This window comes from Cerasicoccus frondis (assembly GCA_031296915.1).
Classification (GTDB): domain Bacteria; phylum Verrucomicrobiota; class Verrucomicrobiia; order Opitutales; family Cerasicoccaceae; genus Cerasicoccus; species Cerasicoccus frondis.
In genome coordinates, this window is sequence record JAVDPC010000005.1 from 230,687 (window position 1) to 271,849 (window position 41,163).

39 protein-coding genes (1 of these 39 running past the window's edge) are annotated in these 41,163 nt (G+C 56.4%); 21 read left to right on the forward strand and 18 right to left on the reverse strand.

The annotated features are described in order from the left end of the window. Positions 1-319 carry the 5' portion of a phenylacetate--CoA ligase family protein gene (locus tag RBB63_RS06185; protein ID WP_309382179.1) on the reverse strand. Its footprint begins 1,058 nt before the window's first position, so 319 of the gene's 1,377 nt are visible here — the first part of the coding sequence; its start codon is at positions 317-319; its stop codon lies beyond the left edge, outside the window. Between the two features lie 220 nt (positions 320-539). Between RBB63_RS06185 and RBB63_RS06190 the strand changes: the two genes are divergently transcribed. Further along, a complete protein-coding gene (locus tag RBB63_RS06190; protein ID WP_309382181.1) occupies positions 540-929 on the forward strand; it encodes a hypothetical protein in 390 nt (129 codons plus the stop codon). 121 nt (positions 930-1,050) lie between these two features. Here the strand turns inward: RBB63_RS06190 and RBB63_RS06195 are convergent, their stop codons facing one another. Then, on the reverse strand, positions 1,051-3,018 hold the full coding sequence (locus RBB63_RS06195) for a phospho-sugar mutase (protein WP_309382183.1): 1,968 nt from the start codon (positions 3,016-3,018) through the stop codon (positions 1,051-1,053). Positions 3,019-3,141: 123 nt separating this feature from the next. On the opposite strand from RBB63_RS06195, the gene RBB63_RS06200 reads away from it, so the two are divergent. Both RBB63_RS06200 and RBB63_RS06205 read left to right on the forward strand, forming a co-directional pair. After that, positions 3,142-6,312, forward strand: a complete 3,171-nt coding sequence (locus RBB63_RS06200) for a PAS domain-containing hybrid sensor histidine kinase/response regulator (protein WP_309382185.1) — start codon at positions 3,142-3,144, stop codon at positions 6,310-6,312. A gap of 252 nt (positions 6,313-6,564) precedes the next feature. After that, positions 6,565-9,708: a sulfatase gene (locus RBB63_RS06205; protein ID WP_309382187.1), complete on the forward strand. Its 3,144-nt coding sequence runs from the start codon at positions 6,565-6,567 to the stop codon at positions 9,706-9,708. Positions 9,709-10,036: 328 nt separating this feature from the next. On the opposite strand, the gene RBB63_RS06210 is transcribed toward RBB63_RS06205, so the two are convergent. Next, on the reverse strand, positions 10,037-10,783 hold the full coding sequence (locus RBB63_RS06210; protein WP_309382189.1) for a PEP-CTERM sorting domain-containing protein: 747 nt from the start codon (positions 10,781-10,783) through the stop codon (positions 10,037-10,039). Between the two features lie 229 nt (positions 10,784-11,012). Between RBB63_RS06210 and RBB63_RS06215 the strand changes: the two genes are divergently transcribed. After that, a complete protein-coding gene (locus RBB63_RS06215) occupies positions 11,013-12,665 on the forward strand; it encodes a sulfatase family protein (RefSeq protein ID WP_309382191.1) in 1,653 nt (550 codons plus the stop codon). On the opposite strand, the gene RBB63_RS06220 is transcribed toward RBB63_RS06215, so the two are convergent. Both RBB63_RS06220 and RBB63_RS06225 read right to left on the reverse strand, forming a co-directional pair. Beyond that, positions 12,641-13,681 carry a LacI family DNA-binding transcriptional regulator gene (locus RBB63_RS06220; RefSeq protein WP_309382254.1) on the reverse strand — a complete coding sequence of 347 codons (1,041 nt, stop codon included), beginning with the start codon at positions 13,679-13,681 and terminating at the stop codon, positions 12,641-12,643. The two genes, RBB63_RS06215 and RBB63_RS06220, sit on opposite strands and share 25 nt — an antisense overlap. Before the next feature lie 15 nt (positions 13,682-13,696). Beyond that, entirely contained in the window at positions 13,697-14,494 is a 798-nt protein-coding gene (locus RBB63_RS06225; protein WP_309382193.1) for an alpha/beta hydrolase, read from the reverse strand. Between the two features lie 193 nt (positions 14,495-14,687). Here RBB63_RS06225 and RBB63_RS06230 point away from each other — a divergent pair, with 193 nt between their 5' ends. Together RBB63_RS06230 and RBB63_RS06235 are read left to right on the forward strand one after the other, a co-directional pair. Continuing rightward, entirely contained in the window at positions 14,688-16,211 is a 1,524-nt protein-coding gene (locus tag RBB63_RS06230) for a sulfatase (RefSeq protein WP_309382195.1), read from the forward strand. 14 nt (positions 16,212-16,225) lie between these two features. Then, on the forward strand, positions 16,226-17,308 hold the full coding sequence (locus RBB63_RS06235; protein WP_309382197.1) for a right-handed parallel beta-helix repeat-containing protein: 1,083 nt from the start codon (positions 16,226-16,228) through the stop codon (positions 17,306-17,308). A gap of 60 nt (positions 17,309-17,368) precedes the next feature. Here the strand turns inward: RBB63_RS06235 and RBB63_RS06240 are convergent, their stop codons facing one another. After that, positions 17,369-18,070 (reverse strand): type II secretion system protein, encoded by a 702-nt coding sequence (locus RBB63_RS06240; RefSeq protein ID WP_309382199.1) that lies wholly within the window; start codon positions 18,068-18,070, stop codon positions 17,369-17,371. Between the two features lie 539 nt (positions 18,071-18,609). Here RBB63_RS06240 and RBB63_RS06245 point away from each other — a divergent pair. Beyond that, positions 18,610-19,770, forward strand: a complete 1,161-nt coding sequence (locus RBB63_RS06245; RefSeq protein ID WP_309382201.1) for a SpoIIE family protein phosphatase — start codon at positions 18,610-18,612, stop codon at positions 19,768-19,770. Positions 19,771-19,820: 50 nt separating this feature from the next. Further along, on the forward strand, positions 19,821-21,101 hold the full coding sequence (locus tag RBB63_RS06250; protein ID WP_309382203.1) for a mechanosensitive ion channel family protein: 1,281 nt from the start codon (positions 19,821-19,823) through the stop codon (positions 21,099-21,101). An 83-nt stretch (positions 21,102-21,184) separates the two neighbouring features. Here RBB63_RS06250 and folE2 read toward each other — a convergent pair whose 3' ends face one another. Together folE2 and RBB63_RS06260 are read right to left on the reverse strand one after the other, a co-directional pair. Next, the gene (gene folE2, locus RBB63_RS06255) at positions 21,185-22,165 is read right to left on the reverse strand and encodes a GTP cyclohydrolase FolE2 (RefSeq protein ID WP_309382205.1); all 981 of its coding nucleotides are present in this window, start codon (positions 22,163-22,165) and stop codon (positions 21,185-21,187) included. 90 nt (positions 22,166-22,255) lie between these two features. Beyond that, positions 22,256-22,849, reverse strand: coding sequence for an OmpA family protein (locus tag RBB63_RS06260; RefSeq protein ID WP_309382207.1), 594 nt, complete (start codon positions 22,847-22,849; stop codon positions 22,256-22,258). A gap of 45 nt (positions 22,850-22,894) precedes the next feature. Here RBB63_RS06260 and RBB63_RS06265 point away from each other — a divergent pair, with 45 nt between their 5' ends. Beyond that, a complete protein-coding gene (locus tag RBB63_RS06265; RefSeq protein WP_309382209.1) occupies positions 22,895-23,752 on the forward strand; it encodes a sirohydrochlorin chelatase in 858 nt (285 codons plus the stop codon). A 337-nt stretch (positions 23,753-24,089) separates the two neighbouring features. Here the strand turns inward: RBB63_RS06265 and RBB63_RS06270 are convergent, their stop codons facing one another. Both RBB63_RS06270 and RBB63_RS06275 read right to left on the reverse strand, forming a co-directional pair. Then, positions 24,090-24,758 carry a response regulator gene (locus RBB63_RS06270; protein WP_269540651.1) on the reverse strand — a complete coding sequence of 223 codons (669 nt, stop codon included), beginning with the start codon at positions 24,756-24,758 and terminating at the stop codon, positions 24,090-24,092. A 323-nt stretch (positions 24,759-25,081) separates the two neighbouring features. Continuing rightward, positions 25,082-25,393 carry a hypothetical protein gene (locus tag RBB63_RS06275; RefSeq protein ID WP_309382211.1) on the reverse strand — a complete coding sequence of 104 codons (312 nt, stop codon included), beginning with the start codon at positions 25,391-25,393 and terminating at the stop codon, positions 25,082-25,084. A gap of 157 nt (positions 25,394-25,550) precedes the next feature. Between RBB63_RS06275 and RBB63_RS06280 the strand changes: the two genes are divergently transcribed. The 6 genes from RBB63_RS06280 to RBB63_RS06305 all read left to right on the forward strand — a co-directional run bounded on the left by RBB63_RS06280 (position 25,551) and on the right by RBB63_RS06305 (position 29,103). Further along, on the forward strand, positions 25,551-26,039 hold the full coding sequence (locus RBB63_RS06280) for a J domain-containing protein (protein WP_309382213.1): 489 nt from the start codon (positions 25,551-25,553) through the stop codon (positions 26,037-26,039). Between the two features lie 142 nt (positions 26,040-26,181). Further along, on the forward strand, positions 26,182-26,787 hold the full coding sequence (gene thrH / locus RBB63_RS06285; RefSeq protein WP_309382215.1) for a bifunctional phosphoserine phosphatase/homoserine phosphotransferase ThrH: 606 nt from the start codon (positions 26,182-26,184) through the stop codon (positions 26,785-26,787). 49 nt (positions 26,788-26,836) lie between these two features. Further along, the gene (locus RBB63_RS06290; protein WP_309382217.1) at positions 26,837-27,034 is read left to right on the forward strand and encodes a hypothetical protein; all 198 of its coding nucleotides are present in this window, start codon (positions 26,837-26,839) and stop codon (positions 27,032-27,034) included. A 3-nt stretch (positions 27,035-27,037) separates the two neighbouring features. Further along, a complete protein-coding gene (locus RBB63_RS06295; RefSeq protein WP_309382219.1) occupies positions 27,038-27,292 on the forward strand; it encodes a hypothetical protein in 255 nt (84 codons plus the stop codon). 41 nt (positions 27,293-27,333) lie between these two features. After that, positions 27,334-28,536, forward strand: a complete 1,203-nt coding sequence (locus RBB63_RS06300) for an AIR synthase-related protein (RefSeq protein WP_309382221.1) — start codon at positions 27,334-27,336, stop codon at positions 28,534-28,536. A 186-nt stretch (positions 28,537-28,722) separates the two neighbouring features. Beyond that, positions 28,723-29,103, forward strand: coding sequence for a DUF2237 family protein (locus RBB63_RS06305; RefSeq protein WP_309382223.1), 381 nt, complete (start codon positions 28,723-28,725; stop codon positions 29,101-29,103). Between the two features lie 5 nt (positions 29,104-29,108). Here the strand turns inward: RBB63_RS06305 and RBB63_RS06310 are convergent, their stop codons facing one another. Continuing rightward, positions 29,109-30,479 (reverse strand): serine hydrolase, encoded by a 1,371-nt coding sequence (locus tag RBB63_RS06310; RefSeq protein ID WP_309382225.1) that lies wholly within the window; start codon positions 30,477-30,479, stop codon positions 29,109-29,111. A 24-nt stretch (positions 30,480-30,503) separates the two neighbouring features. On the opposite strand from RBB63_RS06310, the gene pyrC reads away from it, so the two are divergent. Then, positions 30,504-31,493 carry a dihydroorotase gene (gene pyrC, locus RBB63_RS06315; RefSeq protein ID WP_309382227.1) on the forward strand — a complete coding sequence of 330 codons (990 nt, stop codon included), beginning with the start codon at positions 30,504-30,506 and terminating at the stop codon, positions 31,491-31,493. A 58-nt stretch (positions 31,494-31,551) separates the two neighbouring features. Further along, positions 31,552-31,875 carry a hypothetical protein gene (locus RBB63_RS06320; RefSeq protein WP_309382229.1) on the forward strand — a complete coding sequence of 108 codons (324 nt, stop codon included), beginning with the start codon at positions 31,552-31,554 and terminating at the stop codon, positions 31,873-31,875. A 228-nt stretch (positions 31,876-32,103) separates the two neighbouring features. On the opposite strand, the gene pspF is transcribed toward RBB63_RS06320, so the two are convergent. After that, positions 32,104-33,138: a phage shock protein operon transcriptional activator gene (pspF, locus tag RBB63_RS06325; protein ID WP_309382231.1), complete on the reverse strand. Its 1,035-nt coding sequence runs from the start codon at positions 33,136-33,138 to the stop codon at positions 32,104-32,106. Between the two features lie 213 nt (positions 33,139-33,351). Here pspF and pspA point away from each other — a divergent pair, with 213 nt between their 5' ends. Genes pspA through pspC form a run of 3 tightly spaced genes read left to right on the forward strand, consistent with a single transcriptional unit; the run spans position 33,352 to position 34,677 of the window. After that, positions 33,352-34,017 carry a phage shock protein PspA gene (gene pspA, locus RBB63_RS06330; RefSeq protein WP_309382233.1) on the forward strand — a complete coding sequence of 222 codons (666 nt, stop codon included), beginning with the start codon at positions 33,352-33,354 and terminating at the stop codon, positions 34,015-34,017. 40 nt (positions 34,018-34,057) lie between these two features. After that, positions 34,058-34,297, forward strand: a complete 240-nt coding sequence (locus RBB63_RS06335; protein WP_309382235.1) for a hypothetical protein — start codon at positions 34,058-34,060, stop codon at positions 34,295-34,297. After that, positions 34,294-34,677: an envelope stress response membrane protein PspC gene (gene pspC / locus RBB63_RS06340; RefSeq protein ID WP_309382237.1), complete on the forward strand. Its 384-nt coding sequence runs from the start codon at positions 34,294-34,296 to the stop codon at positions 34,675-34,677. Before RBB63_RS06335 ends, pspC begins: the two co-directional genes overlap by 4 nt. Positions 34,678-34,821: 144 nt before the next feature. Here the strand turns inward: pspC and RBB63_RS06345 are convergent, their stop codons facing one another. The 6 genes from RBB63_RS06345 to hpnH all read right to left on the reverse strand — a co-directional run bounded on the left by RBB63_RS06345 (position 34,822) and on the right by hpnH (position 39,614). Continuing rightward, positions 34,822-35,445, reverse strand: coding sequence for an HD domain-containing protein (locus RBB63_RS06345; protein ID WP_309382240.1), 624 nt, complete (start codon positions 35,443-35,445; stop codon positions 34,822-34,824). Beyond that, the gene (locus tag RBB63_RS06350) at positions 35,429-36,415 is read right to left on the reverse strand and encodes an adenosine kinase (protein WP_309382242.1); all 987 of its coding nucleotides are present in this window, start codon (positions 36,413-36,415) and stop codon (positions 35,429-35,431) included. The genes RBB63_RS06345 and RBB63_RS06350 overlap by 17 nt, the downstream gene beginning before the upstream one ends. Positions 36,416-36,478: 63 nt before the next feature. Next, positions 36,479-37,054 carry an NUDIX hydrolase gene (locus tag RBB63_RS06355; protein WP_309382244.1) on the reverse strand — a complete coding sequence of 192 codons (576 nt, stop codon included), beginning with the start codon at positions 37,052-37,054 and terminating at the stop codon, positions 36,479-36,481. 54 nt (positions 37,055-37,108) lie between these two features. After that, positions 37,109-37,723: a hypothetical protein gene (locus RBB63_RS06360; protein WP_309382246.1), complete on the reverse strand. Its 615-nt coding sequence runs from the start codon at positions 37,721-37,723 to the stop codon at positions 37,109-37,111. A gap of 17 nt (positions 37,724-37,740) precedes the next feature. Then, positions 37,741-38,376, reverse strand: a complete 636-nt coding sequence (locus tag RBB63_RS06365; protein WP_309382248.1) for a hypothetical protein — start codon at positions 38,374-38,376, stop codon at positions 37,741-37,743. A gap of 32 nt (positions 38,377-38,408) precedes the next feature. Beyond that, a complete protein-coding gene (gene hpnH, locus RBB63_RS06370) occupies positions 38,409-39,614 on the reverse strand; it encodes an adenosyl-hopene transferase HpnH (protein WP_309382250.1) in 1,206 nt (401 codons plus the stop codon). Between the two features lie 557 nt (positions 39,615-40,171). Here hpnH and RBB63_RS06375 point away from each other — a divergent pair. Beyond that, on the forward strand, positions 40,172-40,975 hold the full coding sequence (locus RBB63_RS06375; RefSeq protein WP_309382252.1) for a hypothetical protein: 804 nt from the start codon (positions 40,172-40,174) through the stop codon (positions 40,973-40,975). Positions 40,976-41,163 lie beyond the last annotated feature (188 nt).

A 41,163-nucleotide genomic window follows, 5' to 3' on the forward strand; every position in this document is an offset into this window, starting at 1 on the left:
CGGCAAGGTGGGCGTTGGCGCGTTCGAGCGTTAATGCCGGGTCGGTTACCAGGCGATCCCAGTTCGCCATGACGTCGGCTTTGGTAATGGGCTCGATGCCCGGCAAATCCGCCAGGGTGAATGTCTCGGGGTTCACGCCGCGCAACCGTTCTCCGTAGAATGGCGAATGCGCTTTCGCGAAAGCAAGGATCTCACGCAAGCGCAATTCCTGGTTGGCCAATAGCTGCGCACGCGACCAACGAAGTCGCTCAATCGCCGCCGGTAGTTGTTCTCGAAACCGTAGGATACTGGCTTCACGTATTTGTTCAGCAGCATTCATGAATCAGCAGAAACATACTTTGCATTGCAAAGTAAACACATCGAAACCAGGAGTGGCGCGGGCATGTAGACATCTTGCCCAGTCTATGGGCTTGAGGTCAAGGACGCATACACATGGGCGGAATGCCTGTATTCATCTGGGGTGAATCAGCTTTTCCCGATTAATACGCTTTTAATTAATGAGATGATAGAATCACGCCCTCCACACCAGAAAGTCATCCATGAATCGACGACTACTCATTCCATTCATCACACTATCATCGGCAATCACATCGTGCTTTGGCGCAATCATGTCCGTACCTGAAGCTCCAGAGTCGGCGCTTATCGTGCATCAGGAGAACCATCAGGAATCGCCTCAGTTCATGAAAGTCGATTCTCCGATGTTTCCCTACACAGCCACATCAGAATCAACGACTGGAATCCTGATCGATTTAGTCGACGAGAACAGTAGCCTTTTAACTCCTGACTCTCAGCTATCCACTGAACAGGTTCAGGATCTTACCTATCCCCAGCCAGTGAAAAGAAATCAAGATACGCCAACAATACCAGCTCTTGGCGCACTCACGGGTTTTGGCCTACTACTCTGGCAGGGCGTGCGAATTTTCATCTAGCGCAGTACAGTAGTAGCAGTAACATCCATAGGGTAGCGCGATTCCTCGAAACAGGGATCGCGCTACTATTATGGGTGCCTTTGCACAGTGCGCCAAGGTTTTGGTTGGAGCGAAACGCTTCTTAACCTTCGGCGCGCTTGCGGGCCTCGGCTTCAATCGCCTCTTCCATGGCCTTGAGTTTGACCTTGGTCTCTGCCTGAACCTTTGCCAGCTCCTCGGCGGATTCGACGTCTTCCTTGCCAAAGCAATAGAACTTGATTTTAGGCTCAGTGCCAGAACCGCGGGCCGCGATCTTGTAGCCATTATCCAAGGTGAAGAAGTAGAAGTTTTCCTTCGGGATCTTCTTGCCGTCCGCGTCCTTTAAATCGTCCTTACCAAAGTCGATCATCTCCTTGACGCCAACGCCTCCGATCTCCTTGGGAGGGTCGTTGCGGAAGCTCGCAATGATGTTCTGGATGGCCGATGCCCCTGTCGCGCCTTCGAAGTAAATATTGACCAGAGACTCGAGGTGGTAGCCGTATTTCAGGTGAATTTCGTCCAAGTATTCCTGGAATGTTTTGCCGAGTTTCTTGAGATAGGCGGCGAGCTCACAGATCATGAGGCAAGCGGCGTTGGCGTCCTTATCACGGACACGGTCGCTGGCCAGATAACCGTAAGATTCCTCTCCGCCAAAGACGTAGAACGTGCTGTATTCCAGCAGCAGCTGGGCGCGGGTGGAAAGGTCGGTCTCGTCGTAATCCAGCGCGATGCCTTCCTCCTCAAACATTTTTTCCTCCAGCTCACTCTGGTAGATGCCAAGCTTCTCGCCGATCCACTTAAAACCGGTCAGCGTATTGATGCACTTCAGGCCATTTGCCTTGGCGATTTCCTCCTGCAAAGGAGTGGTCACGAAGGTCTTGATGAGCGCGGCATGCTCGGTGCCTTCCGTTGGCAAGATGCCGATTTCCTGCAAAGTCTTCACACGATACTCGGCCAGCATGGAACCAGTCATATTACCGGTAAAAAGGGTCCATTCGCCATTTTTATCCGGCGCAGCCAACGCCATACGGTCATCATCCGGGTCCGTGGCGAGCACGAGGTCCGCGCCAACTTCCTTGGCTTTGGCGACCGCCATGCTGAGCGCCTCGGCGTTCTCAGGATTGGGCGACTTAACCGTCGGAAAACGCGGGTCCATGATCCACTGCTCGGGCACATCGACCACTTCGATGCCAAACTCCTTCAGCAGCGGCACGGAGGCTACGCCGCCGGTGCCATGAATCGGCGTAAAGACTGCCTTGGGGTGAATTTCTTCGAGGATGTCCGGATCCAAAACATTGTCTTCCAAAACATCGAGGTAGGCTTCGTCCTGCGTCTCGGGGAGCGTGACGACCTTGGAAATATCGATGTCCAGGTATTCCGGCAGCTCAGACCATTCGACTGCGCGCACGAGGTCGATAATGCCTTCGGCGTGCGGAGACACCACTTGAGCGCCGTCAGCAAAATAAGCCTTGAAGCCGTTGTCATGCGGCGGATTGTGGCTCGCGGTGATGACGACGCCCGCCGTGCAATTGAGGTTGCGCACTGCAAAGCTCAGCGCAGGCGTGGAGCGCGGACCGTCAAAAATAAGCGCCAAGCCGCCGAGCTTGGTCCAAATGCTCGCCGCCAGTTCGCAGAAATGTCGCGAGAAATAACGCACATCGTGGGCGATAACGATCTTGGGCGTATCGTAGATTTCCTCTTCCTCCAGGTACTGCTTGCAGTAGCGGAAGAGGCCGATCGTGGCGCGTGCGATATTGAAATCGTTGATGATGTTGGTGCCGACCGCCGCGTGTTCGGGGCTGTCTTTTTCGTCAGGCGTTCCAGTTTCCGACTTCGCGGATACGCGGCCGATGGTGCGCCCACGCATGCCGCCGGTGCCGAATTTCATTTGCTGAAAAAAGCGGTCGTTGAGCTCTTCCCATTCACCTGCGTCGACCAATTCTTCGATCGCGGACGACGCCCAGTCTGGCAAGAAGCCGCCAGTAACGAAGGCTTCGAGGTTTTCCACGGAAGTCGCCAACAACTTACCATCAGCGCCAGCTTGCTTGATTTTTTCCAACACGGTAGCCATAAACGCGTAGACTACGCAGGATTGAGCCAATGGATAAACAAAAAACTGCGGATTCCGCGCGTTACAAGTTTGTTGATTTCTGAGTGGCAATTCGGGCGCGATTTTTGTTGGATATAATTCCCTATGGACGACAGCCGATCGTCTGCCGCCCCTGAGGCTGCCCTATCGATCAACGCAAATGCAGAAATCCAGCGCTTGCGTGAGCTTCTGCGCGCCCACGAAGCGCGCATCGAGCAGTTGGAAAAACAAAAGTCCTTCTACGCGAAAACACATTTGCTCGGCAATATGGGTAGTTGGGAGATCGACCCCGAAACCAATAAGCTGACCATTTCACCCGAGTTAAGGGAGCTGTTCAATGTCGCCCCAGATTATCAACCCAAGCTGGAAGACATCTATGCTGTGGTCGTTCCAGAGCATCAGAAATCTGCACGCAGCATTTACGCGGAACCATTGCCGGAAGGTCAGTCACGCTCTGCGCGCATTCGGATTCGCAAACCGAATGGGCAAACACGCTACCTGCGCCTGACCGTGTGCATGGGAAAGCCGTTCGGGGATAAATTAATCCGCTACGGCATTGCTCAGGACATTGAAGAACTTGCCGAAGCCGAGCGCGTCATCCAGGCAACCGAAGAGCGCTGGCAGCTTGCCTTGGAAGGCAGCGACGATGGCGTGTGGGACTGGGATTTGACCACCGACGTCATCATCTTTTCTGACCGGTGGAAGTCCATGCTTGGCTACGCGCCCGACGAGATCGAGAACCACTTTGACTCCTGGAAAAAGCTGGTGCACCCAGACGATAAGCCAAAGTCCATGGAACTCATTCAGGAATACATGGACGGCAAAGTTTCCAAGCTGGAGCTCGAATTTCGCCTGCGCACCAAAGACGGTGGCTGGTGCTGGATTCTTTCCCGTGGCAAGGCTGTCTTTGACCACGATGGCAAACCGACCCGCATGCTCGGCACGCACACCGACATCACCGAGCGCAAAAAGCAGGAAGAGGCGTTCAAGCGCCTGTCTCTGGTGGCCAGTAAGACGACAACCGGGGTCGTCATCACAGATTCCAAAGGCCGCCTGACCTGGGTGAATAAAGCCTTCGAGAAAATGACCGGCTATTTCATGGAGGAGGTAATCAGCAGAACGCCTGGCTCCGTCCTGCAAGGCGCCGCGTCGGATAAAATAATCGATAAACAAATGCGCGACTGCGTGCGCAGCGGTCAGGGGTTTCACGTCGAAATTTTAAACTACCGCAAGTCGGGCGTTCCTTTTTGGGTGGAAGTGGAGGCCACGCCCATCCACGACATCAACGGCAAGCTCGTTAACTTCATCGCCATCACCAACGACATCACCACACGTCGTCTGGACCGCGAGCGCATCGAGGAGAGCGAGCGCCGCTTCCGCGACATCAGCAACGCGGCAGGTGAGTTTATCTGGGAGCACGACATCAATGGTTACTTCACCTACGCCTCCGACCGGGTTAAGGATGTAACTGGTTATTCGCCTGGAGAATTCATTGGCCGCCACCCCAAGGAAATCGTGGCCCCTGGCTTTGAGGAATTTCTGCACAAGCAAATGTCGCAGCACTTCGCCAATGTCGAAACCTTCACCGGCTTCGAAGTGCCCAACGTGAGCAAAGACGGCAGCATTGTCTGGTTGAGCATTAGCGGCGTGCCGATGTATGACCGCAACGGCACGCTCACTGGTTATCGCGGGGCCGCGATGGACATCACCCAGCGCAAGCAAGCGGAGGAAGATCTTTCCAAACTCTACCAGCGCTTTCAACTCGCCACCAACTCCGCCCGCATCGGCATCTGGGAGTACGACTTCGCAGCGGAAAAGCTGGAATGGGACAACATCATGCACGAAATCTATCGCCTGCCGATCGAACGCTTCAGCGGGGCGATGGATAGCTGGGCGCGGGTCATCATCCCCGATGACTACCCACCCTTTCAAAGCACGATCAAATGCGCCATCGAACGCGGGGGCAATTACCGGCTGAATTTCCGTATCGTCTGGCCCGAAGGCGACATTCGCTACATCACAGGTAACGCACTGGTCCAACTGGATGAAAACCAGAACCCCGTGCGCATCATTGGCAGCAGTTGGGACATCACTGAGCAAAAACGCGCCGAGCAGGACGCCATTGCCGCCAAGGAAACCGCAGAAGACGCCAACCGCGCCAAAAGCGCATTCCTGGCCATGATGAGCCACGAAATTCGCACGCCGATGAATGGCGTCATCGGCATGATTCAAGCCCTCAAGGACTCCCCCCTCAACGACGAGCAGGAGGATTATCTTGGCATCATCGAGACCAGCAGCGGCTCACTGATGACCATTATCGACGACATTCTCGACTACTCCAAAGTCGAGGCAGGGCGCCTCGTGCTGGATCTCCGCCCCATCAACGTCGCCTCCATCATCAACAGCGCACTCAGCCTCTACGCCACCCATGCCGGAGAGAAAAAACTCGAGCTCATTCACCGCATCAATGATGATGTGCCCGAAGCCATCATTGGCGACGAAATGCGCATTCGGCAGGTGCTGGTTAACCTCGTCAGCAACGCCATCAAGTTCACTGACCGCGGCCGGATAACCGTTAAGGTTTCCTGCACTCGCATCGCAGATGACGCCGTGCAATTACACTTTTCGGTGTCCGATACTGGCATTGGCTTCAGCAAAGAACAGGCGGATGCGCTCTTCGAACCCTTCGTCCAGGCGGACGCCTCCATCACCCGTCGCCATGGTGGGACGGGTCTCGGGCTAGCGATCAGCCGACGTCTCGTCGAGCTGATGGGCGGGGAAATCTGGTGCGAGAGTTCCCGCCTGCTGGGCACAATTTTCCACTTCACCCTCAGCGCAACCGTCACCGATCCCTCCAAGCTAAGCGGCAAATGCGATGCGTCGCTTGGCCGCGTTGATTACCCAGGCCGCATTTTGCTGGCTGAAGACAACCCCATCAACCGCAAGGTCGTGCAATTCGTCCTCAACCGCCTCGGCTGCCTGGTGGACAACGCCGCCAATGGCCGCGAAGCCGTCGAATGCTATCAAAAAGAAGCTTACGACCTCATCCTCATGGATGTGCAAATGCCAGAGTTGGATGGCCTGGCCGCCACGCGTGAGATCCGTCAACTCAGCCGCGACGGCGAATCTCCCTGGATCATTGGACTTTCCGCCGCCGCCATGAAGGAAGATCAGGAAGCAGCCTACGCTGCGGGTATGAACGACTTCCTCAACAAACCCTTGAAGCCTCAGGAACTCGAAGCCGCCCTCCGCCGCGCCCCCAACCCGGTGAGGTAGTTTTTGGGTTAGGCAGAAGGGAGATGGGAGAAGGCAGAAGGGAATAGCTGGGCTAATCGCGACCCGCACAAATCTACCTCAATCTGCGAGTATTTCTTCGCTGAGACTTTCAATCCATCTCGCCCCTTCTGCCTTCTCCCATCTCCCTTCTGCCTCAAAAAAACATGTATAATGTTCCACTGGGGAGACATTGTCAGCGCGCCTTGCACATCACAGGCTATCGGGTAAAGTAATTCAGCGATTGTTTTCCCTATGAAATTCCGAATATCCCTCTCCCGTGCGGCGCTCGCTTGTGCCTTGCTATGCGGCGTATTGTCCGCCCGCGCCGCCGAACGCCCCAATGTGCTTTTCCTGTCGGTCGACGACTTGAAGCCCAGCATGGGCGCCTACGGCGACAGCCTGGCCATCACGCCAAACATCGACCGTCTGGCGGACGACAGCTCCGTCATGCTCAATAACTACTGCCAACAAGCCGTTTGCGCGCCATCGCGCATGAGCATGTTCACCGGGCTGCGCCCGGACTCAACCAAAGTCTGGGATCTGCGCACCAACATTCAGGACTCCAACCCGGAGGCAGTCACGATGCAGCAGCTCTTTAAGGAAAATGGCTACACCACTGCCGCTTCGGGCAAAGTCATGCACGGCGCCCGCAACGAGCACCCAGAGTCCTGGTCCGTCCCCTTCACATCGAAAAAAGACCTGCCCTACGCCGAAGGCTTCCCTGTCCCCGCTCACGACAACGCGTTCTACCAAGGTGAGCACGAACAGGAAGTTTACGCCGAAATGCAGGCCGAAAACATTCGCGACTGGCGCAAGCGCATGACCTACATGGCCGACAAGGGCGCACAGCCTTCCATGGAAGGACTCGACATCCCGGACGATGCCTATGCCGACGGCGCACTCGCCAACTGGGCCATCGATCAACTCGAATCCTACGCGCAAACCAAGGAGCCATTTTTCCTGACCGTCGGCTTCATGAAGCCTCACCTTCCTTTTGTCGCGCCCAAGAAATACTGGGACCTGTATGACCAGAAAAACCTGCCTTTGGCCGAATTCCGTGAACACGCGGAAAACACGCCAGACTGGGTTTATCATAAGTATGGCGAGCTCCGCTCATACTCCGATATTTCCAGAGACTGGAATACATCCATCGACGACGACACCGCCCGCGCGCTCATCAACGGCTACTACGCCTGCGTCTCCTATGTCGACGCCCAGATCGGCCGCGTCCTCAACAAGCTCGACGAACTCGGCCTCGCCGACAACACGATCATTGTTCTCTGGGGCGATCATGGCTGGCACCTCGGCGACCATGACATGTGGTGCAAGCACAGTAATTTCGAGCAAGCCACCCGCTCCCCCCTCATCATTCATGCACCAGGCTTCAAGCCAGGACGCGTGGAGAGCATGACGGAGTTTGTCGACATTTTCCCGACGCTCGTTCAATTGGCAGACCTAAAGGAACCTTACCCGCTCGAAGGCGTGAGCCTCGTGCCCGTCATGGAAAACCCCAACGCCAAGGTGAAGGATTTTTCCATCAGTCAATATAACCGCCAAAAGGACACCATGGGCTACGCGCTGCGCACAGAGCGCTACCGCTACGTCATGTGGATGGGCGCAAACTGGCGCACAAACATGCCTTTCGATCCAAGCCTGGTCGAATTCGTGGAGCTCTATGACTACGAAAACGATCCCTTGGAAACCGTGAACGAAGCGGAAAACATCGCCTACGCAGACGTCGCCGCCGAGCTCAAGGCCCAGATGCTCGACTACTTCAAAACTTATGTAACCGCGCCTCAACCAGTCGCGGCAGCCTCCGCTGGCAGCGCGACCAACATTGACCTAGCCGCGATTAACCTCAATGCCACCACCAACCGTTTTGCCCAACCTTCCCGCGATGGCGACGGCATCATGATTGACTTCGAGCTGAGTAAAAAATGGCCCAGCGTAGACTTCTTTGCACCGGGCGGCTCCTGGAATCTCTCCGCCAATAGCGGCCTCGAAGTTTCCGTGACCAATCTGAGCCCTGAGCAATACCGCGTCACCGCCTACGTCGCGAACGAAGGCGACGTCAACGCGAACAAAAAACGCGCAGGCGGCGGCGAATACGTACCCGGCGGCGCCACCCGCACCATCAAGATTAACTTCTCCGACAGCCAGGGCCCATTCAACCCTGCCAACGTTGCCCAGATGCGCATCTTTGCTGATAAGCTGAGCGCCCCCGGCAAGCTACGCATCAACAGCGTTACCGGAGTCGGTGGACAGTTCAAGTCTGCTGCGCCGCAGGCCTCCGCACGCCCCGCAGCCACAACTTCCGCCCCGACCCAGCTTGCAGGCGAAGGCAGCGAGTTGTTCGATCCGGCGACAGTAAACCCAATCACGCTGCCCACCCGCTTTTCCCGTGGGACAGTCAGCAACGGAGAGCTCATCCTCGATTTCGAGAACAACCCCAAGTGGCCCAGCGTCGACTTCATGGCGCCGGCTGGCGGTTGGAATTTGTCCAATGCAAGCGGTGTGGACATCTCCGTTACCAACCTTGGCAACACGCAATTTCGCGCGCAGTCCTATGTGGCGAATCCGGACGACACCAACGCCGACCGCAAGCGTGCGAACAGCAACGTGATGCTCGCGCCCGGCGACACCAAAGTCATCCACATTCAGTTTAGCGACAGCCCGGCATTCCGTTCCAACGACGTGAGCTACCTGCGCATCTTTGTCGATAAGCTCAACGGCCCCGCCCAACTCCGCGTAAACAGCGTCACCACAGTTGGCGGCTCGGCGCAGGGTGGCAGCGCCCCGCAGGCATCCAATTCTGGCGCAGCAAATCCCATGGTGAAGGAAGGCAGCACCGGCCTGGGCAAAATACAGTATATCCGCGACCACGGAGCCGCGAAACCCAGCAGCGCACCAACGCGCACAGCGGCCAGCAACGCCACCGCCAAGGCAGTGACCGGAGGCGAATTGTTGGACATGAGCCAGATTTCCAGCGCCAACACCGAGCTGCGCTTTGCGACAGTCGCGCCCAACCCTGATGGCAAATCCGCGCGACTCGACTTTGAACTCAGCCCCAAGTGGCCCAGTGTTCAATTCTTCCCGCAGGAAGGCGGCCTCTGGGACCTCAGCAGCTACAGCGCAGTCGACGTCACCCTGACCAATGACAGCGCCGAGCCGGTTAAGGCGTTTGCCTTTGTTGCGAACCCGGGGCACACTCAGCAAACGAAAAAAGCCGTCAGCGCCAAAGCAACAATTGGCCCCGGACAAACCGAAACGTTGTCCATTGTCCTGGACCCCAATACGCCCAACTTCGATCCAAAGCAAGTTGAGGAGCTTCGCGTCTTCATCGGCATGCACAAGTCGCCCATTACCTTAACGATGACCGACGTCACTGCCCGTTAGCCCCCCCAGCCTCCGGCTGGACCGATCAATTTGCCCATTGGGCAAATGCCAAGCAGAAACGCAACTAACATATTTAAGCAGGGCGGAACTCAAGTGGTTCCGCCCTTTGCTTGTACCAATTGCTGGGTAGTGCTTTTAGAAACATGATGCGCATCATGAACAAAGCAGAGACGACTGATGCCGCAGTGAAAACACTACCTAACTAAGATCAGCGTCGCTCAAATAATAAATTCGCTAGCAGATAACTGGGCGTGGCGTACAAAAAGAACGACGCAAGCCCCCCAGCCTGCGTCGTTCCAACGAGATGTTAGTTATCGAGAAAAGATAATTACTTGCGACGACGCATGATGCCCAAGGTCAGCACAGAGGCGCCAAGCACCATGGCGTACGTCGACGGCTCGGGAATAACCGAGCCTGTAGTGTCGATCGTCAAATTCGAGATGGTTGCGATCATGGGACTGCCGTCGAAGTCCTCGCCCCAGGCATCACCACCAAAGTTGAATTGTATCTCGTCAAAAATGCTGTTGATCGTGGTTAAGTCGTTCGTAACGGTCCGCGGCGTGGAGAGCGTTGGGCTGCTGTAAGTAATCGACATTTCATCGACGTCAGTACGCTCGATCAAGAGCGTCATCTGATGCGCGGTGATGCCCATCGAATTCAGCAACTGATACTTGCCGAGATTCGTGTCACTGGAGCCACCCACTTTCTCGCCAAAAGTTAAGTCTCCATTCGTGTCGGTATCGAGCGGGTTCACACGCGCCTGATAGAAGTCGCCATCGGAATTGGCGAAGTTGATATTGAAGGTTGAAGCAGTGTTGGTCGGCACGTTGTCCAACTGCAGATCAAACGTAATCGACATCGTCTCGTTCAGCCCAAGCTGGTAGGTATCCGGCAGGCTTGCCGTAGCAAAAGAATTCTTTGACGTGCTGATGCTGATCGTGTCCGCTCCCGAGCTGACTTCAGCGGCGCCGCCAGAGAAGTCAAAAGTCAGGTCGGAAACGCTGCTAACGATGGTTACCGCGCTAAGACTGTAAGCGCAGCAGGAAGTAAGACCAATGAGAAGAAGCTTATTCATAATGTTAAGAGGGGTTAGAGGTATTGATGGCTTCTATTAATAGGCATATCCCGCCGTGGTTCAAACACCGCGCAATGAAACCATATTCAGAAGCCTGGGTGAATTATCGACACAAAGACGATTCACTCAAGCCACCCATCCAATGGATATGGTTCCAGAGCGGGTTTATTGCGCCATCTTAAGCGGATTTTAAAATAACGGAAAAATTTAGCCCCCCTCCCCGGCGCACATGAGCAAACGCCCCAACATCCTCTGGATTTCCTTTGAAGACAGCAACCCATGCTACGGTTGCTATGGCGATACCGTCGCCCAAACGCCCAACGTGGATCAACTGGCGGCAGAGGGCTGCATCTGGCCCAACGCCTACTCCAGCGCGCCGGTTTGCGCCCCCGCGCGCGCTGGCGTTATCACTGGCATGTATCCGATCTCCATTGGCGCGCAACACATGCGGACCAGCCATAAGCAGGAGGGCATGCCCGGCGTGCCCACGCCCTATTCCGCTGTCATTCCCGCCCATGTAAAATGCTTTTCGGAATACTTGCGCGCCGAGGGCTACTACTGCACCAACAACATCAAAACCGACTACCAATTTACCCCGCCGATTACCGCTTGGGACGAGATCAGTTTTGAGGCTCATTGGCGCAACCGGCCTGATCCGGAGCAGCCATTTTTCGCGGTTTTTAACTTCGAGCAGTCCCATGAAAGCAATATGTGGGAGGAAAACTGCAACGGCTTGGTCATCGATCCAGCCGACGTAAAGCTGCCGCCGTATTTTCCAGATACGCGACGCGTCCGCGAAGCCATGGCGCGCATGTATTCTAATCTCGTCGACAACGACCGCCGCCTGGGCGAGCTGCTTGCTCAACTGGCCGAAGACGGTTTGGCGGAAAACACCATCGTCTGCCATTGGAGCGACCACGGCCCCCTGCCCCGCGGCAAACGCTGGCTCTACGACTCCGGGCTTCACGTTCCTATGATCGTTCGTTGGCCCGGACAGATTGAACCGGGCACGCTCAACGACGCCCTCGTCAGCACAATCGATCTCGCCCCCACCATGCTTGCCGCAGCGGGAGTCCAACTGCCACGCCACCTACAGGGCCAGGTCTTCTTCGGGCAAGAAACCAACGAAACACGCGACTACATTTTTGCATCCCGGGATCGCTTTGACTGCGCCTACGACCGCGTTCGCTGCGCCCGTGATGATCGCTTCAAATACATCCGTAATTATTACCCGGAAAAGGGACGCGCCGCCTGGCAGCCCTACATGCACCAGCACCCCATTATGCAGGAGCTCTGGCGCTTGCGCACCGAAGACGGGCTCAACGCAGTGCAAGAGGCGGCTTTCTTTGCGCCCAACCGCCCGCCGGAAGAGCTTTATGACACGCATGTCGATCCCGATGAGCTGCACAACCTCGCTGGCGATGCCGAGTACAGCGCCACCCTGCAACGCATGCGCGCGGCGACGGACCAGTGGCTGCGCGACGTCGGCGACCTGAGCGAACTCAGTGAATTCGAAATGGTGCGACGCTGGTATCCCGATGGCAAGCAACCCACTACCGCAGCGCCCATGCCCATCATCATTGATGCGCAACATCCGGGCGTGGAAGCCTATCACCCGGACGAAACCTATGAGACGCCCGCCTGGCTGATGCTGGAATGCTCCACCCAAGGCGCCTCCATTGCCTGGCGCTATGCGGAGGACGAACACGAGCGCTGGCGTCTTTACACCCAGCCGATCAAGCTTTCAGCCGGCGAACACGCCATCTCCGCGCGCGCCGTGCGCATTGGTTATGCCGACAGCGAACCGGTGGAAGTCCAGTTGCAACTCGGGGGCAAAAAGCAAACCCACGCGGAGGCCTACGTCAACGCGGGCAAGGACTGACCGTCCTTCCAGACGCCGTTGACCATTTCCACCAGTTGCCCCTGACTGGCGCCAGTCGCGCCGGAGCGAACCATCATGTTGAGCAGTTGAAGACCTCGCTCAAACAAAAGCACATTATCCCGGAAGTAGCCTGCAATCTCGCCGATTTTGGATGCATCCCACATGTTCACCGAAGCAAAGGCGAAGTCATCCGGCACGCGCACATTGATCTCATCGAGCATTTCCACCTCGTGGTGCGTATCGCCAAGGAGCACATCGGGCTGATATTTCTCCAGCCACTTGAGCAGTTTCTCGTTCGGCCCTTTTGCTTCTTTCGGATAAAAGAAGATAGGAATGCGGTTCTTGGCTGGTTGAACAAAACGCTGGCGGCAGTAGACGGCGCCCAATCGCTGGTCCATCGAAAACGATTCCGGATATTCTTCGAAAATGACGCCAAATCGTCGGTAGCCCAACGCCTCCAACTGCTTCCACACCTTCTCGATGCTGCGGAACTCATCATGCATGATGATCGGGCAATTTGGCTGCACCTGCGATACGTTGATGCTCACTGCCGCAAACCGCTGGCAGAGCTCAGTGATGTCGTAGGAGGTTGATGAGAGCAGGGAAAAAACAATGCCGGACACGCCTTGCGATTCCAGCCGGTGAATGAGCTTTTGCACCGTGGCGAACTCACTCATGTCAATCGGAATCAAGGTGTAACCCAGCGCCTTGGACGACTCCTTAAAGCGTTTAAACTGTGCAGTGGCGACGCTGGCGTCCTGCCCTGCCCCATCGTAAAGGAAGCATAAATTGAGCCCCTCGTCAGCACGACGTCCACGCCAGCGGCGCTCAATCAAAACCTGTAATGCCGGGTCCGGGCGATAGCCTAATTTATCGGCGACGCCCTGCACATGGAGACGCGTTTTCTCAGCCGTGCTGGGATCGTCCCGCAACGCTCGTGAAACGGTGGCCAAGCTGACGCCCGCCTCCTTAGCGACGTCACGCAGGGTAATGTGTTGGCTACTGTTCAGGGGCAGAAAATAAAATTTAGATTACTGGATGTAGCCCAGTGATCGCAGGAAAATGATCATCTGGTCGATTGTTTCCTGCTGATATTGTGGGCGGTTAAAAAATCCGTGCGTGGCGCCTTCGAAAAGGATCAGGTCGCAGCGCGTGCCAGCGGCTTCCATCTGGGCCTGGTATTCCAGCACCATGGGCAACGGTGAAACGTTGTCGTCATCGCCAATCTCCAAGAGGGTCGGCGGCAATTCCGCAATGCGGTGCAGTGGTGAAACGGTCTCCCAATCATTCACCGCATTCTTCACGTAGCCATGCGCGTAGCCATCGGGGCCTGTGCTGAGGACGGGATTCAGCAAAATCAATGCGGCCGGTTTGGTGCTGATCGCGGAATTTTCGCCCGGTTCATCTGGCGCATCGCTGATCGCCGTGCATTGCGCGACATGGGCGCCAGCCGAACCGCCGCCTGCTAAAATTTTATTCGGATCAATGCCCATTTCGACCGCATGCTCGCGGACATAGCGCAAGGCCGACTTGCCGTCCTGCACACATTCTTTCGGGCTAACGCCGTGGCTGCTCTTCGTCCGGTATTGAGCAGAAATGCCCACGATGCCTTGAGCCGCCAATTCACGAATGTAGGGATAAAATTGCCCAGGCTTGCCCTGCTTCCAGCCGCCTCCAAAGAAAAAGACGACCGCCGGGCGTTGGTCCGAAGCGGTGTGTCCCTTCGGGTATGCAACGTGCAGTTGCAAGTTCTCCCCCTCCACTTCTTTAAATTCGATCAGCTCAACGCCGTTCTGCGCCAGAGTTGCGTTAGTGAATGCAAAGAGCATCGTGAGGATTATCAATAATCGGGGTGTAATCATAGGATGAAGCAAAGCTGCTTCTAAACTTATGACACGGTATACTAGCGGCAAGGGCCATCAATTGAAACATTATTCACAAACAACGCGATTTCATGTATAATGTTACAAGGCAAGTCAATTGCCTGAACCCGTATAAAATTCAAAATAGTTGTTAATCCCCATGAAATATTTCGCTCGATTGCTTTCTATCGCCTGCCTGGTCGGCGCCTCAACTGCCTGCGCCGAGACCACGCGCCCCAATGTGCTCTTCATCGCCATAGACGACTTGAAGCCGGTGCTTGGCGCCTACGGCGACCCGTATGCACACACACCGAATCTCGATAAAATTGCGTCTCAGGGCCGTATTTTTGACAAAGCTTACTGTCAATATGCAGTGTGCGCGCCGTCCCGCGCATCCTTATTAACGGGTCTGCGCCCAGACACCGCCGAAGTTCTGGATCTAAAAACAGACGTGCGCGATGTCTTGCCCGAGGTGATTACGCTGCCTCAGCATTTTGGCGACTCGGGCTATCAGGTCGCGGGCATTGGTAAGATCTACCACGGCGGCCAGGCGAAAAACCAGGACAACGACATCTCTTTTGGCGGCAACTGGCGCTACACCAATGGCGGCAAAAAGCGCTACTACGAGCCCGGCAAGTCCGAAGAAGAAGATAGCCAACTCGCCAAAGGAAAAGCTTTCTGGAACGTTCGCCCCTCACTCACCGACCGCGGCAAAGTCGACGACCATGGCCTCGCCGACGGCAAGATGACCCAACAAGCCGTAGGCCTGATTAAAGAACTTTCGAAAACCCGCGAAAACACCGACAAACCGTTTTTCCTCGCAGTGGGTTACCAGCGTCCGCACCTGCCCTTCAATGCGCCAGAGAAGTATTGGGAGCTCTATGACGATACCGATTTCGGCTACGCCGATTACCGCGGCACGCGGCAAGTTCCCACCGGCTCGCTGCCTTGGGCGCCTCCCGGTGAAGGCGTCGAAATGCGCGCTTACGATGATTACCCAAAGGGCGGCATCAAAGACCCGGCATTCGCCCAGCACCTGGCGCATGCTTACTACGCCTGCGTCAGCTACGTGGACGCCCTCGTGGGCGAACTGCTGACCGAGCTCGAAGCATCGGGCCAGGCCGACAACACCATCATCATCGTTTGGGGTGACCACGGCTGGCATCTGGGCGACCACGACGGCTTTTGGGCCAAGCATTCCAATTTCGAACAAGCCACACGCGCGCCTTTGCTCATCAGCTATCCAGGCATGCCCAACCCCGGCGCCATGAATGAAAATGTCGTGGAGTTTGTGGATATTTACCCGACTTTGTGTGACCTCGCCGGCATCCCACTGCCTGAGCAGCCTGCCGAATTGGCGCTCCAAGGCTCCAGCATGGCAGGCATCATCGACAACCCTGATGCGCCATGGAGCAACCTCGCCTTCAGCCAGTTCAGCCCCATGCGCAACGTCATGGGTCACTCCCTGCGCAACGAGCGCTACCGCCTCACGGTTTGGTATGAACGTGGCAACAACCTCGACGAAAAAACACAAAACGATCAAGTCGTGCTCACCGAACTTTACGACTACCAATCCGACCCGGGCGAAACGAAAAACCAATATAGCAACCCGGCGTACCAAGCCATCGCCGAAGCCATGTTCGCTCAGCTCGATGCGGGATTCGGCTGGAAACACGCCCCGTAAGCCTCTCTTTTAATATGCTAAACATTCTCGATTTCGGCGCCGTCGGCGACGGCCAAACAGACAACACCCGCGCCATCCAGGCAGCGCTCGATAAAGCTGGGGAAACGCGCAGCACCGTCTACGTGCCCGACGGACGCTTCTGCACCGGGGCGCTGCGCATGCGGCCATTTACCGGCCTCTTCGGCAACCCGGCCTGGGGCTTTCGCGACGTGGGCGGCTCCATTTTGGAACTCAACGATCCCAAGGCCGACTGCCTGATCGACGTCACCCGCGCAGGCGGCGTTAACATCAATGGCCTGAGCCTGTCCGGCGGCGAACTCGGTAACGAAATCCACGGCATCAAGCTTGAGCAGCCCGATTATGGGGGCTGGGGCGAGGAAGCCACCGTCAGCGTGGAGCGCTGCCGCGTGGACAGCTTTACCGGCAACGGCCTTTATTTTAAACGCATCTGGTGCTTCAGCGTGCGCCACTGCATGATATCTCATTGTGGCGGAGACGGCATATGGCTGCGCGGCTGGGATGGCTTCATCATGGATAACTGGCTGACCGGCAATGGTCGCGCCGGCTTTGGCGCCTACGAGGAAAATGCCTCCGTCACCTTCACCGCCAACCGTGTGGAATGGAACTTTGGCGCTGGTCTCCTGATCCAGGGGGGGGACCATTACAACATCACCGGCAACTTTTTTGACCGCTCCGGCGGCCCGGCCATCGACATCAAAGACCGCGATGGCGTGCCCGCCTCACAACTGACGCTGACCGGCAACATCTTCTATCGCAATGGCAAGCCCGCCCGTTGCGGCAACCAGCCATACGATTCCTCTCACGTGCGCATTCGCAATGCGCGTGGGCTAGTGATGTCGAGCAATGTAGCCGAGGTTTCCGCAGACGACCCCAACTCGGAGTCGCGCGACGCCGCCTCGCCAGACTATGGGCTTGTCATCGGCGAACTCGAAAACTGCATCATCAAGGACAACATATTTGACCGCGGCTTTAAGAAAGAGCTCATCGTCGACTTGGGCAACCACGGCGCAAACGTCGTCCTCAAGGACAACATCGGTTCGATTCACCCCGGCATAACTAAAGCGGCCACCGCATAAAGCGTGGCCGCACATAACGCCGGTTGGCGTGCTTTTTAGAAATGCTCTAGCTAGACCGCACTACCCCTGACCTGAATTGCGGGCGGGGGTGTAAGTCTGAGGATCAGTGATTGCATGCGTCACATCCTCGAGCGAATACATGGCCTCCACATGGCCGTCATAGAAGACCGCATTGCAGCAATCTTCATGGCGATCCATGGCCGGATCGGTGCCCATGTTTTTATTGATGTGCCAATCCCACGAATCCAGAAACATGATGGTGCGCTCGGGGAACGCAACTTCCACCAATCGGTAGCGATGTTCATTGCCATTAGCCTGAACAATCATGGGATTGCCGTTATTCTTACTGTTCTGGGTAATTCCCGAACTGTCACCCAGGTAAGCGGGCGTGGTGTTATAGGCATAACCGAGATACCAGTGGGTCCCGTTCGAATTGCCATCCCAGCTTGGGCAGGAGAACTGCTCTTTAAAGTCTTCTGTCGAGGGATAATCCACGTAGTCCAAAACCGCATTGACCCAGAATTCGTTATCCTTCGGATTGGGCTTCTTATTTTGGGCGGCAGGCAGAATCCCCTTGTTGTCATTGGTCATGGAAATGATCGTCATGTGCAATTGACGCAAATTGGAGGTGCAGGTGACTTGGTTGGCCTTGCTGCGGATATTGCCGACCACCGGGATCAGGATCGACGCCAACACGCCGACGATAGCGAGCACAGTCAACAATTCAACGAGGGTAAAAGCGGGGCGATGGGATTTGGGCATGGGTATCTTAATTCTCCTCTAATCTAGCGTGTAAGCTAACCTCATGGCAACTCAATGCATTTGGAACATTATTCAGGACGATCAACGATCACTTTTCTTTGTAGTTTATCGGCGCCCAAGTAATTTACCTAATACAGCTAGGGAAAAGTATTTAGGCGGCGTTTTTTCGCATAAAATGGAGCAAATATTTCTCATTTGGCTGATAAAACGGAACTTCGCCCTTGATTTATCGTCTCCCTGCAACAACGAATGCTAATTCAGCAATTGAAACGCTCGTTTACTGCAGAGCGACTGCCGCTCCGGACGGCTCCTGTTCAGCCCCGACGCAGTACTTCAAATGCGCTAACTTTTTCTCCTAATACTCGTTGCACTTATAGGAGCGCCAGCCTGTAGAGGTTGGCGCTCCTTCTTTTTTGCCAATAATGAATACAGGCAAGCGCGCCTCGGCTAAACCTACACGCGTTGGGTGACGATAAGATAATCCAAATTCCGGCGGCAAATGAGTTGATTTACGCAAAGTGTGATCTAGCCTAGGCTGTATGTCAGAAGATGAGCTAACGCGTCCAATGGTGCCTGGCAGTCGCAAGCTGTTTCAAGCGCTGATGGAGCAGACGCCTGACCGCGTCTACTTCAAGGACCTCCGTAGCCGTTTTCTAGTCGTCAGCAAAGCCCTCGCTGAAAAGCACGGCTGCAATGACCCAGACGAATTAATCGGCAAAACCGATTTCGATTTCTTCAATGAAGAGCACGCACGCGAAGCCTTCGAAGACGAAAGAAACATTATCCTCTCGGGCAAACCGGTCATCAACAAGGAAGAGCGCGAGGTGTGGCCCGATGGCAGCATTACGTGGGTCTCGACGACGAAAGTTCCGCTCTTCCTGGAGTCGGGAAAAATCGCTGGCATCCTGGGCATCTCGCGCGACATCACAGACCAGCATCGCGCCCAAGCCGTCATCAAACACCAAAATGACATCCTTTCGCGCGACCTCGAAAGCGCGCGCCAAGTGCAAAAGTTGATGATCCCCGGCCGGGTGCCAGACTTCGACGGCATGACCGTTGGCGTGTCTTATCGTCCGATGGAAGCCGTGGGCGGCGACATCATTGTATTCCCGGTCACTCCGAAAAAATACACGTTTTTCTTCATCGGCGACGTCTGTGGCCATGGCCTCTCCGCCGCGATGTACACCGTGCTGGTGCGCCACCTGACTGATCAGTTGGCTGGCAAATACGACGGCACGCCCGAGCAATTCATGACCAGCCTGAATACGCTGCTGCTCGGGCAATTCAAGAACCGCTTCATGTCGGCGGTCTGCGGGCACTTCCTCCTCGCCGATTCCGGGCACTTAACGTACTCTGCGGCGAATGCCGGGCACCCTCCCCCCATCATTTACCGCAAGCAAACGCGCAAGCTGGAAACCATGCAGTTCAGCGAAAGCCTGGCCATGGGCCTCATGGATGAACCTTCGTCCCGCGAAGTCCACGGCGAACTCGACACAGGCGACCGCATGTTTCTCTTCACCGATGGTCTACCGGAAATCCTCGACGCCTACGGTGAACTTTCCTTTGAGCAATTGATCCGCTCGACCATCCAGCTTTCCCCGCAGCATCAGGCCGATTCCATCACCGAGCGCGTGCGCCAGATCGGCGATGAAATCACCATGGAAGACGACCTGACCCTGGCAGTGATTGAAGGGCCGTAAATCCCTTGCCTGGCTTGACTTAAGACTTCCTTGCGTGCATCATAAACTCAATGAACGCGCTGGATTGGCTGTACCCCGCGAAGGAGGCGACGAACCCCGAATACTGGTGGCAAGTCATCGCTGTCAGCATCATCTGGCTCGGCCTTTACTTGACCTTTCGCCCCAAAGCCGAAGAAAGCCCAGTCCGTTACAGCCCAAAGCTGTGGTTACGTGAGAATAAGGAACTCATCGCCCTCGCCATCGCTTGTGTGCTTATTTCCTCCGGGCTGATCCTCGCAGGGTTTCCAGCGCCGATCTTCCGTGTGGCCGCCACGATCTTTACCCTGTGGAGCATTATTGGTCTCGCCACATCCTTCATCCGAGATCGTTTCTGGGCACAATCGACCGCCATCATCCTCTTCCTGATCAGCGCGTTCGAAGTGCTGATAATTGACGACGTGATCGTGCAATTTCTTAAAGGCAAAAACCTGCCTTTCACTGCAGGCAACACAACGCTCACGTTTTGGGATTTAATCACCGTCGCCATCTCGCTGGCTATCGCGCTGTGGGTCGGCATCGGGCTGTCGCAGCTCATTGAGCGTCGCGTCGAAACGATTGACCGCATCAATCCCTCTACCCGGGCGCTGATTGGGAAATTCATCCGCATCATATTCATTGTCGTGGCAATGGTCATCGGGCTTACCTCGGTGGGCATCGACCTCTCGGCATTGACGATTTTTGGCGGAGCCTTGGGCATCGGCCTCGGTTTTGGCCTCCAGAAAATCGTCTCCAATCTGATCAGTGGCTTCATCCTCCTGTCTGACCGTTCCATCAAGCCGGGCGACGTCATCGAGCTCGAAGATACCTACGGCTGGATCAACAGCCTGCGCGCACGGTATGTCTCCGTGATCACCCGCGACGGCACCGAGCACCTGATACCCAACGAAGACCTAATCACCCAGCGTGTGGTCAACTGGTCCTTCAGCCACGACCGCGTGCGCATCAAGCTCGATGTAGGCATCGCCTACTCCGAAGACCCGCACCAGGCGATTGAGATTTGCAAGGCGGCTGCCCTCAAACAGAGCCGCGTCCTGAAAGACCCTCCCCCCGTTTGCCTGTTGCGCGGCTTCGGCGACAGCTCAGTCGACTTGCAACTGCGCTTCTGGATCCGCGATCCCCACGAAGGCGTCGCCAATGTCCAGAGCATGGTGCTGCTGGAAATTTGGGACCGCTTCAAGGAAGCCGGCATCGAAATCCCGTTCCCGCAACGCGACCTCCACCTCAAAAGCTCCACGCCGATCATTGTTCAAACGACGCCCAAAGCGCCAGACGCCGAGGACGAAACCCTATAAAACGAAACACAGGCGAGACGCCTGTGCTACGGATTAAAATCATTTGCCCGATGGGCAAATCTATCGATCCAACCGGAGGTTGGTTAGCAGACGAGGTCTTTGAAGTGGCTGAAATCGGCGTCGAAACCACCTTCGCGGCCCTTGTTGATCACGGCCACCGCGTCGTGCGAATGCAGCGACTCCAAATGCGCGCAGGCGATCTGGAAATCCCGAATGCGGCGGTCGGCGTCAAACTGCTCATAGAGCAGACGAGCGGCGTCTTCGACAAACTTCACATAAGCCCCGTTGAGCTCGGCAAACGCCTGCTCGTCCTCACGCTTCACCATCACCTGGGTCTCGGTCTTCAGCGCGGCGAGGCAGAGCTGCTGCACTTCTTCAAGGCTGATTAGCTCGCCCTGACGCACCTCCAGCGACACGCGCGCTTTACTGCGCTGCGAGTGCGGGATGCCGTAAATGTTGCGCGAATCACGAGCGTGCTCGCTCAGCTCCGAGGAGCATGGGCAAGCCGACGAATACACGAAGTCAAAGTGGATGACCTTGCGGAAGCGGTTCAAGTCGTCGAGAAAACCTTCAAAGGCTACCTGGTAATACTGCCAGCCCTCCAAATTACTGCGGAGGCTTGGCTTGAGGATCGGGTAGCTGAAACTCAGCTTGAGGCGCGCGCGGCTGCTGCCAATTTCCTGCTTGTAGCGGAGGAGAATTTCTTCGAGCAGTTCGAGGTCGAATACGCGGTCTTTAAAATCGTAGAACACGCGCATGATGCGACTCATGTTAATGCCCTTGGCGTCCGCGGCCAGCGACACCGTCCCGGTGACGGATGTTTCCAGCGTGATCTGGCGCTGATCACCAGTCAGGAACAAGAGCGGCAGGCGGAAGTTGTTGATGCCCACCTGCATAATCGGCACATTCGCGCCATGTATGTTGGCGCTGTCGGCATTCTGCATGTCCGGCAGGGACTCGCGATACTCAGGAGTCACCTTGAAATTATGGTCATAGCGCACCTGCGGCTTCGCGGGCTTGGAAGCGGCTGTCTGCGGGTCGATGCTGGAAAGTGGATCGCTCATTTTGATAGTGACGAACCAAGCAACGTAACACAAAAAGCCAGTTGCGCAACCCCCATTTCAAGCGGAGCCTAATGGCCTGGAAGCGCCAAATTATTGAACCGTGATCAGGTCTACGCGGCGATCTTGGCTGGATGCGGCGCTGCCCTTGGTGGCGCTTTGGTCAGCCTGAAGTTCGCCCATGGCGAGGACTTCCACACGGCCGCCATCAATGCCCAACTGCTCAAGATAGGTCTTCACGCTGTTGGCGCGGCGGTCGCTGAGACCGTTGTTGTATTCCGAGGTGCCAATGGCGTCGGTGTGGCCTTCTGCAATGAGGCGGGCCCCGGGATTGCTGCGCAGGTAGTCCGCAGCGGCGTCCACCTTGGAACGCTCTGCGGCAGGTATGCTGTATTGGTCAAAGCCAAAGTAAACGGAGTCCATCACGTTTTGTGGGCCGTTCATGCCGTCGCCCATCCCGCCATTAAAATCGTTGCGATCCGACAAGCCATCGTCGTTCCAGCTATTGTTGCTGTAAGCGCCACCGGCGCCAGCAATGTCCGCTTCGTTAATGAAGCCGTTACCGCCATTGGGGCGATTGGGCTGACCTAGCACCGTATCTTCGGGCTTAGGCTCGGTGTCGGAACAACCGGAGAAAAGTAAAACTGCAAATAAAGATACAAAGGCGAAGTTGAAAACGCGGGACATGCCGCCATAGTTTTGCATGCCAAATACTAGGCGCAAGTCATTTTCATGGTATCCGAAAAAAAACCCGCACCCGAACCGGCTTTATTGCTCGTTGACAACGGCTCTTTACGCCCGGAGGCCATCCACGGTCTCCGGCGGACCGCCGACAACCTGACCGAACGACTCGGACGACTGGTTTCACCAGTCTCTGTTCTGCACTCCAGCAAGGTCCCCCCCGAACAACTGGACGGCTTTCCCGCCGAAACCTTTGCCCCCGCCCTGAGGCGCAGGCTCCACGCAGGCCAGCGGCATTTTCGCGTGCTCCCATATTTCATCGGACCCAGTCGGGCGCTGACTCAATACCTACCCGAGGTCATCGCAAAACTCCGCGCCGAGAATCCGGAATGGGCGGACCTCCGCGTCGACATCGCCCCCGCCCTCTTTGATGAAACTTGTCCTGACGACCGCTTGCCCCGCGCCCTCGTGGAGCGGATCGACCATACCATTGCACGCCATCAACTCAAACAGCCTGCCGTGATCATCGTGGACCACGGCAGCCCGGAACCCAAAGTCGCCGCCGCACGCGATATGATCGGCGCGCAAGTTCATCAGCTATTGGGCCAGCGTTGCAGCGCCTTTACCGTTGCCTCGATGGAACGCCGCGATGGCCCGGAGTATGATTTCAATGAACCCTTGCTTGAGCGAGCGCTGCGCAATCCCGACTTTGCCCGCGATGTTGTCGTCGCCTTGCTTTTTCTTGGGCCAGGACGCCATGCGGGCGACGGCGGCGACATCGCCCAAATCTGCTCCGCCGCAGAAGCGGATGTAGACGGCCTGCACTGCGTTCGAACCGAGCCACTCGGCAATCATCCACTGATCGAAGAAATATTGACCGAACACGCCAGCCTCCGACTGGACCGATAGATTTGTGCATGGCGCACAACGCCAATCCAACTGGATCAGGCAGGGGCGCAGTTTCCAGACAAGCCGCCCTGACGCAGTGCTGGCAAAATGCGGTTGCCATGCAAGGCCAAGCTTGCTTGATGCCGCAGTAGGTGGCCGTATGGAAGACTTGAGCGAATGCGGCGTCGAACAAGCTCAAGCCCTCCTGCACTTCCGAACGAAGCGGCAGAACAGGACGTTCCGCGTCACCTTTCTTTAAGACAAAAAAACGCGCTCCATCCGGAACGCGTTTTCTAAAAGGCAATTGCCCCTCGGCATTTGCCCCCTGGGCAAATCCACCGGTGCAGCGGGACGCTGCTTAGGCGGTTTGTTGGGGGGTGCGAACCATGCCTTCGACGAGGCCATGCTGGATCGCGAAACGCGTCAGGCTGGCGACATCGTGGAGGTCGAGCTTCTTCATCAGATTGGTGCGGTGGTTTTCCGCAGTCTTCACGCTGATGCTGAGCTTTTGCGCGACTTCCTTGGTGCTGTAGCTTTCGGCAATGAGTTGGAGGATTTCGCGTTCACGGGCAGTGAGGACTTCGACGCCCTTTTTCGCATTGGCGCTCGGGTTGAGCACGGCTTCGCGGAGCATTTGGGCGACTTCCGGGCCAAAGTAGCTACCGCCGTTTGCGACGATATCGATGCCCTTGCGAAGCTCAGAAAGGGGAGCAGACTTCTCGACGAAACCATGAGCGCCTGCTTGGAGAAGCTCACGAACGAGGGAAGGATTTTGATAGCCGGAGAAGACCAATACGCGGGAGTTACGCAGTTGCTTGGCGATGCGACGCAGGACTTCCGCGCCATTGAGCCCAGGCAACATAATGTCCAACACGATGAAGTCTGGTTTTTGCTCCAGGCAAATATTGAGCGCTTCCTGGCCTTCGCCAGACTCGGCGATCACTTCAAAGCCGGGGGTTGAGCGGATAATGTCCGCAATCATTTCGCGCACGGCGGTCTGGTCTTCAATAATGGCTACTGTCTTCATGCCGGTCCGTTAAAGGATTATGGTATTTAAGGTTCGTTTTTAAATCTTGAATTGGCGGAAGCTTCCGAATGGCGGATTTAATAAATATAACGTAGATGATAACGAAATGGAAAGGTAAAACATCCAAATATCCATCATAATCAGCCCTAAATCTAGTTTTTTAACGCTTTTTTAGAAAATAAAGAGCCAAACGGCACTATTAAATCCGTAAATTGGCCAACTTAGGCCACCGGACAAAAGTCACAACCAATCAAGCATTGGACCAAATGCCCGCAAGTGGCCCAATGCTAGGATTGATTCTGAAACAGGCAAACTTAGGCGAGCTAAGCGACCACCCACTGTTTGGCGATCGTTGCGAAATCCGCGTGCGCGAAATCCTCCGGCGTCGCCACCGGCTGAATTGACACATCGGCCTCAAAGGCAAGAAACCACGGTTCACACAACCAGGGAATCTTCGATGCGTCCGGCAAATCCACAATCAGGATAATGCTGCGTTTACCGTCGAGCGACATGAAATACGTTGCCTCAGGCTTAACGGCCTCGATTGCAGCGTTGAATTTTGACATGACCGATCCATCTTTTGCGGCCACGTTGAACATATGGTGAGGCAGACTCACCGTCATCATCATTTTCATAAGAACACAGTTTAGGAGATTAGCGTGTTTGCATTTTTAAATGCAGAGTCTGGGTTAGCGGTCCAGCACGCCCAGGTCCAACCTAAAAGCACGCGCTTCGAGCGTCAGGCGCATCTTTTATTGCCACCAGCAAACGCGTGACTAATGTTGCGCGCCGATGATTCCCCAGCGCGATCAGCCGTGGTTTGAGTTTCAATTGGTGCAGCCCGATGGCAGCGAGTTCACCGAGTCTTTGCCTGCGGAAACTATTCGGGAGGCCAACGAGAAAATGCGCCGCATCTACCCCAACGCGCGCCTGACCCTTCTAAGACAGTTTAAAAAAGATCATCTATTCGAGCCAGGCAGCCCGTCCTACTCCAAGCCAAAGCCTAACCCGCAACCAACTCCGCAGACCAGGACGAGTCAGCACGCCCCCCCGCCCCCCAAGGCTAAGACGGCAACTGCGACTCAAGATTTCCACGCTGTCTTCAAACTTCCGGTCGACGCTGATTTCAAAGCGGTGAAAAAAGCTTACCTTGACGCGCTCAAACGCTACCACCCGGATCGCGTCGCCGACCTCGGCGAAGAGCTCGTTGAGCTGGCCGAACAAAAGACCCGCGAATACAACGAGGCCTTCAAAGCCGCCAAGGCGCACTTTAAGAAGTAGTTAGCCTCATTGCCTCTCCGCTAATTTTGCGCCGGAAAATTCTCTAGATGCAACGGCACGTTTCCATAAATAATTGGATGCAACGGCACGTTGCCGGCACGTTGCCCTTGACCTGACGCGCGCGCACGCGAAGATGCACGCCATGAAGTTGGTTTGCCTGGACTTGGAAGGGGTGCTGATACCCGAAATTTGGAAGGCCGTTGCCGAGCGCACAAAGGTCGACGCCTTGCTGCGCACCACCCGCGACGAGCCCGACTACGACGTGCTGATGAACTACCGGCTCGACATCTTGGCCAAGCACGACATCCGCCTGCCACTCATCCAGGAAGTCATTGGCGGGCTCACCCCCCTCCCCGGCGCCCAGGAATTCATGCAATGGCTCATGGCAGAGACCCGCGTGATCATCCTCAGCGACACGTTCGCCCAGTTCGCCGCCCCCCTCATGGCGCAACTCGGCAACCCGACCCTCTTCTGCCATGAGCTCGTCATCGACCCCGAAGGCCGCGTAACCGGCTACCAACTGCGCCAAGACGACCAAAAGCGCAAAGCCGTCCACGCCCTACAAGGCCTCAATTTCGAGATCATCGCCGCCGGCGATTCCTACAACGACCTCACCATGCTCCGCTCAGCGAACCAAGGCATCCTCTACTGCCCGAGCGAGCAATTCGCCGCCGAAAACAGCGACCTCCCCGTCTGCACCAACCACGACCAGCTCAAGGCGCTCTTGCAGAAGCTGCTGGCGGAGTAAGCGGCAAAGAAAGATTCGACAGCGCGGTTGAAACGAATAGCCTAGAACCATGAGCATCACGCAAATCATTGACGAGGTAGACCGCCTCGAGCCCGCTGACCGCAAGCGCCTGATGGCGCATTTGGTCCTGCGCCGCTTGCGTGAGAACGAAGCCTACCGTGCGGAAATAACCCGGCGCATTGACGACAAGAGGCCCGGTGCCTGGGTTTCCATGGAGGAGTTCGAAGCTCGCCTCAAAGATAATTAGCGCGTGGATTACGACGTTTTCATCAACGAACGTTGTACGGACTTTCTCCTGGCACGAGTGAAGCAGGACGGCACCCGATTGCTCTACGAGACGCGCGCATTGGGCAAAAACCCCTTTCGCGATCCGGATTTTTCCGAAGGCGACAGCGATGGCTCCATCTGCGGCTTGATCATCGATGAATACGTTTTGCTCTACCGCGTCGATCACCCACTCAAACGAATTCTCGTTGTCGACATTACTTACGCCGATCAAATATAAGTTGCCTTCGACGCCCCCTGCCCAACTCTTCTCAATCAACCATGCCCAAGACGACTAAAGACCAAGGCCGTTACGCCGCGCGCGGCGTTTCCAGCAGCAAGAAAGAAGTTCACGCCACCGTGGACAACCTCGATCGCGGGCTCTTCCCGGGCGCGTTCTGCAAGATCACCGAGGACTACCTGACCAGCAACAAGAAGAAGTGCAACGTCATCCACAGCGATGGCAGCGGCACGAAGTCCAACGTCGCCTACCTGCACTTTCAGGAGACTGGCGACGCGTCCGTTTTCCGCGGCATCGCACAGGACAGCATCGTCATGAACGTGGACGACCTGCTCTGCGTCGGCGTGACTGACGGCGTGCTGCTCTCCAGCACCGTCAACCGCAATGCCCGCCGCTTCCCCGGCGCCGCGCTCGCGGAGCTCATTCAGGGCACGGAAGATTTTCTCGGCACGCTACGCGAGTTTGGCTTTGGCATCCAAAGCGGCGGCGGTGAGACGGCCGACGTCGGCGACCTCGTTGGCACGGTGACCGTCGACTCCTGTGCGACCGCCGTCATGGACCGCGACAAGGTCATCTCCGGCGACAAGATCAAGCCCGGCCTGGCGATCATTGGCATCAGCTCCGCCGGCCAGTGCAATTACGAGTCCGCGCCCAACAGCGGCATCGGCAGCAACGGACTGACCAGCGCCCGCCACGACCTGCTCTGCCCCTACTACCGCGAAAAATATCCCGAAACTTACGACGCCACGACCGACAAAGAGCTCGTTTACTGCGGCCCTTACAAGCTCGAGGACGAGCTGCCCAACGCAAACGGCATGACCGTGGGCGAGGCCCTGCTCTCCCCCACCCGCACCTACGCGCCCGTCGTCGCCAAGCTGCTCAAGGAATTTCCAGAAGACATCCGCGGCCTCGTCCACTGCTCCGGTGGCGGTCAGACCAAGTGCCTGCGCTTCGGTAAGAAGGTCCACTTCGTGAAGGACAGCCTCATGCCGCTGCCGCCGATTTTCACGGCGATTCAAAAGGCCAGCAAGTCCACGTGGAAGGAAATGTATCAGGTTTACAACATGGGCCACCGCCTCGAAGTCTTCGTCCCGAAGAGCAAGGTCAAGAAGGTCCTCGCCGCAATCGAAAGCTTCGGCCTCGACGCCCAGCAGATCGGCCACACGGAAAAATCCGAAAAGCCCGACGGCCAAAATCACCTGACTCTTTTCCACGGCAAGCGCGCCCTCAAATACGCCCTCTAGGCAGCGTCCCGCTGCACCGTCGGATGCGTTGCATCCGGATTGTCGCATTGCGACAATGGCTTATCCAACTGAAAGAGGTAGGGAGGGCGACGCTTACAAGCGGGCCGCTGCGCTGACGTGGTCTTATCGTCTTTTCAGATGAAGCGCGTTGAACATTTCACACGCTCCGTTGTCTGTTAAAAGGAGATGTCTGCACCCAAACGAACCAATGTGCTCGGCACGGAGCTGCAATGCTGCTGCCAGGACCCCATGACCGGTTTTTACCGCGATGGCTATTGCCGCACCGGTCCTGGTGACGAAGGCCTGCACACCGTTTGCGCCGAGATGACCGCCGAGTTCCTGGAGTTTTCCAAGCGCACCGGCAATGACCTGTCCACGCCGCACCCGGATTTTGGCTTCGATGGCCTCTTGCCCGGCGACCGATGGTGCCTGTGTGTGAGTCGTTGGGCCGAGGCGCTTAATGCCGGAGTGGCGCCACCCGTGATTCTGGAAGCCTGCCACAACACGGCCCTGGAATTCGTCGACCTCGATCAGCTCAAGGCGCACGAACTCAAGCGAGAGCACTAAAACGGCTACTTCACCCGGCGACCAGAAATCGTCTTCAGCCCGATGACCATCGTCAAGGAATCCACCGTTCCTCGAGCGTCGTTGAACTTGATGCGCACATCGCCAGTGGCGTAAGCAAACTCGTTTTTGCCTACCGGATAAACGCGGTAACTCGGCTGTCCGGGGATCTGCGCATAGAGCTTGCCGCCGTCATTCGTAATGTGGATCTCCGCATCCGGACCGACCTTGTAGGTGCCGAGGTATTTCTTCAGTTGTTTGATGGGGAGGATGCCACTCGGCGGGGGGGCAGGTAGCGGAAATTGCTCCGGGTCCAAAATATAAAATCCAACATCGTCCAACGACTGCGCCGTATTCGTGAGGATCACGCAACCGGTTCTCGTGATCGGGTTAAAGCCAATGAAGCAAGCGTAGCCGCCGGTCTTGCCGCTCTGCCAATAAACCGACTGCATGCCCTTCTGCGTCATGTGCCAGCCGTAGCAAACGCTGGTGTTCGGCATCGACGTGCGAATGTAGACATTCTGCGTCATGCGCAGCGCGCGGGCGTCATCCTGATCCACCTTAACCATGCCCAGGTTGGCCGCCACAAAGCGCAATAAATCCCGCGCCGACGAGTAGAGCCCACCGCCCCCCACCAGCGAATCCCAATGCCAGTTGGGAACGACTTGCAAACCGTTGTGCCCGGGGATCATTTTCTCCGGATCAATGGTCGCGGAGGTATCTTTGAGCGCCAGAGGCCGCGAGACATAAGTTTCGATTACTTCGCTGAACGGCTTGTTCGTGCGCAGCGACAAGACGTCCCCCAGCAAACCGTAGCCGAGCATGGAGTTCTGGTATTCCTGACCAGGTGGAATCGTCATCCCCAGCACGGTGATGCCGATATAGAGGTCGAGCTGAGAGTAGTCGGCAAAGGGATCATTGACGTCCTTCGGCTGAAGGTTGGGCGGATTGTGCGGCAGCCCGCTGGTGTGCGTCCCCAAATGCATCAGCAGCAACGGCATATTCATGAAGCGCGGCACACTGACCTCCTTGGGCACAAAGGCATTCACGGGCTGCGACCATAACAGCTGGCGGTCAACGACGAGCGCCGATGTCGCCGTTGCGGTGAAAGCCTGACTCACCGCGCCGATTTCAAAGACATCCTCCGGCTTCGGGGGGCGGGGGTCATTAGCGGACACCTGACCCGCCGTCAGGTATTTCTCACCCGAAATATCGATGACGCCCACGATGATCGACTGGTTCAAATCCCGGTCCACCCGCGCATCGAGGTATTCCTGCACACGGTCGGCGTCGTACTTCTGAGCCTGCAATGAAGCCGCCGCGAGGGTGATCAGCACGGAAAAAATCAACAACGGGGAAATAGTCTTTTCTGAAAGCACGGATCGGTTGTAGCGTGGCCCGTGATGGAAATCAAACTCAAGTCGCCGCTCGATATGCACCTGCACCTCCGCGAAGGGGAGATGCTCAAGACCGTCGCCCCGCTGACCTCACAGCATTTCTCGGGCGCCATCATCATGCCCAACCTGGTGCCGCCGGTGGACAACCTCGACCGCCTGCTCGCCTACCGCGACGAGATTTTGGCCGCGACTCAAGGCGACGCCTTCGAGCCCTTCATGACGCTGTTTTTCCGCTCCTACACACGCGCAGAGCTCGAGGCGGCCATGCCGCACATCACCGCGATCAAGCTCTACCCGGCGGGCATTACAACCAATTCCGAAGGCGGCGTGAAGGAGCTGGCCGACGCCGAGGCGACCATGGCGCTGATGGAGGAGCTCGGCATTCCGCTGCTCGTCCACGGCGAAACCAACGGCTTCGTCATGGACCGCGAGCGCGAGTTTTTAACAGTTTACGAACAGATCGCGACGAAGTTTCCCAAGCTGAAAATCGTCATGGAGCACATCACCACCGCCCACGCCGTGGCCCTGCTCGACAAATTTGAGAACCTCCACGCGACCGTCACCGCGCACCACCTGATCATCACGCTCGACGACGTGGCCGGCGGCATGCTCAACCCGCACCTGTTCTGCAAGCCGATCGCGAAACGGCCCGAAGACCGCGATGCGCTGCTCAACGCCGCGCTCAACGCGCACCCGAAGCTCAGCCTCGGCACCGACAGTGCCCCCCACCCTCAGCACAAAAAGGAATGCTGCGGCTGCGCGGCCGGCGTCTTCACGGCGCCGATCACCCTCCCGCTCATGACGGAACTCTTTGCCAAGCACGACGCGCTGGACAAGCTCCAGGCCTTCGTCTCCGACAACGCGCACCGTATCTACCGCGTCTCCCCGCCGGAAAAGATCATCACCCTGCGCGACGACCCCATGACCATCCCCGAAAAATACGCCGACGTCGTCCCCATGTGGGCCGGCCAACAGCTCGGCTGGAGCGTAGTTTAGCGAATACCGTAGAACCACAGTGAAAAGGTGATATAATGCCTTTAAACTAATCCCACTTATGTCTTTCACCAAACTCAGCAAACTACTTAAACTCCTTGAGACTCCACTGCCAGGACACAAAGTTACATATATATGCGAATACGCTAATGACCAGTGTATGGTATTTGAGCCAACTAACGGTAAAAATCGCGTAATGATTCCCACCGACATAGCGCTTGAATGGATTCATGCACTTGAACTTGAAATTATACACATGGAGATGTCAGCACGTGAAATGCGAGAGACGATAGTAGATCGATCAACCTGGTCTTCATACAACCATGGTTTTGAAACTCACCTTCATGCGATCGTAAAGGCTTGGGAAAATAAAACTGAAACTTAACTGGTAGAAATCTCTAGTTGCCACCCGAAAGCGCCAGCCTGCCGGTGGGGGAATCATCATTGGCCTGCTGAGCGGCGAGGCCATTGGGAGCATGCAGGCGCAAACGCTTGAGTTGCTCCATGGCATTCGCGAATTACTAATCAACGGCGGCTGGGCATCTACTTGCTGGTGAACGACCCCGTGGAAATTCAAAAGCAGCTTTACTCGCTGACCAAGCGCATTGCGCGCCTATAGCTCGATTAGCGCTTCGTGCTTTTTCATCAGGCGCCGAAGCTGATGATACCCAATGCCCAGCAACTCCGCCGCCCTACCCTGATGCCCCTGCGTCCGTCGCAATGCCTCAGCCACATGCCGCGCTTCCATTGCTGAGACGGCATCGGTGAGCGGTTGATCGAAAGAAATTGCTTCCGCCGCAGCCTCGCTTGGCTCCGCAGCAACCGGCCGGGCATTACTGAAAATCGGCGTCCCTTCCGTGCTCGCCAAGAGGCTCGCCCAAGGCGTGTCGAAGGGATCAAAGTCCACTGCCTCGACTTCGTCTTGGTCCGAATCGAGCCGATAAACCGCACGCTCCACGACGTTCTTCAGCTCGCGAATATTGCCCGGCCAGTCGTGGTTTTCGAGCGCCCGGCGCGCCGCGCTGGAGAAGTCCGGCGGGTAGCGGTCTAGCTCTGAGGCCATGCGCGCCGCAAAGTGCCGCGTCAACAAACTGACATCCCCGCGCCGCACGCGCAGGGGGGGGAGCGCCAGCACTTCAAAAGCCAGGCGGTCTAGCAAATCTGGCAGGAATTTTCCGGCTTTGGCCATCGCGGGGAGATCGGCGTTTGTCGCGGCGACAAGGCGCACATCCACGCTCACTGGTTCACTGCCGCCGACGCGCTCAAACACGCCGTACTCGACCACACGCAGGATCTTACGCTGCACCTCAAGCGGCGCCTGGCCGAGTTCATCCAGGAAAAACGTGCCGCCATCGGCCGCCTCAAAGCGCCCTTCCCGTCGCCGAGCGGCGCCAGTAAACGCGCCCTGCTCGTGCCCGAAAAGCTCGCTCTCCAGCACGCCCGGGCTCAGCGCTGCACAGTTGAGCGAAACGAGCGGCCCATCCCAACGCTTCGACAAATAATGCAAGCGTCGCGCAGCCAGCTCCTTCCCCGTTCCCCGCTCACCAACCAACAGAACCGGGCGCTCAACCGGCGCAGCACGGCTTAACTGCGCCTGAAATTCCAAAAAGGCGTCCGACTCCCCCAGCGGTTCATCCAGCTCATACATTAACGCTAATCATTTAGCACATTTCGCCATTTTTCAAATAAATTCGCTAATACACAACTCCTTCAAGAAACCCGCAATAACTGCATTATTTTGTTATCAATCATCCACTTACAAAATCAAAATTCCAGTTGGCACGCTACGTTCTATATTACTGGCACAGAAACAAAAAATTCCACACATCAACACTTCACAACTTCAACACCAATAAAAACCATGGGTATATTCTCCCGATTCCGCGACATCGTCAGTTCGAACCTCAACGCCATGCTCGACAAGGCTGAGGATCCCGAAAAGCTGCTCAAGCAGGTCATCCGTGAAATGGAAGACACACTGGTCGAACTCAAAGCATCTTGCGCCGGCTGCATGGCGGAACGCGCCAAGGTCGACCGCGCTCGCGGCGACGCCGAGCAAAAAGTAGCCGACTGGTCCGCCAAGGCCGAACTCGCCCTTTCCAAGGGCCGCGAAGACCTGGCCCGCGAGGCGCTCCTCGAAAAACGCGCCTATGCCGAACGCGTCGACAAGCTCGTCACCGAAGCCGAATCCCACGCCGAAGTAGTTGGCCAATACCAAAGCGACATTGGCGAGCTCGAAGCCAAGCTGGAGCAGGCCCGCGACAAGCAACGCGTCCTCGTGCAACGCCACGAACACGCCACCAACAAGAAGCGCGCGCAGACCGACATTCGCAAGTTTAACGTCAAGAACACGACCGCGAAGTTCGAGCAATTCGAGACCCGCATCGACCGCCTGGAAGCCGAGGCCGACCTCGTCAACCCGAAGTCCAAGCCCTCCCTGGAAGACGAGTTCACCCGACTCGCGCAAGACGACGAGATCGAAGCTGAGCTGGCGGGCCTGAAGGAAAAAATCGGCGCCAAGAAGTAATCGCCTCGCAATTGTATCATCCTCCAACAAACTGAAATACATGCTTTCATCCGCAGCCATCACGACATTCATCGTCATCGGAATCCCGGTTATCTGCGGCACGATCATCGCAATCGTCGCAATACTCCAGGGAAAGTCAGGCGACGAGGAATTCTCCACCGACGAAACCAAGCTGTTGCAAGAAATCCACCAAGGCCTGAGCAAGCTGGAACAGCGAATTGACGCCCTGGAGACGATCGTCATCAGCAAAGAACGAAACCACAAACATTCTGAATTATGAACGAAACGCCACCCAAACTGCCACTCTATCGTTCCCGCCATGGTTGGGTGCTCGGCGTCTGCCAAGGCATTGCTGACTGGCGCGGCTTACCCGTCACCTGGCTGCGCCTGGGAATTCTCGCCGCGATAGTACTAACGGGCGTCTGGCTGCCATTGGCTGTTTACGTTATTGTCGGCCTCATCATGAAGCCTGCTCCCATCGCACCGATTCAATCTGAGGAGGAGCTTGAATTTTATTCCACCGTCTCTACCTCCCGCCAGCAGGCGCTGCGCCGACTCCAACGCACCTTTGAGGAGCTGGATCGCCGCACCCGCCGACTGGAACATTCCGTAACCAGCGCCGAGTTCGATTGGGAACGGCGCTTGAACACCGGAAAATAGCACACAAAACAGGTTCGCGTGAAGTGATATTGTAATCCAACGGTTAATCCCGCTTCAAATATCCCCAACGCGAGCACTTTTCCGGGGTCATGAGCCCCTTAGCCATCACAGTCCGGAGCCTCACTGGCTCCGGGCTGTCCGCTTTTATTGGACCATATAAGTAGCCAACTCGCGCTCAATATTCTGCCGCGCTTGTCGCTCGACACCATCGAAGGCGCCGCTTTGGTAGATACGGCTCCGCTTCAAGAAACCACGAAGCACCCCCGAGCGTCCTTCACGATAAGCATCGGGCTCCACCCAATTGTATTCCTGCCGGATCTTGGCCACATAGGCATTATAGGCGTCGACTGAAGAACCCAGAATCGCCAAATCAATGTCGACCATCAAGGCGGCATCGCCGGATAGGGCCTCGCCCGTGTGTTGCGTGGCGAGGATCAATGACGCAACCTGCGACGCGAGGCATCCAGCGGATTGCCCTAAACATTCACGCGCCAGATCGGCGCTGCGGGCTTCGTTATCTTTAGCGCGCGTGTCGTAGTAGAAATCGTGAAACCAAATCGCCAGTTCGACCACATCCGGGCTTTCCGCCAAGGAGCGATGTTCGTCCAGCAGCCGCAGGCAGTGCTCGATGTGCTCTAAGTTATGATACGCGCGATGCGGCTGACCGTAGGCCGCCGCCACCTCACCCCAACTACAGGGCTGCCCCTGCAATTCGTAGGCATCGCAAAGCGCCCGCCAGCGCTGCTCAAGCTCAGGCAAGTTGGCCACGGATGACCTCCCAGCGGTCGGCCGGGATCGCTCCGCCCATCACCTGGACCACTTCAGCGCCCAGCACCGAGCCATAACGACCGCAGGTCGGCAAGTCCTTGTCGGTCAGCCAGCCATAGAGAAATCCAGCCGCCCAAAGGTCGCCGGCGCCCGTGGTGTCGATGGCGTTGTCCACGATCAACGGCTCAATGCGATGCAGGTGATCGCCCTGCTGAACGAGGGAGCCGTTTTTGCCCAGCTTAACGGCGGCAATGTCGCACAGGGTCGCCAAATGCGCCGCCATGCCCATGTAATCTTCGCCCATGTCGGTGAAGGCGCCCGCCTCGTCTTCATTGGCAAAGACGATGTCCACCGAGTCGCGCAGGATGTCGGCCAAGATATCCTTGGCGGCGCCCACGACCTCGAACGACGCCAGGTCGAGGCTGACCGTGCAGCCAGCCAGCTTTGCGCACTCGAGCACGCGGTAAAGCAAGTCGCGGTTAAAGAGCAGGTAGCCCTCGATGTGCGCATGCTGAACACCGGCAAAGTCCTCCGGCGTTACCTCATCTGGACTAAGCGTCATCGCCGCGCCGAGGTCAGTGCGCATCGTGCGCTGAGAATCAGGCGTGACCAGTGACAAGCAATGCCCATTGGGCACATCGCCGGTTTTAAACCGCTCGATGTCGCCGCCAATCGCCTTAAAGCTGTCACGGTAAAAAGCTGCCGTCGCGTCGTTGCCGAGCTTGCCGAGGAATGTCGTGGGCAGTCCCAGGTTGGCGACGCCAACTGCGGTGTTTCCCGCCGAACCGCCGGGCGCCTGAACCAGCGGCCCTTCCAACTCGCCGATGATTTTGACCAGCGCAGTTGCGTCGGTGAGCTCCATGCCACCTTTCGCTCCAGGCACATGGGCGCCCAAAAAGGCGTCATTCACATTCGCAAGGGTATCGACGACCGGCGAACCAACGCCGATGAGCTTGAAGGGTTTTTCCATGCACAAAGGATTTCACTTCCGCTTACCCAAATGCAAAGAAAAAACCCGGTAAGCTCAAAATCTCTACGCCGACGGCGCCGCCTCACCCGCCAAATATTGCTCCAGCCAGAACAAGGCGTTGATCGCCATGGAGTGGGTAATTTCCTGCCGCAAGAGCATTGCCTTGGTTTCCGCCAAAGTGAACACCTTGACCTGAAGCTCCTCATTGGGGTCGAGGTCCTGCTCGTGGCGCAAATGGCAATTCTCAACCAAGACGAAGTGCGCGCGATTGTCCATCAAGGCGGGATTGGGGTGACACCAGCCGAGGTATTTCGGCGCATCGCCTACGTAGCCCGTTTCTTCGGTCATTTCACGCGGGCCGGCGACCATCGGGTCGTTCTCATGCGGGTCGATCACGCCGCCCGGCATTTCCCAGGAGCCCTGACGAACGCCAAAGCGGAACTGCCGCACCATGACGATTTCCCCAGCGGTCGTCAGCGGCAGGACCATCACCCAGTCCGGACATTTCATGGTGTAGAAGTCGCCCTCACGCCCGTCACCAGGATGACGAAACCGCTCCTTAACGACTTCATAGACCTTGCAGTCGGCATGGTGGGTCGAGCGAATGAGCTCCCAATCCTTTGGCGGCAAATGACTCATGCCCGATGCGTAGCCCAGGCAATGCGCCGACGCAAGCACGCGCCCAGGAAAAGTTTAATAGTTGCTCTGGTTATACTCCTTGAACATGTCCTTGACCACCTTGACAAACCGGTCCGACGACATTGCCTCAAAATTGCGAAGACCATAGGTCCGCGTGTCCTTAACGAAAGCCATGCAGGGCTTGCCATTGTTCCCGTAGCGGTAGAGCAAGCCCTCCAAATCCACGTTCTTATCGCGGATCACCACGATGAAGGCCTCGTCTTCAATCAACGCCTGAAAATCAGGATTAGTCAACTGGCGGGCAAGCAGGCGGTTAAATTCATCCGCCCCACCTGCATTGAGGTAAAAGACCAGCATAGGCATCCGGTCATCGATGGTCTTCTCAAACGCCTCATCAAATGACTTCGGCGCGTCCGCGAGCAGTTCTTCCAAGGCCGCCTCCTGCGTGCGCAGATCGAGGTAAGCGTTGTCTTCAGCCGAGAGCTTATTACGCGGCAGCTTAAACTGGCGCTTATCGCTGGTGCGCTCGATGCGCACCTCATTTTCATCGTAGCCCAGCAACAAGCCCTCGAAGCTCCGCCCCTGCGTATCTGTCCAGGTCCGCACTTGCGCCAAAAGGCACAGTGGCATGAGCAGGAGGGCGAGCATGCTGAAGATGGTGGAGTTCATGATGAAGCCTTGGGTGGTTACAAACCGTAAAAACGTTCTACATCCTCTAATTGTTCTCTCACTTGGGCCAGAAAAAACTCCATTTCCGTCTTCCCGCGCATCTTGTCAAAGTCATCGAAATTGAACAGGGCCTTCTCATCGCCACGGTAAATAACAACCATGCAGGCTTGTGGCCACTGGCCGACCCAATCGCCTAACTCCGCCTCAAACTCCGCATCACGCTCGGAGACAACCGCCAAAACCACCCTGCCCGCCAGAAGCTCCCGCAACTCAGGCGTGTTGACCAAGCGGTCGACCCGGGCATCAAACGCAGCCTCGTCCTCCTGATTGCGATAAATAATGTAGACCGGGCGCCGCTTGCGCTGAGACAGCCGGTCAGCGTCGCGGTAAGTCGTTGGGACGTCCTTGAGGAATTCCTCCATCCGCGCCTGAAGCGCCAATTGGTCGAGGTAGGCATTGTCTGCCTCGGAGAGCTTACTGCGTTCGAAACTGAAGGACCGCTTGTCGGAAGTGCGCTCAATCGTCACCATCATGGGCGTAAAATCGAGCATCACGCCCGCGAAACTGCGCCCTTCCTGGTCCGTCCAAGTCCGTGCGTTCGCCCAAACCACCGCAGGCCACAGGCACAGCAATAACAATCTCCAAACTGGCATAAAGGGGTGGCAGCCAGCGCTCTTGGGGGGGGTTAAGAGCGGCTGATCGGCTCTTCGGTCGTCTTCACTTCCTGTTGACCACGGTTTGCGGCAATGGCTTCCATCAATTCGTCACGGCCGGACTTTTCGCCGTCGGACGTATTGGAAGCACAGGAGTGAGCGCCTTGATAGGCTGGCTGATTGGCAAGAATCTCTTCTTCCTCCGCCGTCAAGACTGCCGGGCGGCCAAAGTTTTTCACGGCCTTAAGGAAACGAACCAAGCCCATGGGCGTGAAAGTGTCATCCACTGCGGTTGCTTCATGACCACAGTGAACCATGCAGTTGAGGCAACGTTCGTCGGTGCCCTTGCCCGCACGGCCATACTTTTCCCACTCGGTGGTTTCGATAAGCTCCTTGAAGGTCTTTACGTAACCGTCAGCAAGGAGATAGCAAGGCTTCTGCCAGCCAAAGACGTTGTAAGTCGGGTTGCCCCATGGCGTGCACTCGTAGTTGATGTCGCCGCGGAGGAAGGCCAGGAAGCTTGCCGAGTGATTGAAGCGCCACTCCTTCTTCGAATCGCCGAGGATCTTCTTAAAGAGCGCCTTGGTGATGTTGCGGCCGAGGAAAATGTCCTGCTTCGGCGCCTTTTCGTAGGCGTAGCCGGGGGAAAGCATCATGCCTTCGACGCCGACTTCCATCATCTCGTCGAAGAACTTGCGCACGCGCTCGGGATTGGCGGTGTTGAAAAGCGTGGTGTTAGTCGTCACACGGAAGCCCATATCGACGGCCTTGCGGATGGCCGACAATGCGATATCGTAGGTGCCATCGCGGCAAACCGAGTGGTCATGCTCTTCCTTAAGGCCGTCCATGTGCACCGAGAAGGAAAGCTGCTTGTTGGGCTTGAACTTCTTGAGCGCGCGCTCGAGCAGCAGCGCATTGGTGCAGAAATAAATGTATTTGCCCTGCTTGATCAGCCCCTCGACGATTTCTTGAATCTCCGGGTGGATCAACGGTTCGCCGCCAGCGATGGAGACCATCGGGGCGCCACACTCTTCTGCTGCCGCCAGCGCCTTCTCCGCCGAGACTCGCTTCTTCAGAATGTGGTCCGGAAACTGAATCTTACCGCAGCCCTCGCACGCCAGATTACAGCGGAACAGCGGCTCGAGCATCATCACGAGCGGGTAGTGCTTACGGCCCGCAAGCTTCTGCTTGAGAACATAGGTGGCGACGGTTGCGGCTTGGGAAACTGGAACTGGCATAAGCTTTAAGCGCGGGATGCAATAGACAGATTGATGATCTGTCAAGCTAAGGCCGTGCCAAGGTTAAGTCCTTCCAATGAATGCCGTTCATCACACTCAGGCTGCCAAGCGCGGCCAAAACCACCAACCCACAACCTTCACGATGACGCCCTGCAGGCCCCGGACAGACTAACCCGAGGCCAACGCCAGCAGTGGCCAGTAGGAGGCAGCCCTCAGCATCAACCCAAAGACCAATGGCGAAACGACAAGCAAATACCCTATTTTTAAATAAAAATTTCCGGTAGCCAAGGGGTGGATCGAGTTAGGTAAAACAGAGATCAAACATTAAATTCGCACTCGATTGATCAATTTCAAACTTCACCATAAGACATTCAAAAACAACAGCTTAAGGCCAATAAAAATCCAACAAACAAAACGACATGCCCGCGAAGAAAGCCGCTACAGTCCAAAGTCTGCTCAAGCAAATAACCCTTGCAATTGGGCCCCAAACCCTATTGTTAAAAACCTGTTATCCGTTAGAATTTCCCCCACGTTCCAACTCTGTTTTACCCCTGAATATGACCTACCTACTCAACGCAACGCGCGCCTTCATCGGCGGCCTATTCTTCGCACAAACTGCATTCGCTGGCGATTGGATAAGCATCGATGATTTCGAGGGACACCACCACGATCAGCGAGTTAGCGTGAGTAAGAACTGGGTTAATCTGGCTGGCTTTGAGCCCGGGGACATTGTGATGCTGGAGAATGGCAATCACGTTGCCCAGATCGGCCCCGGTCAAGCAATCGCCACCAACCAACATCTGGAGAACCTGGCGATCCCCGAAGGCGCAACCGGCATTATTTACCTGCGATTTCGCGCCTTGGCGGATTCACGTTACTGGGGGGGCGTGTTTGGAATGACCAGCCGTAACGTCGACGGCGAAGAAGACCTCAACGTCGGCTGGACGCTGGGCGATCCTTCACAAGGCTCCCGCCCCAACTCGACTTTCGCCGTGCTGGGCAGCTCCAAGGACGAAATCCTCGTCAACAATCGCGGACGCATGAACAAGGCTTACGAAGACCTTGCGCCCGAAATCAAGCCCGACATCTGGTACGACCTGTGGGTGACCATCGATAACTCGCGGGACGAAGTGAAACTCTTTATTCAAGGCGGCGATTTCACCAAACGCACCGAGCTGACCCATTTTCGCAACGCCAAGCAAGACGTCTTCAAGTTTCAAACTGCCAGCGCTTCCGACCTGACGCACTTCATCGTCTTCAACCCCACCGAAGGCAGCGACTACAACCCGCGCAGCATCCAGGTCGATGACATCAATTTCATTGTCCAGTCTTCCCCATCTGCAGTAGCAGCTGGCAATTAAACGACTCTCCTCCCTCCCGGCCCCGCTGACGTCTTATTTGCGTGACGCAGCGGGGCTATTTTTTGCCCGCGCCGATGGCGCGGAGATTAAAGTGAGCAAATTAAAAATTAAGGGGCTGACCTAGCTAAGGACTGAAAAAGTTCTTACTATAGCAGCAATGTATGAAAGAAAAAGCAGGCTGAGTCAGC

Coding starts and splice junctions, on each gene's coding strand:
- RBB63_RS06190 (WP_309382181.1), top strand. CDS start 540: ATGAATCGACGACTACTCATTCCATTCATCACACTATCATCGGCAATC.
- RBB63_RS06195 (WP_309382183.1), bottom strand. CDS start 3,018: ATGGCTACCGTGTTGGAAAAAATCAAGCAAGCTGGCGCTGATGGTAAG.
- RBB63_RS06200 (WP_309382185.1), top strand. CDS start 3,142: ATGGACGACAGCCGATCGTCTGCCGCCCCTGAGGCTGCCCTATCGATC.
- RBB63_RS06205 (WP_309382187.1), top strand. CDS start 6,565: ATGAAATTCCGAATATCCCTCTCCCGTGCGGCGCTCGCTTGTGCCTTG.
- RBB63_RS06210 (WP_309382189.1), bottom strand. CDS start 10,783: ATGAATAAGCTTCTTCTCATTGGTCTTACTTCCTGCTGCGCTTACAGT.
- RBB63_RS06215 (WP_309382191.1), top strand. CDS start 11,013: ATGAGCAAACGCCCCAACATCCTCTGGATTTCCTTTGAAGACAGCAAC.
- RBB63_RS06225 (WP_309382193.1), bottom strand. CDS start 14,494: ATGCTCTTTGCATTCACTAACGCAACTCTGGCGCAGAACGGCGTTGAG.
- RBB63_RS06230 (WP_309382195.1), top strand. CDS start 14,688: ATGAAATATTTCGCTCGATTGCTTTCTATCGCCTGCCTGGTCGGCGCC.
- RBB63_RS06235 (WP_309382197.1), top strand. CDS start 16,226: ATGCTAAACATTCTCGATTTCGGCGCCGTCGGCGACGGCCAAACAGAC.
- RBB63_RS06240 (WP_309382199.1), bottom strand. CDS start 18,070: ATGCCCAAATCCCATCGCCCCGCTTTTACCCTCGTTGAATTGTTGACT.
- RBB63_RS06245 (WP_309382201.1), top strand. CDS start 18,610: ATGTCAGAAGATGAGCTAACGCGTCCAATGGTGCCTGGCAGTCGCAAG.
- RBB63_RS06250 (WP_309382203.1), top strand. CDS start 19,821: ATGAACGCGCTGGATTGGCTGTACCCCGCGAAGGAGGCGACGAACCCC.
- folE2 (WP_309382205.1), bottom strand. CDS start 22,165: ATGAGCGATCCACTTTCCAGCATCGACCCGCAGACAGCCGCTTCCAAG.
- RBB63_RS06260 (WP_309382207.1), bottom strand. CDS start 22,849: ATGTCCCGCGTTTTCAACTTCGCCTTTGTATCTTTATTTGCAGTTTTA.
- RBB63_RS06265 (WP_309382209.1), top strand. CDS start 22,895: ATGGTATCCGAAAAAAAACCCGCACCCGAACCGGCTTTATTGCTCGTT.
- RBB63_RS06270 (WP_269540651.1), bottom strand. CDS start 24,758: ATGAAGACAGTAGCCATTATTGAAGACCAGACCGCCGTGCGCGAAATG.
- RBB63_RS06275 (WP_309382211.1), bottom strand. CDS start 25,393: ATGAAAATGATGATGACGGTGAGTCTGCCTCACCATATGTTCAACGTG.
- RBB63_RS06280 (WP_309382213.1), top strand. CDS start 25,551: ATGATTCCCCAGCGCGATCAGCCGTGGTTTGAGTTTCAATTGGTGCAG.
- thrH (WP_309382215.1), top strand. CDS start 26,182: ATGAAGTTGGTTTGCCTGGACTTGGAAGGGGTGCTGATACCCGAAATT.
- RBB63_RS06290 (WP_309382217.1), top strand. CDS start 26,837: ATGAGCATCACGCAAATCATTGACGAGGTAGACCGCCTCGAGCCCGCT.
- RBB63_RS06300 (WP_309382221.1), top strand. CDS start 27,334: ATGCCCAAGACGACTAAAGACCAAGGCCGTTACGCCGCGCGCGGCGTT.
- RBB63_RS06305 (WP_309382223.1), top strand. CDS start 28,723: ATGTCTGCACCCAAACGAACCAATGTGCTCGGCACGGAGCTGCAATGC.
- pyrC (WP_309382227.1), top strand. CDS start 30,504: ATGGAAATCAAACTCAAGTCGCCGCTCGATATGCACCTGCACCTCCGC.
- RBB63_RS06320 (WP_309382229.1), top strand. CDS start 31,552: ATGTCTTTCACCAAACTCAGCAAACTACTTAAACTCCTTGAGACTCCA.
- pspF (WP_309382231.1), bottom strand. CDS start 33,138: ATGTATGAGCTGGATGAACCGCTGGGGGAGTCGGACGCCTTTTTGGAA.
- pspA (WP_309382233.1), top strand. CDS start 33,352: ATGGGTATATTCTCCCGATTCCGCGACATCGTCAGTTCGAACCTCAAC.
- RBB63_RS06335 (WP_309382235.1), top strand. CDS start 34,058: ATGCTTTCATCCGCAGCCATCACGACATTCATCGTCATCGGAATCCCG.
- pspC (WP_309382237.1), top strand. CDS start 34,294: ATGAACGAAACGCCACCCAAACTGCCACTCTATCGTTCCCGCCATGGT.
- RBB63_RS06350 (WP_309382242.1), bottom strand. CDS start 36,415: ATGGAAAAACCCTTCAAGCTCATCGGCGTTGGTTCGCCGGTCGTCGAT.
- RBB63_RS06355 (WP_309382244.1), bottom strand. CDS start 37,054: ATGAGTCATTTGCCGCCAAAGGATTGGGAGCTCATTCGCTCGACCCAC.
- RBB63_RS06360 (WP_309382246.1), bottom strand. CDS start 37,723: ATGAACTCCACCATCTTCAGCATGCTCGCCCTCCTGCTCATGCCACTG.
- RBB63_RS06365 (WP_309382248.1), bottom strand. CDS start 38,376: ATGCCAGTTTGGAGATTGTTATTGCTGTGCCTGTGGCCTGCGGTGGTT.
- hpnH (WP_309382250.1), bottom strand. CDS start 39,614: ATGCCAGTTCCAGTTTCCCAAGCCGCAACCGTCGCCACCTATGTTCTC.
- RBB63_RS06375 (WP_309382252.1), top strand. CDS start 40,172: ATGACCTACCTACTCAACGCAACGCGCGCCTTCATCGGCGGCCTATTC.